The organism is Gardnerella sp. DNF01180P (genome assembly GCF_049244205.1).
Classification (GTDB): domain Bacteria; phylum Actinomycetota; class Actinomycetes; order Actinomycetales; family Bifidobacteriaceae; genus Bifidobacterium; species Bifidobacterium swidsinskii.
Window position 1 is genome coordinate 403700 of the sequence record NZ_CP058386.1, and the last position, 57671, is coordinate 461370.

General features: G+C 44.1%; 31 protein-coding genes and 1 riboswitch (2 of these 32 running past the window's edge). Of the genes, 26 read left to right on the forward strand and 5 right to left on the reverse strand.

Translation table 11 applies throughout. From position 1 onward, the window contains the following. The 3 genes from HXT40_RS01575 to HXT40_RS01585 form a co-directional block, all read right to left on the reverse strand. Positions 1 to 741, reverse strand: the 5' portion of a protein-coding gene (locus tag HXT40_RS01575; protein ID WP_421777330.1) for a peptide ABC transporter permease. Its footprint begins 54 nt before the window's first position; only the first 741 of its 795 coding nucleotides appear in the window; its start codon is at positions 739 to 741; the stop codon falls past the left edge of the window. Positions 742 to 870: 129 nt separating this feature from the next. After that, the gene (locus HXT40_RS01580; protein WP_421777283.1) at positions 871 to 1866 is read right to left on the reverse strand and encodes an A/G-specific adenine glycosylase; all 996 of its coding nucleotides are present in this window, start codon (positions 1864 to 1866) and stop codon (positions 871 to 873) included. A 33-nt stretch (positions 1867 to 1899) separates the two neighbouring features. Next, positions 1900 to 2589 carry a tRNA (cytidine(34)-2'-O)-methyltransferase gene (locus HXT40_RS01585; RefSeq protein WP_012914445.1) on the reverse strand — a complete coding sequence of 230 codons (690 nt, stop codon included), beginning with the start codon at positions 2587 to 2589 and terminating at the stop codon, positions 1900 to 1902. A 417-nt stretch (positions 2590 to 3006) separates the two neighbouring features. Here HXT40_RS01585 and rpoB point away from each other — a divergent pair, with 417 nt between their 5' ends. The 10 genes from rpoB to thiD all read left to right on the forward strand — a co-directional run bounded on the left by rpoB (position 3007) and on the right by thiD (position 29122). Then, entirely contained in the window at positions 3007 to 6555 is a 3549-nt protein-coding gene (rpoB, locus tag HXT40_RS01590; RefSeq protein WP_033888523.1) for a DNA-directed RNA polymerase subunit beta, read from the forward strand. A 70-nt stretch (positions 6556 to 6625) separates the two neighbouring features. Next, positions 6626 to 10645, forward strand: a complete 4020-nt coding sequence (locus HXT40_RS01595; RefSeq protein ID WP_103013812.1) for a DNA-directed RNA polymerase subunit beta' — start codon at positions 6626 to 6628, stop codon at positions 10643 to 10645. Positions 10646 to 11365: 720 nt separating this feature from the next. Beyond that, positions 11366 to 12448, forward strand: a complete 1083-nt coding sequence (locus HXT40_RS01600) for an ORF6N domain-containing protein (protein ID WP_103013813.1) — start codon at positions 11366 to 11368, stop codon at positions 12446 to 12448. Between the two features lie 232 nt (positions 12449 to 12680). After that, on the forward strand, positions 12681 to 13037 hold the full coding sequence (locus HXT40_RS01605; RefSeq protein WP_004109288.1) for a type II toxin-antitoxin system RelE/ParE family toxin: 357 nt from the start codon (positions 12681 to 12683) through the stop codon (positions 13035 to 13037). Between the two features lie 122 nt (positions 13038 to 13159). After that, positions 13160 to 13513: a helix-turn-helix domain-containing protein gene (locus HXT40_RS01610; RefSeq protein ID WP_421777284.1), complete on the forward strand. Its 354-nt coding sequence runs from the start codon at positions 13160 to 13162 to the stop codon at positions 13511 to 13513. Positions 13514 to 14377: 864 nt separating this feature from the next. Beyond that, positions 14378 to 16099, forward strand: coding sequence for a SpaH/EbpB family LPXTG-anchored major pilin (locus HXT40_RS01615; protein ID WP_421777285.1), 1722 nt, complete (start codon positions 14378 to 14380; stop codon positions 16097 to 16099). A gap of 152 nt (positions 16100 to 16251) precedes the next feature. Continuing rightward, positions 16252 to 16404, forward strand: a complete 153-nt coding sequence (locus tag HXT40_RS01620; RefSeq protein WP_180963742.1) for a hypothetical protein — start codon at positions 16252 to 16254, stop codon at positions 16402 to 16404. Positions 16405 to 16795: 391 nt separating this feature from the next. Then, positions 16796 to 17956, forward strand: a complete 1161-nt coding sequence (locus HXT40_RS01625; protein ID WP_205411955.1) for a class C sortase — start codon at positions 16796 to 16798, stop codon at positions 17954 to 17956. Positions 17957 to 18067: 111 nt separating this feature from the next. Further along, complete coding sequence (locus HXT40_RS01630) at positions 18068 to 27682, forward strand: hypothetical protein (RefSeq protein WP_421777286.1); 9615 nt, start codon at positions 18068 to 18070, stop codon at positions 27680 to 27682. Between the two features lie 486 nt (positions 27683 to 28168). After that, positions 28169 to 29122 carry a bifunctional hydroxymethylpyrimidine kinase/phosphomethylpyrimidine kinase gene (thiD, locus tag HXT40_RS01635; RefSeq protein ID WP_102703236.1) on the forward strand — a complete coding sequence of 318 codons (954 nt, stop codon included), beginning with the start codon at positions 28169 to 28171 and terminating at the stop codon, positions 29120 to 29122. Positions 29123 to 29216: 94 nt separating this feature from the next. Here thiD and thiM read toward each other — a convergent pair whose 3' ends face one another. Further along, complete coding sequence (gene thiM, locus HXT40_RS01640) at positions 29217 to 30794, reverse strand: hydroxyethylthiazole kinase (RefSeq protein ID WP_033888471.1); 1578 nt, start codon at positions 30792 to 30794, stop codon at positions 29217 to 29219. Further along, positions 30784 to 30893, reverse strand: a riboswitch (TPP riboswitch). It overlaps the preceding gene by 11 nt. Positions 30894 to 31189: 296 nt before the next feature. On the opposite strand from thiM, the gene HXT40_RS01645 reads away from it, so the two are divergent. The 16 genes from HXT40_RS01645 to HXT40_RS01720 all read left to right on the forward strand — a co-directional run bounded on the left by HXT40_RS01645 (position 31190) and on the right by HXT40_RS01720 (position 56836). Then, a complete protein-coding gene (locus HXT40_RS01645; protein ID WP_102703235.1) occupies positions 31190 to 31987 on the forward strand; it encodes a hypothetical protein in 798 nt (265 codons plus the stop codon). 43 nt (positions 31988 to 32030) lie between these two features. Beyond that, positions 32031 to 36611, forward strand: coding sequence for a PD-(D/E)XK nuclease family protein (locus tag HXT40_RS01650; protein WP_421777287.1), 4581 nt, complete (start codon positions 32031 to 32033; stop codon positions 36609 to 36611). 2 nt (positions 36612 to 36613) lie between these two features. Further along, on the forward strand, positions 36614 to 40819 hold the full coding sequence (locus HXT40_RS01655) for an ATP-dependent DNA helicase (RefSeq protein WP_421777288.1): 4206 nt from the start codon (positions 36614 to 36616) through the stop codon (positions 40817 to 40819). 181 nt (positions 40820 to 41000) lie between these two features. Beyond that, positions 41001 to 41687: a GNAT family N-acetyltransferase gene (locus tag HXT40_RS01660; RefSeq protein ID WP_004109321.1), complete on the forward strand. Its 687-nt coding sequence runs from the start codon at positions 41001 to 41003 to the stop codon at positions 41685 to 41687. A 61-nt stretch (positions 41688 to 41748) separates the two neighbouring features. Next, positions 41749 to 43143 (forward strand): MFS transporter, encoded by a 1395-nt coding sequence (locus HXT40_RS01665; protein WP_421777289.1) that lies wholly within the window; start codon positions 41749 to 41751, stop codon positions 43141 to 43143. A gap of 154 nt (positions 43144 to 43297) precedes the next feature. After that, positions 43298 to 45325 (forward strand): ribonuclease J, encoded by a 2028-nt coding sequence (locus tag HXT40_RS01670; RefSeq protein ID WP_421777290.1) that lies wholly within the window; start codon positions 43298 to 43300, stop codon positions 45323 to 45325. A 96-nt stretch (positions 45326 to 45421) separates the two neighbouring features. Further along, positions 45422 to 48037 (forward strand): aminopeptidase N, encoded by a 2616-nt coding sequence (gene pepN, locus HXT40_RS01675; protein ID WP_416090801.1) that lies wholly within the window; start codon positions 45422 to 45424, stop codon positions 48035 to 48037. Positions 48038 to 48374: 337 nt separating this feature from the next. Beyond that, positions 48375 to 49787, forward strand: a complete 1413-nt coding sequence (gene glmM, locus HXT40_RS01680) for a phosphoglucosamine mutase (protein WP_421777291.1) — start codon at positions 48375 to 48377, stop codon at positions 49785 to 49787. Positions 49788 to 49964: 177 nt separating this feature from the next. Beyond that, complete coding sequence (locus HXT40_RS01685; protein WP_004107289.1) at positions 49965 to 50618, forward strand: peptide deformylase; 654 nt, start codon at positions 49965 to 49967, stop codon at positions 50616 to 50618. A 130-nt stretch (positions 50619 to 50748) separates the two neighbouring features. After that, positions 50749 to 51093: a hypothetical protein gene (locus HXT40_RS01690; RefSeq protein WP_421777292.1), complete on the forward strand. Its 345-nt coding sequence runs from the start codon at positions 50749 to 50751 to the stop codon at positions 51091 to 51093. Continuing rightward, entirely contained in the window at positions 51090 to 51818 is a 729-nt protein-coding gene (locus tag HXT40_RS01695) for a hypothetical protein (RefSeq protein WP_421777293.1), read from the forward strand. Before HXT40_RS01690 ends, HXT40_RS01695 begins: the two co-directional genes overlap by 4 nt. 276 nt (positions 51819 to 52094) lie before the next feature. Next, positions 52095 to 52697: a hypothetical protein gene (locus tag HXT40_RS01700; RefSeq protein ID WP_285089289.1), complete on the forward strand. Its 603-nt coding sequence runs from the start codon at positions 52095 to 52097 to the stop codon at positions 52695 to 52697. Positions 52698 to 52809: 112 nt separating this feature from the next. After that, a complete protein-coding gene (locus tag HXT40_RS01705) occupies positions 52810 to 53100 on the forward strand; it encodes a hypothetical protein (RefSeq protein WP_102703226.1) in 291 nt (96 codons plus the stop codon). Between the two features lie 209 nt (positions 53101 to 53309). After that, a complete protein-coding gene (locus HXT40_RS01710) occupies positions 53310 to 54680 on the forward strand; it encodes an ABC transporter permease (protein WP_012914423.1) in 1371 nt (456 codons plus the stop codon). A 74-nt stretch (positions 54681 to 54754) separates the two neighbouring features. Beyond that, on the forward strand, positions 54755 to 56074 hold the full coding sequence (locus HXT40_RS01715) for an FtsX-like permease family protein (protein WP_174182524.1): 1320 nt from the start codon (positions 54755 to 54757) through the stop codon (positions 56072 to 56074). A 120-nt stretch (positions 56075 to 56194) separates the two neighbouring features. Next, positions 56195 to 56836: an ABC transporter ATP-binding protein gene (locus HXT40_RS01720; RefSeq protein WP_416090810.1), complete on the forward strand. Its 642-nt coding sequence runs from the start codon at positions 56195 to 56197 to the stop codon at positions 56834 to 56836. A 400-nt stretch (positions 56837 to 57236) separates the two neighbouring features. On the opposite strand, the gene glnA is transcribed toward HXT40_RS01720, so the two are convergent. After that, positions 57237 to 57671: the 3' end of a type I glutamate--ammonia ligase gene (gene glnA, locus HXT40_RS01725; RefSeq protein WP_004109385.1), read on the reverse strand. Its footprint extends 1002 nt past the window's final position; only the last 435 of its 1437 coding nucleotides appear in the window; its start codon lies beyond the right edge, outside the window; the stop codon is at positions 57237 to 57239.

The window sequence follows — 57671 nt, forward strand, 5'->3', positions numbered from 1 at the left end:
CTCAAGCCGCGCAACGTATGTGCCGCGATCCACCTTCGGTAAATCGTCATCTGCAACACAGCCTTTTCCGACGGTAGTATTGGTATTCCAAGTGATTTTCTTTTCGAAATGATCACCCTTCGCCATAAGCAGCGGCTTTAATGCAGTGTCACAACTATCAGAACGCCATACTGCATGTGATAAGTAGTCAACGCTCTTACTTGCGTCTTTAAAGTCTTTGTTGTCTTTATTATCTTTCTTTTTATTATCTTTAGTTTCTTGCTTACCTTGCGTAACTTCTTCACTACTATTAATAGTTAGAACAGCATTCATATCCGATGCGTCAATAAGGCAAGAAGAGTTTCCTTCGTGCACAAATCGTTCTGTCAACTCAACACTACCGCCCATAGGAACAGTTTGTGACTTAGTAGAAAGCTCAAGACGAATATCTTTATCAGTGCAATGAGGTGTTAATCCAACAGGACGGGGGTCTGGCACTGAATGACGAACAATGGTAACTTCATGACCAGCAATCGCTTTACTAATAGCGGCAATACCCTTGCTCAAGCTAATAACACAAAATATTGCCAACATAATCAAAAGCAACAAAGCAATACCGACAACAATTCTGCGACGACGATACATTCTTCGTTTTGCTGCGCTCATGTTACGTACGGTCTTACGCACGGGTTTGCGCATCGGGTTGCGAACCGATGCTGCGCTCGCATTGCGATGCGGCTCACGTGGTGACGTAGTTGGCATTGACATATTTACCATTGTAATACATAAGTCGATGAGATGAACTGTACTCACTACACAAGGTAGACTCTCATACAAAGTAATTAAGCTGTTAATTAAAGAGTTACAAAAGCAGCGTAATGAGTTAGTTACTTAAGGTAATGCTAAAGTGCCATCTGGCAATATAGTGATAAGACTGTCATGATCGAGCGAAGCAATGCATTCGCCAAGTTGTGTTTGATTCGACCATAAATTGTTGATCTCGCAACGTTGCAATACCTGCTGTTTTTTATGTGCTTCACGCAATGCCTGCAAAATAATGCCGCGCACTTGCCGATTAGTGCCGGCAAAATGCTGCTGGGGGCGGGTATGGCGGCCAAGACCTGGAAATCCAGCAGCTTTGAAACGGCACCATGTTTGCAAAGGACATGCAGTGCATTGCGGAGATCGTGCTGTGCAAATGGTAGCACCAATTTCCATAATTGCCTGATTCCAAACGGATGAAGTGCAGGTAGTGTTGGTGGTGTTAGTAGCGTTAGCAGTGGCAGCAGTAACATGGTTATCTTCTGGCAATACTGCGGCAGCAAGCTCGCGGTCAGATTGCGTTGTGCTGCCACCATGCGATTCAGTTCCAGTAAAAGCGCGCATAAGTACGCGGCGAATATTTGTATCAATCACCGCAATGTGCTTGCCATAAGCAAAGCTGAGTATTGCACTTGCTGTGTAATCGCCTACACCTGGCAAGGCAATAAGTTCTTCATAGGTGCATGGCAGCTTATTGCGATATCTTGTTGCTACAACTTGAGCACAAGATTGTAAACGTAACGCGCGTCGAGGGTAGCCGAGGCGACCCCAAGCTGTAATAATTTCAGCACTCGTAGCGTGAGCTAGTGATTGTGCATCTGGCCAAGTTTGCATCCAAGTGAGCCAATAGGGTACAACACGGCTCATTTGCGTTTGCTGGCTCATTACTTCACACACAAGCACACCCCAAGGGGTAGTGTGCCCAAACCTCCAAGGCAAATCGCGTGCACAACTATGCCAAAAAAGTGCAACATTATCGCGCGTAAGTGTTGCCAATTCGCGCAATGACTGAGAAGTTTCTTCGGTGAGATGTTCTTCGGGGAGAGATTGTGAATCTTGTTGCATGCTTAATTATGTAAACGTCGTATACTTTTGTGATTACTTTCCGCCTGTAAAACCGAGTTGCCTCCATGCTTCATACACTGCAATAGAAGCGCAATTTGTAAGATTCAAACTACGAAGTGACGGGCGCATAGGAAGACGCACCTGCTCTGCCACGTGCGGGCCTGCCATAACATCCATTGGATCAGGAATATCTCCTGGTTCTGGTCCAAAAAGCAGAATATCGTTCGGCTTATATTCAATTTCAGTGTAAAGTTTCGTAGCATTCGCAGTAAACGCAATAATTCGCGAATTTGGCATTGACTCAACTAAATTCTCAAAATTTGGGTGCAAAACAACGTGAGCCATATCGTGATAATCCAAGCCTGCGCGACGTAATTTAGTATCGTGCAAATTAAAACCAAGCGGCTCAACCAAGTGCAAAATAGTGCCAGTTACAGCGCAAAGTCGAATTGCGGAACCTGTATTTCCTGGAATACGAGGGGAGTAGAAGCAAAGGTGAGGAGTGTGCGTTTCTGCGCGCGCTGCGTCGTCGGCGCTGAGCATTGCGTCCATAACGCTAATTGGATTTCCGTGAGCGTCGGTTACAAGCTCGTCTGGGCCATAATTTGATTTGCGGTAGCCGTACTCGTACATTTGCTCTACGCGGCTTGCTGCTGCTTTGTGTGCTTCTGTTTGCTTTTCGGTTTTGGCTGCGGCTTCTTGCGTATTCTCGCTGTTATTCATGCTATTCCTTAGCTTTTTAAGTATCTTTACGTAACTTCGTAATCGTAACGTATTTAGTTTACTCGCAACTTGCACATTATGTTTTATTGTTTTGGGAAACATTTTCCGTGTAGTTTTCTCGCGTTTGGAGGGTTTGGGGTTGCGTATCGCTCCAAACGCGCGCAACTTTTCCGGCGTTTATTGTCGGTTTTTATTGGCGTGGTGATAGCGGCGAAAAGTCTTTAGTTTTTGGTAAAGTAGAGATTCTGTGTAAGGTGTGTCATATAGTGGGCATGCTCATGGAACCGAAGAAGGCGCCCGCGCATCGCAACTTGCTTATTTGGCAGTTTCGTTTGCCGCGATTTTCTTTAGTTTTTCAAAGATTAAATAGTTAACTAGCGAGTGATAAAGGAACGTCCATTGGCTGCTGAACAAGCTATGACGAGCACCACGAAAGTCATCGCACGTGCTGACGAACATGATATTAAGTTGCATAAAGCGTCAGATCGTGTGAATTTTGGCTCCATTTGTGAGCCTATTGATGTGCCATACCTCCTCGGCGTGCAAACCGACAGCTTTGATTGGTTGATCGGCTCTGAACGCTGGAAGAAGCGCGTTGCAGAAGATGAAGCAAACGGAACTCACACCGTGCCTCATGTTTCTGGTCTCGATGAAGTCTTCCAGGAGATTTCCCCAATTGAGAACTTTGCTGAGACAATGAGTCTCACATTCTCTGATCCATACTTTGAAGAGCCACGCCACACTGTGCTCGAGTGCAAGGAAAAGGATTACACCTATTCTGCTCCACTTTATGTGAATGCTGAGTTTGAAAACGGCGAAACTGGTGAAATTAAGAGCCAAACTGTTTTCATGGGTGATTTCCCACTTCAAACTCCACACGGTACTTTTATTATTGGCGGCACCGAGAGAGTAATTGTTTCGCAGCTTGTGCGCTCTCCAGGCGTGTATTTTGATCGCACGCAGGATCGCACTTCCGACAAGGATGTTTTCGGTGCGAAGATTATTCCAAGCCGCGGTGCATGGCTGGAATTTGAGATCGACAAGCGTGACGTTTTAGGCGTTCGCGTTGACCGCAAGCGTAAGCAGTCTGCAATCGTATTCCTTATGGCTATTGGCATGACGAAAGACGAAATTGCCGATGCTTTCCAAGGATACCCACTTGTTTTGGATGCGCTCGCAAAAGAGCCTATCGAAACGCAAGACGATGCACTTACCGATTTGTACCGTAAGATTCGCCCTGCAGATACTGCAACTCCAGAAGCTGGTCGCAACCTTCTCGATTCCTTCTACTTCAACACAAAGCGTTACGATTTGGCTCGCGTTGGTCGCTATAAGATCAACCGCAAGCTCGGCATTGAAGCAGATTACAGCGATCGTAGCTTGAACCGCGAAGATATTATCGCAACTATTAAGTACTTGGTAACGTTGCATTCCGGCGAAAAAACCTTCCCAGGTAAGCGCGACGGTCAAGACGTGCAGTTGCGCGTTGACGTTGACGATATCGATCATTTCGGCAACCGTCGTATTCGTCAGGTTGGCGAGCTTGTGCAGAATCAGCTTCGTACCGGCTTAAGCCGCATGGAGCGCGTTGTGCGCGAACGTATGACAACTCAGGATGCAGAGGCAATTACTCCTCAGTCCTTGATTAACATTCGTCCAGTAAACGCAACTATTAAGGAATTCTTCGGAACTTCCCAGCTCAGCCAGTTTATGGATCAAAACAATCCTTTGGCAGGAGTTACGAACAAGCGTCGTCTTTCCGCACTTGGTCCTGGTGGTCTTTCTCGCGATCGCGCTTCTATGGAAGTTCGAGACGTGCACCCATCCCACTTCGGACGTATGTGCCCAATCGAATCCCCAGAAGGTCCAAACATCGGTCTTATCGGTTCTTTGGCAACCTTCGGACGCATCAACCCATTCGGCTTCATCGAAACCCCATACCGCAAGGTTGTGAATGGTCACGTAACTAACGAAGTTGAATACATGACTGCAGACCGCGAAGCCGAGCACGTTATTGCTCAAGCAAACCAGGAACTCGACGAAAACGGCAACTTCGTTGGCACTCAAGCACTTGCTCGCGTGGACGAAGAAGAAGCAGTCGATGTGCCTGTAAGCACTGTAGATTACATGGATGTTTCCCCACGTCAGATGGTTTCCCTTGGTGCTTCCTTGATTCCATTCTTGGAGCACGATGAAGGTCACCGTGCATTGATGGGTACGAACATGCAGCGTCAGGCTGTGCCGCTTATTAAGTCGGAGCGACCACTTGTTGGTACCGGTTCTGAATGGCGTGCAGCAGTTGATTCTGGCGACGTAATCTTGGCTGAAAAGCCGGGCGTAGTAACTTACGTTTCTGCAGATATTATTCGCGTTATGAACGACGATGGAACTCAGTCCAGCTACAAGCTTTCAAAGTTCCAGCGTTCTAACCAGACTACTTGCTACAACCAAGTGCCGCTTATTAAAGATGGTGAGCGTGTTGAAGCTGGTACTGTTTTGGCAGACGGTCCTGCAACCGAAAAGGGCGAACTTGCATTGGGTAAGAACTTGCTCGTTGCATTCATGCCTTGGAACGGTTACAACTACGAGGATGCTGTGATTATTTCCCAGCGTCTTGTGCAAGATGATACGCTTTCTTCTATTCACATTGAAGAATACGAAATCGACGCTCGTGAAACCAAGCTTGGTTCCGAAGAGATTACTCGTGACTTGCCAAACGTTGGTGAAGATGCGATTGCAAATCTTGACGAGCGCGGCATTATTCGCATCGGCGCTGAAGTCGAAGCCGGCGATATTTTGGTTGGTAAGGTAACTCCTAAGGGCGAAACCGAGCTTACTCCAGAAGAGCGTTTGCTTCGTGCAATCTTCGGTGAAAAGAGCCGCGAAGTGCGCGATACTTCTTTGCGCGTGCCACACGGTGAGACTGGTACTGTGATTGCAGTTAAGGAAATCACTCGTGAAGACGCTGAAGACGACGGTGACGAGCTTCCAAACGGCGTGAACCAAATGATTCGCGTTTACATTGCTCAGCATCGTAAGATTACGCAAGGCGATAAGCTTTCCGGTCGTCACGGCAACAAGGGTGTTATTTCCCGCATTTTGCCAGAAGAAGATATGCCATTCTTGGCTGATGGTACTCCAGTTGACATCATGCTTAACCCGTTGGGTGTGCCTTCTCGAATGAACTTGGGTCAGGTGCTCGAGCTTCACTTGGGTTGGATTGCTCACGCTGGCTGGGATATTAACTTGGATCCAGACTTGGAAGCAGCTTGGAAGAAGTACGTGCCGCAAGGTGCTGAGCATGGCGATCCATGCACTCCAGTTGCAACACCAGTATTCGACGGCGTGCGCCCAGAAACTTTGAAGGGCTTGCTTTCTACAACACTCGCAAATCGCGATGGTGACAAGCTTGTTGGCTCCGACGGTAAGGCAACCTTATTCGACGGTCGTACTGGTGAGCCATTCCCGAAGCCAATTTCTGTGGGCTACATGTACATTTTGAAGCTGCATCACTTGGTTGATGATAAGATTCACGCACGTTCCACTGGTCCTTACTCCATGATTACCCAGCAGCCGTTGGGTGGTAAGGCTCAGTTCGGCGGTCAGCGCTTCGGCGAAATGGAAGTGTGGGCGCTCGAGGCTTATGGTGCTGCTTACACATTGCACGAAATGATGACTACGAAGTCTGATGACGTCGACGGTCGCGTGCGCGTGTATGGTGCTATCGTCAAGGGCGATAACCTGCCACCAGCTGGCATTCCTGAATCCTTCAAGGTGTTGCTTAAGGAAATGCAGTCGCTTTCCCTTAATGTTGAAGTGTTGAACGCTGAAGGCGTTGCAATCGACATGAAGGATGAAGAGGACGACCCAGTTTCATCTTCCGACGATCTTGGCTTCAATATTGGCGCTCGACCAGATTCGTCCGCCAAGGAAGATCAGATTGCTGTTGAACCTGAATACCAGTGATTCGGTAACGAACACACTTTAAGAAATTAAGAAACATTAGAAAACAATTTCATGAGACAGGACGATAAGAGTGCTGGACGTCAACGCATTTGACAAACTGAGGATTGGACTGGCCACCGCCGAAGATATCCGTAGCTGGAGCCACGGCGAAGTAAAGAAGCCAGAAACCATTAATTACCGTACCCTAAAGCCAGAGAAGGACGGTCTGTTCGGTGAGCAGATCTTCGGTCCAACTCGCGATTGGGAGTGCGCGTGTGGTAAGTATAAGCGCGTGCGCTTTAAGGGAATCGTGTGCGAGCGATGCGGCGTGGAAGTTACCCGCAGCCGCGTTCGCCGCGAACGCATGGGTCATATTGAGCTTGCAGCTCCGGTAACGCACATTTGGTTCTTCAAGGGTGTGCCAAGCCGTTTGGGCTACTTGCTCGACATTGCACCTAAGGATCTTGAAAAAGTAATCTACTTCGCAGCCTACATGGTTACGAAAGTCGACGAAGAACAGCGTCATCAAGATCTTCCAGATTTGCAAGACGAATTCGATACCGAAATCGGCAACCTTCGCAAGCGCCGCGATAACGAAATTGAAGCGCGCGCAAAGAAAGTTGAAGAAGACTTGCACGAGCTGGAAGAATCTGGCGAAAGCAAAGGTGCTGCAAAATCTAAGCTGCGCGCTAGTGCAGAACGCGAAATGTCTGCTATTCGCACCCGTTACGACGAGCAGATTCAGCGTTTGAATGCCGTGTTCGACCGCTTCAAGGGCTTGCGTGCCGGAGACATGGAAGGCGACGTTGACTTGTGGCGCGAGATGGAAGATCGCTACGGTGACTACTTCGAAGGCTGCATGGGTGCTGAAGCTATTAAGAAGCGTTTGCAGGACTTCGATTTGAAGTCTGCCGCAGAGGAGCTTCGCGCAGAAATCGACAACGGAACCGGTCAGCGCAAGGCTCGCGCTTTGAAGCGACTGAAGGTTGTAAACGCATTCTTGACTACTGGAAACAAGCCAGAAGCTATGGTTTTGGACGTAATTCCAGTAATCCCACCAGATTTGCGACCAATGGTTCAGCTCGATGGTGGTCGTTTTGCAACTTCCGATTTGAACGATTTGTACCGTCGCGTAATCAACCGTAACAACCGTTTGAAGCGACTTATTGAGCTCGGCGCTCCTGAAATCATGCTTAATAACGAAAAGCGCATGCTTCAGGAAGCAGTCGATTCGCTCTTCGACAACGGTCGCCGCGGACGCCCAGTAACCGGCGCATCCAACCGACCATTAAAGTCGCTTTCCGACATGCTTAAGGGTAAGCAAGGTCGATTCCGTCAGAACTTGCTCGGTAAGCGTGTTGATTACTCCGGCCGTTCCGTAATCGTCGTTGGTCCAAGTCTTCGCATGCATCAGTGCGGTTTGCCAAAGCCAATGGCATTGGAGCTGTTTAAGCCGTTCGTTATTAAGCGTTTGGTAGATCAGGGCTTTGCTCAGAATATGAAGAGCGCAAAGCGTTTGGTTGACCGCGGCGACTCCGAAGTTTGGGGCGTCTTGGAGGAAGTTATTTCCGAGCATCCTGTGCTTCTTAACCGCGCACCTACACTTCACCGCTTGGGTATTCAAGCATTTGAGCCAATTTTGGTTGAAGGTAAAGCAATCCACCTGCCACCACTTGCCTGCGCAGCATTCAACGCAGACTTCGATGGTGACCAGATGGCAGTGCATCTTCCGCTTTCTGCAGAAGCTCAAGCCGAAGCACGCACTTTGATGATGGCTTCCGACAATATCTTGAAGCCAGCAGACGGTCACACCGTTACAATGCCTTCTCAGGATATGATTCTGGGTCTTTACTACTTGTCTACCGTAATTGACGGAGCAAAGGGTCAGGGTCGTATTTTCTCCTCGCTTGCTGAAGCTGAAATGGCTCTCGACAAGCATGAGATTGACATGCAAGCTAAGGTGCTGATTCGAGTTCCTGCAGACTTCGTATTGCCAAAGAATTGGGAGCCTGCTGAGCTTAAGGTTGTCGACCCTGAGCCAGGCAGCCCGGACGTTGTGCGCGAAGAGCGTTTTAAGGACGGAACTGTACTGTTTGCAACTTCTTGCGGACGCATTTTGTTCAACGGAACTTTGCCAGTCGACTATCCGTTCGTAAACGAGCAGGTGCCAAAGGGCGTACTTTCTAAGATCGTCGACGAAATTGCAACCCGCTATTCTACAGCTCAAGTTGCAGCAACACTCGACGCTTTGAAGGATCTCGGCTTTACTCGCGCTCCTTGGTCTGGCGTAACGATGGCATTCTCCGACATTGTGCTTCCTCCAAATCGCGAACAAATCGCGCAAGATTACGAGGATCAGGCTGCAAAAATCAACTCCCAGTACGATATGGGTCTTCTTACCGACGAAGAACGTCGTCAAGAGTTGATTAACTTGTGGACTGAATGCACCGACAAGGTTGCAGACGCAATGCGCGAAAACTTCCACGACGACAACAACGTGAACATCATGGTTCAGTCAGGCGCACGTGGTAACTGGATGCAGATTCGCCAGATTGCTGGTATGCGAGGCCTCGTGGCAAACCCTAAGGGCGAGATTATTCCTCGACCTGTTAAGTCAAACTACCGCGACGGCTTGTCTGTGTTGGAGTACTTCATCTCCCAGCACGGCGCTCGTAAGGGCCTGGCAGATACCGCACTTCGTACGGCAGAATCTGGCTACTTGACTCGTCGTCTTGTGGACGTTTCGCAGGAAGTAATCGTTCGCGAAGAAGATTGTGGCACTAAGCGCGGTCTTATGATGAAGATTGCTGATCGCGACGAAAACGGCAATTTGACGCTTGTTAAGGCTGCTGATGGCGGTCCATACTCGCGCTTGCTTGCTGCAGACGTGCTCGATCCTGCTGACGGCACTACAGTTTTGGCAAAGTGCGGAGATGCGCTTTCTATGGACGTTTTGCGCGATTTGGTTGCGCACGGCGTTGAGGAAGTTAAGGCGCGTTCTGTGCTTACTTGCGAATCTAAGCGCGGCGTTTGCGCAAAGTGCTACGGATGGTCCTTGGCTACGAGCCGACTCGTGGATGTTGGCGAGGCTGTTGGTATTGTTGCAGCACAGTCCATTGGTGAGCCTGGTACGCAGCTTACGCTTCGTTCCTTCCACTCTGGTGGCGTCGCTTCGGCTTCTGATATTACTCAGGGTCTTCCTCGTGTTACGGAGCTTTTCGAGGCTCGTACTCCTAAGGGTGAGGCTCCAATCGCTGAGTTCCCAGGCGTTGTGAAGGTTGAGGATACTGACCATGGTCGTCAGGTGACTTTGACTCCAGACGACACTACGGTTGAGCCAATCGTTTACCCTGTGACGCGTCGTGCGCCAATGCTGGTAAAGGATGGCGAGCATGTTGACGTTGGTACGCAGCTGATTGAGGGTTCTGTGGATCCTAAGAAGATTTTGCGAATCCTTGGTCCGCGCGCAGCTCAGGTGAATATTGTGGAAGAAGTTCACAACGTTTACCGTTCTCAGGGCGTTGATATTCACGACAAGCACATTGAAGTTATTGTGCACCAGATGCTTCGCCGTATTACGGTGATCGATTCTGGCGATACGGATCTTCTTCCAGGTGAGCTTGTGGATCAGGCAAAGTTCCGTGAGGCAAACTTGGCTGCCGTTAAGAACGGTGGCAAGCCTGCTGCTGGTCGACCAGAGCTTATGGGTATTACCAAGGCTTCTTTGGCTACGGATTCTTGGCTTTCTGCAGCATCGTTCCAGGAGACTACGCGCGTGCTTACTGAGGCCGCCTTAAGCCAGAAGGAAGATGACCTCAAGGGCTTGAAGGAGAACGTGATTATCGGTAAGCTCATCCCAGCTGGTACCGGTTTGGCGCGTTACCGCAACGCTAACGTGGAGCCGGATCCTCAGGTGCGTGACTCTATTTATCCGAACTTTGGTTTGGGTGGTGCAGATAGCACGCCTTCGAACTTCGGTGAGAGCGATATGGGCGATGTTGACTTCTCCAACATTGATTTTGGCGACATGAAGCTCGGCGACGACTTTAATCCAGATGATTACCTTGATGATCAGGGTGGTCAGGGTGATTACGGCGACGAAGCTGAGTGACGCTAGTCTGATATAAAAATGGGGCTTCAAGCTTTCGGGCTTGAAGCCCCATTTTGTTACTGGCACAGTATGCTTTCTGCGTTAATAACGTATAATGCCGTTTTTTCGTTACTGGGCAGCGTGACGACCTGCTTTCGCGCATAGAGCGTAGCGCGCGAAAGCAATTCGGAGCGGAAACTCGCTTAAGTTGAAAGCACAGTGTGCTTTCAACGCGAGTTTCGCAAGCGAGCGCGCAATCTGCGCGAGCATTAACTGCGTGCGTGTCTGATTTTGCTTGTTTTGGGACACTAGTGCAGTACTGTTTCTGCGTGCGTGTCTGATTTTGCTTGTTTTGGGACACTAGTGCAGTACTGTTTCTGCGTGCGTGTCTGATTTTGCCTACTTTCGGACACTGGCGCAGTCGGCTTACTGCATGAGTAACACATGAATCGTACTACAACACCTTTTAACCACAATGTTATAAATTTATTGTCTATTCATCGTATTCTCAAATAACTTCAGTAGTATGCCTAAAACTAACAACGAAATGATACGTATGATAAGAGACGCTGAAATAGAGCATAGATGCATCCTACCTATTAATTCAGCTCAAAAACTAATAAATCTACGCACGATGTTGTTTATTTGTTGCTGGCGCAGTTGATTTAAAAAAGTTACGCAGTAAAAGTTACGCAGTACGTGGCGTATTGGGAAAGATATTTAGATAATGTTGGGGGCATTATGGCAGAAGAGAAGAAAGAGATTGTGATAATAGATGAAACTACGATTAAAAGTAAGATTCACTATATAAGAAATCAAAAAGTTATGCTTGATTCGGATTTAGCTGAAATTTATGGATACTCTACAAAAAGATTTAACGAACAGGTTAAAAGGAATATTGAAAAATTTGATGACGATTTTATGTTTCAATTAACCGGTGAAGAAGTATATGAACTTTCAAGGTACCGTTTTGGCACCTTGAACGATGGGCAAGTATATGAACGTTCAAGGTCGCATTTTGCGACCTTGAACAAAGCGCAAGGCAGAGGCAGTAACATTAAATACAAGCCATATGTTTTCACAGAACAGGGCATCTATATGCTTATGACTGTATTAAGGGGAGAACTGGCAGTTAAACAGAGCAAGGCTTTAATACGAATGTTCAAGCAGATGAAAGACTTCATTGTTGAAAATAGAGACTTTCTTAGTTCAAAAGAAATGACGCAACTGTTATTGCAAACAAGCCAAAATACAAATGATATAATGCAGCATTCAAAAGAAATAGCAAATATAAACGATAAAATTAGCACTTTGGCAACAAAAGAAGATTTGAAAAAGGTAATGGATAATTTTATAGATAGTAACACCTACAAGCATTTTCTTTTGCTGAATGGAGATAAGATAGAAGCAGATGTTGCCTATACAAAAATATATAAGTCAGCAAAGAAAAGCATTTATGTTATAGATAACTATATAGGGCTTAAAACTTTGGAACTTTTAAGGGCTGCAAGAGATAACATACAAATCATAGTTTTTAGCGATAATGTAAGAAATAAAGATATGCTTACAAAAAATATTTTAGATGATTTTAGAAAAGATTATCCTAATATAGACCTGAATCTGAAGGTATCCGATAAAAAATACCACGATAGATATATTGCACTAGATTTTGGGACAGAAAATGAAGTCTTTTATCTTTGTGGAGCATCATCAAAGGATGCGGGAAATAAAATATCAAGTATTACTCAAATAGAAGAATCATCTAAGGATATGTATCATACAATGTTTGCTGGAATGTTAAACAATAAGAATTTGAAAATTTAATACACAAAGAGCAAAGTAGGAAGTTGTATGAACTTTAAAAGGCGGTAGAAGCGAAAATCTATCGTCTTTTTAATTACTGCAAATTAGAGAGCGCGTGTTTTCTGCGTTAGTGTCTGATTTTGCTTGTTTTGGGACACTGGCGCAGTACTGTTTCTGCGTTAGGGTTGCTGGTTGCTTGTTTTGACAAGATGTATACAAGCGATTATGCTATATATAACATAAGCAGGGGGTTGTGGAATTGTTTGATGTGATTTTTTACAGTGATAAGGATGGTGATAAGCCAGTACGCGAGTTTATTAAAAGTTTAGATGTCAAGTTGCGCGCGAAGGTGGTTTCTGATTTGCATCGCTTGGAGATGTTGGGAAACGATGCGAGGGAGCCGCTTAGTAAGCATGTTGGCAACCATATTTTTGAGCTTCGCACTATTTTAGGTAGCAACATAGTGCGTATTTTATACTTTTTTGATGCGGATAAGATCATTGTTGCCACCAACGGATTCGTTAAAAAGCAGCAGAAAACTCCGCGTAGTGAAATATTGGTCGCTATGCAGAGAAGGGCTGAATATTTTAATAGAAAGATGGGCTTGTGATGGAAAAGCAAGAGTTGCAGGGAACGTGCGTAGTGCGAGGAACGCGAGTAATGCAGAGAAAGCAAGAGTTGCTGCGAACGTGCGCAGTGCAGGAAATGCACGTAGTGCGGGGAACACGAGTAATGCAGAGAAAGCAAGAGTTGCAGCGAATGCGCGCAGTGCAGGGAGCGCGTGCAGTGCAGGAAACGCGAATGAATGATTTGCATGAACTCACGGACGAGCTTATGAAGGATCCCGAGTTCAAGAAAGAGTATGATGCGCTTCAGTCGGAAAGAGACTTGACTATGTCGCTTGTGATGGCGAGAAAAAGGGCTGGTTTGACTCAGGCTGAGCTGTCGGAGAAGACGGGTATAAGTCAGTCGGATATTAGCAGGTTGGAAAATGGTTCGAGGAATCCGACTATTGCGCTTTTGAATCGTATTGCAAATGCTTTGAATGCGACTTGCAGGATTGAGTTTGTGCCGAATGCGCGTTGACGTGTTTTAGCGCTGCGATTTAGCGCTCAACTTGCCTTGTACTTTCCAAACGAACTTGTTGGAAATTCCGACAGGTTGACTTTTCGTTAGGAATATAAAGAAAGCACAATCGTGTGCGCGCTTGCGTGGAAAGCCCAGCATAATTTCTAAAGCACAGCCACACTAGCCTGCCCTGCCTTCGTCTTTGTTGACGAAGGCAGACCTCGCTTGCGTTGAAAGCACACTGTGCTTTCAACTCTGAGCAAGCTCGGCGTTCCGAGTTGCTTTCGCGCGCTAAATCGCTGCGCTCAAGCAGGTCGTCGCGCGTGGAAAGCCCAGTGGGCTTTCCGCATTATGCAAGCGCTACCGCATTGAGCTTGCTTGAAGCGCGCAATGCAGCTTCAAGCAAGGGCAATGCGACACGCCGATGGTTTGAGTTTTGAGAAAAAATAAAAAACGCAAAAAACAAAAAGAGCTGGTTATTTGACACCCCTCAAACCCGTTGTTTTTCAACGATTTTTGTACCGGGGGGGGGTAGATGCTCAGAAACATAAACATTTGACTGTGTTATACTACATCTCATTTTTCGTTTAAATATCGATTAATATTATATGTACTCACGGTTGAGCGTTATCGCGCAATTTGCGAAAAATAGCTAAATGATGAAAGTTTGCAGTTGTATTTCTGCGTTCGCATCTGTGTGTTTGCACTGATGCTGTCGTCAATGCAATTGTCAGTATGTCATAACGACACAATTGTTAATATGTCATAACCTTTTGTTTAGCTTGTAACCTGCTGTTGAGCCTAAATAAAGATGTAAGACGATTAGTTTACTTATTGAAGAGAGGAAATATGCGTCTACAGACTTCAAAGTTAAAACGCGCCGTGGCACTCGTAGCTGCCTCCTGCACGCTCGGTACCTGCTGCATCGCTGGATCCATCGCGTGGGCTGGTAATCCAACTGCTACTGTTGAAGGTGCAAACACTGCAAATATCAAAAAACAAGATACTTCTATTACAATTTATAAGTATGAAGGTCCTGAAAGTCAGACTCGTAATGATGGTAAAGAACATACCATTCCAGATACTCAGAAACCAATTGAAGGCGTGAGGTTTAAGATTACTCGCGTTATGAAAAACGATGGTAGTGCTCTTGACTTGTCAACCGCTCAAGCCTGGAAAGATATTGAAGGTTTGATTCAAGATGGTAAGACTGCAACTGAAGAGTTAGCAGCTAAAAACCTTAAGCTTTCTGAAAAAACAACCGACAAATATGAAGCAACTACCGATAGAACTGGTAAAGCTGAGTTTACTGGTTTAGGTCAAAATTTGAGTCTGTACTATGTGGAAGAAGATTTGGCTAATAGCACGCCTAAGAAAGATAGTAAGCCTGTTAAGATTACTAAGCAGGTTAACCCATTCCTTGTAACAGTTCCTCTTCCAGATACAACAACTCACGGTTGGATTTACAAGTTAAAGATTTATCCAAAGAACGATGTCAGTGACAGTAAAGTTACTAAGAAGGCAGAAGCAGATCCAAGCAAGCCATACATTGATGGTGTTAATACTACAATGGGCTGGGATATTTCCATACCACTGACTGCTATTAAAGATGGCGGCAATAAATATACTAATGTTTCCTTCACTGATCCAATCAACACAGACTTCTTGAATTACAAGGAAGTTAAGGATCTTAAGCTTGTAGATAAAGATGGAAACAACTCTGTAACTTTGGATGCAGCTGATTATGAGATCGAAGCTTATTCTACAACCGGTGATAATCCTACAAAAGTAGCAGACTTGAAAAAAGAAGGTGCTCTTAAAACCGTCAAGTGGATTCGCGTTAAGCTTACTGACACTGGTTTAGCTAAGGCTTCAGCAAAAGTTGGTGGTAAGTTAACTGCTACTGTTGTAACTTCCGTAATCGCTCCTGGAGCTATTAAGAACCTTTTGAACACTGACGTAGATGGCGTGACAACTGGTGAAGGAAATGAGAATCCATGCGTTCCTACGAAAGAGAAGCCATGTAATGAAGATCCAAATCATCCTCACGAAGGTGGAGATACTACTAATTTCGCTAAGCTCACAATCAATAAGATTGGTTTAAGCACAAACGATGCTAAAAATGATGGTAAACCTTTGAAAGGTGCTACATTTAAGGTTTACCCAGCTGCAAAAGATAAGAAGGTTAACGACCTTGAAGGTAAGACAGTTGCTGATGCTGGTACATCGCTTGTAACAGATAATGATAAAATCCGTGAAATGGCAGCAACTGGTGATGACGGTGTAGCATCTGATTCGTTCTTCGTTGGAAACGGCGCAGATAATACTAAAGTTTATTGCGCAGTAGAAACTGTAGCTCCAGAAGGATTCAATCTTGATGACAAGTTGCATTGCTTCAATTTGACTTCAGCTAAAAATTCTGAGACTAATAACACTAAGACTATTAACAACAAGCAGTCAACTGATCTCGATAAGATCCTCGCAGCATTGCCTATGACTGGTGCTCGCGGCTTGGTGATTTTGACGGTTTGCGGCATTGTTGGCATCGCTGGCACGCTCTTCTACGTTGTGATGAAGCGTCGCAAGGAGCAGGAGCAAGAGTAAAACTCGCTCGTTGGCTGAGTTGCTTGGACGATTGTTCCAGCTGATTTGCTCTGCCGGTTGCGCAGTTTGGTTTCGAAACAAGCTGTGCAGCCGGTTTGAGCTGATTAGCTGCGCGGTCAGGTGTAGCGCAAACGCAAGAAATTCTCCGGCAAATGTTCCCAAACAACGCAAAAACGACAACAAACGCCGGAAATTCCTCAGCAAATGTTTCCGAAGCTTTGCATCAGTGCTCTGCTGAAGTTGCTTCTGTAGCTTTGCGCCAATGCTTTGCAAACGTCGATTATTTATTGATTAGCGAACTTTAGCATTAATGCTCTGCGGACGTTGAGTATTTATTGCTTAAAGAACACTAGCGTCATTGCTACTGCGCACATCACATCAAACACACTCACCATCAACCCATCCGCAGCTTAATTGCGCGACTCTAGTTGCACTTAGTAAACCACGCAGTTGCGTAACTTTTGCACGAGTCTATGAGTTTTGTGTTGGCATTTAGTATGTTGAGAGGCTGGAAAAATTGTGTTCAGCAATAAAAGAGGACTGAGGAAGCTACGTTCTTTTAAGAACAAAGCAGACAGTAAAGCCTTTAACAGCCAAAGCGACGAAGGACGGGAGCTTGCGCAAACACAAATTTTCCAGCCTCATCAAGCCCAAAGAACAAGAACATCAGCCAAAACTCATAGACGATACCCAAGAATATCGAAAATAAACTCGTGCAACAACGACAAAAACTGGCACTTCTCTAAATCCTGCATAGTCCCTGCTTTGCTGTTGCTTGCATCGTTTGCGTCGCTTATTTATCCGCACGCCGCCATGTGGCTAAGCCAATACCACATGTCGGAAGTTGCTGCTGAGTACGCGAAGCTTATAACTCATGCTGTTCCTGCTCCGCATGAGCAGCTCCGCCGCGCTCGTGAGTATAACAGTCAGCTTTCGTCGGGTGCTATTTACGAAGCAAATACTAACATACCGACTTCTCACGGAGTTACTTCCGATGCGAGTCAGGATTATTGGGATCAGTTGAAAGTGAACGACGACGGGTTGATGGCTCGTTTGCGAATCAAAAAAATTGATCTTGATTTGCCTGTGTATCACGGCACAGAAGATGCCACTCTTCTGAAAGGTCTTGGTCATTTGCGTGGAACTTCGCTTCCGGTTGGCGGCAAGGGCGCGCGCTCTGTGATTACGGGGCATCGCGGTTTGGCAAGTGCGGAAATGTTCACAAGGCTGGACGAAGTTGGAAAAGGTGACACTTTTACAATTGAGGTTTTCGACGAGATTCTCACCTACAAGGTAGTTGACAAAATCGTTGTGAACCCTGATGAGACGAAGAAGATTGCAGCTGTTCCTGGCAAGGATTTGGTGACACTTATTACTTGCACGCCGCTCGGCATTAACACGCAGCGCATTTTGGTGACTGGTGAGCGAGTTGTGCCAACGCCTGCGGCGGATAAGGCACTTCGTGGCAAGAAGCCGGATGTTCCGCGATTTCCGTGGTGGGTTTTGGGCTGCTTTGGTAGTTTGTGCGTTGTGGGCGGCTACGTTTGGTGGGCTGGTCTGCCGGTTAAGAAGAAAAAGAAGGAAGACGAAGAAGATAGTGCGAAAGATAGCGCGAAAGATAGTGCGAAGGATAGCGAGTCAAGTAGTGCTGCAAGTAGCGAAGAAGATAGAGAGTTAAGTAGCGCGAAAGATAGTACTGTACGCAGAGAAGATCTTGCGCGTGAGGAAGCTAAGGCGATTAAAAATCGTCCGAAAAAACGACCGAAAGTCAAAAAGTCTAGTTCACGCAAGAAATGCAAGCGGAGTGGTCACGGCGAAAAGACTTTCGACTGGCTTATAAGCATCCTTGGTTTATGAGCGATTGCTTATAGGCAATAACAAAACTTAATAGAAAAACTTAATAACAAACTTGTGGTGCCGTGGGGGCGACGCAAAGCAGTTTAAAACAATGCAAAACAGGTGGAAACAATGAAGAGTATTTGGACGATTATGCTAAACGTTCTTGTTCGTATAGGTCAATTGACTCAATGCGCAACTCGTGTAGCTAAACGTACGACTCAGAATATGTACCGTGTGGCTAAGAGCGCGGCTGAGCGTTTAGCTAGTCGTGTGTCTAATCGTTTGGATGATCGTATAGCTAATTGCGTGAATAAACGCTCATCTAAACGCGAGTCTGTTTTTGCATATCGTGCGTTCAGTAGCTCTTTTGCCACTGCTCTTAAAACTGTTCTTGTTTGTTCTCTTTCGGTAGCAATGTTGCTACCTATTTGCATTACTGCTGAAACCGCAGTTGCTTTGGATAGTGCTAATAATTCCGCAAATAATTCCACAAAGTCTGATCCAAAGTCTGATTCTAACTCTAATTCTAATAATCCAGACTCTAATCCAGACTTATCTGCATCATCTCAGTCTTCTGCGTTACAGAGTTTCGACAATTCACAAGGATCTGTAGATTCAGGGAATCTACTCTCTCGATCTTTTAATCCTTCTGCAGGCTCTGGCGCAGGCGTGCCGTTTGCTTCTCCGTTTGCTTCTCAATTTGATTCTCCATTTGGTTCTCCATTCGGATCTCAACCGAAGTCACTTTTTGAGCGCGCTGCAGAAGAAGAAAGAGCAAAAGCGCAAAACCGCGACGCTAAGAATTACTCAGCTCGTGAATCTTACGAAGTGTATCGCCCTGGATGTAACAAGGATTACGCTTTAGGCGCATGCATTACTACTGACGGCGATGGTGCTGGTTTGCGCGCTACGAACGGTCACGATTTGGATGTTAATAGCCTTGGATACAACTTGGAATCTAGCGACCAATTTGCTAGTGCAGCAACGAGACCTCGCGGCCACTACGAAAACGGTTCTGTACCTGAAGATCCTTCTGGCACGGATCATTACGGCGCAACTTACTTCACTCCGTATCCTAAGGGCACTTTTATTATGGGTCGTTTACGCAACATGGCCTTTAACTATAAGGGTTCCGGCGTCGACAGAATTAACTTGCCTATAGATGACACTGCAGATTTCGTGTTTGTAAAGCGCACCCCTAAGCTTTCCGGTGGCGGCTTCGTGTGGGATATTATTTTTAACGCTGGCGGCCGCACTCAAGGCGCTGGTGCTGCTCTTGATTACTTTACGATTCCAAAAGGTCAGATTCTAGACAAGGGTAGCGAAGGCGGAAGGCAGTATATTCAGCGTGTTCTTTACAGTGGCAGGGAAGCTACTGCTTTGTATAAGAAGAATCAAGGCAATAATAATCCTCCTCGCGAAACCTGCTCATTCTCGTGGGATAATCCTAACGGTTTATGCAGCATTAAAACTGACGGTAACGATTTTGATTCTGGAGATGACTTAGTCGCAGCTTGGAATAAGATGCGCGGCACTGACGACAGTAAGAATGGCAATTATTCTAGGATCCTTCCGGATGCTGTAACAACTGAGGATTTGGGTAGTTCTGACGCTATTGGTTGGTGCCGTGATGGTCAAGGTTTGGACTGCATTAGATCCAGTAGCTATGGTGCTTTGGATGAAGGCGATCTTAAAGTTGTTCCTAAAGTTGAAGGAAGCTATAACAGAGGCTATAGTCCTGCTTATGTTGCTCTCGTGCAAAATCTTTATAGATCTATAAAAGATGACACGCAGCGCGTATTTAGTTTTGTGAACAATATTAAGTCTGGCGAGATTGCTTATACGTATAAGATTCACTTCACTACTACAACTTCTACGACTAAAAACAACTCATATTGCTCTTCTAATAACGTGGGTGATGGCACGGGTTGCGAAAACTTTTCATTCTTCTACGCTGCAGGATCTTACTATGGTAAGAGACAGAGCAAAGGTTTTTATGGTGCTACTGACCCGTTTGGTGTTACTAAAGCCAGTAAATATTCCATGACTAATTTTGGTCGTGACGCTAACTTCTACATGTACACTGTAATGCATCAGCAGTGGTATGGTGCGCCGCGAATTATGGATATTCAGGCTCCTAGATACCACTTCCTTAAGGGTACTGGTTTGGGTCCGTACAACAGTGACAGTGGTAATTATCTTGAGCACAGGCATATTTCATTCTCTAGTGTGTTGCTTGGAATAGTAAATCAGCCTTTGGGAACTTCATATCTTATGAACGAGAACCAAGATATACGCTTATTGCCTGATTATTATTCCCCGAATAACGGCTATGCTCGAGGTAATCAGTGGTTCCGTAATCCTGGTATGAACGACCATAATACGAAGGATTCAGAGCCTGGTAGGCATAAGCTTGAGCTTAGATATAACGATAGAACGTATCATATGAGTGAAACTCAGGATTTGTGGTATAGGGTTATTACGCAAGCAGACGTGTTTAAGCCTTTGCAAACTGAGGAATATGACGAAAATAACAAGACTCCTAAGTATTATTCTTACGATCAGCCGCTTCCTAATCCTCTTATTATTGATAATCGTGATAATAATGCTGGGTTTGTGAATTTTGTTGGCAAACGTTCTGATTTGTATAGGCAGGTAATGGCTTTCGATCCTAACTTGTTCCCGCCTGTTAATAAAGATGAGTATGGTTCAAGGCATAGGTATGGTTCCATAAAGCAGAAGAAGGGCTCTAAGACAAACGATTATCCGCTTGATGCTAACTATTTGACTAATAATCCGGATGGAGATTCTAATACTCCGCTTAAGAATCTTGCTGTTTATAAAGCTGAGTGGACGAATAAGTGGGGTGATGAGTCTCGCTCGAACACTCTTCAGGATGCTGATTTAAGCGTTGCTGCTAAAGTGCCTATTGTTAGCGTTGTAAATCCTTGCGGTCATTCTAAGATTCTTGACGAATACAAGGATAAAATTAACGGTCAGTCTAGGTCTTCTATTTCATTTAGATCCATAGATAGTGACGATAATTCCGCTGCAAACAACGATCGTGCAGCTATGGGTGAGGATCGTGAAGACAGCATGCCTGAATGCTGGCCTAAAGCGCAAAATGCTACTAAGCGTAATGTTTGGTTTGTAAAAGATGCTCCTAAGACGGGCGATGACGGTAAGGAGTTGAAGCCTGGAGATCCTGTAAAGAAAGACTTGCAAGACAAAGTCTTGGCTAAAATCAAGCGTATTTACAGAACTTGGATGCGCAACAAGTATAGTGCTCAGCTGCAAGATGGCAAGAATCCTAAAGTTTTGCCAAATTACGTGTTTGTAAAGTACGTAAAGATTACGTTCTGGGATAACTCGACTACTGTTATACCTGTTGTATTCCCGTATGTTGATTACGAGAAGCCAACGTTGGATGTAAAAGTGAGCGTGAATAATGGAAATCCTGTTGATGCTCCAGCTGATGGTTTGAAGATTCCTGTTAATAGCAAAATTAAGTTCTGGGTTAAAGGTCATGACGATAAGAGGATTTTGCTTGGCGTAAAGCCGCAGGAAGCTACCGACTACTTTACTAACGATAAAAATAAGAGATTCTTTGATAGTAAAAAAGTTGTTGTGCGCAATGATTTTGATATGATTACCACTCCGCGTGACAAAAAGAATGATTGCGATACTCGCGGTTGCGGCGATTTTACTACAATAAGCTACGATCAATTCATTCATAAAAATGGTGAATCTGATAGTAAGACGGATCAAGTTGGCTGGGTTACTAACAGCAAAAATTCTAAAGATGATGGTTCTCCTACAGTATTAGTGGGCGATCAGAATAGAAATCACGGTGTGCATGATTTGATATTCCATGGTTGGGATGCTGCAGGTAATTCCGTAATAAAGAAAATTAAGCTGATTATTGTATCTCCTGGCTATGGTTTGCCAAACGTTTGGTGGGATAAGAAGCCGAATGGACATTATGTTGGGCGAGTGAATCCTTGGGATGAAGATAAGCGCGTGCGCTCGATTATGGTTAGGATTTGGGCGCGCGGTAAGGAAAAGCCTAGGAAGGATCATAACTACGATAAGCTGTGTCCAAATGATGGCAGTTGCTACGGCATTGTTATTCAGCGAGACGGTAATAAGAAGACTGATCTTTGGCATCAGGTTAATACTTTTAATCACAATAATGATGCTGCAAGCCCGGATGGGTCTAGAGCTGCTGAGGATAGAGCTGCTTTAGAGGACAGAGATGCAGTTGATGACAAGGCAGCTGACGGCAAGTCGGCTGACGGTAAGGCGGCTGACGGTAAGGCGAAAGTTGACAATAAAGCTAAAGCTGATAGCGAAAAAACTGATAATGCCAAACCAAGGGAGAACTCTACCCAAAATCAGCAGGATGAGCAAGCTAATAAGCCTCAAACTAGCAACAAGCCTGCTTCCTTGAAGATTTCAAAAGCAACCAAGAAGGATACTAAGAAGAATTCTAAGAATAAGACAGCTAAGAATAGTTCTAAGAAGAATTCTAAAAAGCGCAATGCTCCTGGAAAGCGCAGTAAAGTAAGATTTGCTGTGCTAAACGAAGGTGATTCTTCTAAGAATGCGAATACTCAGAAATCTGAAGTACAAAAACCTGAAGTAAGTGATGGTAACAAGCAGAGTGATTCTGCTAATACTGCAGAAAACGGTAGCGCAAGCAAAGATAATAAAGTCAGTAACGATAGCAAGGACTCTAAGAACGTCAAGGATTCTGAAGATGCTAAGTCAGAAGAATCTAAGGGTCAGGATCGAGATGCTGAAGGAGAAGATCGTTCTGCTAAAAAAACTGCGAAAAGTAACGATGATTGGCGTAAAGAATTTAGTAAGCGCATTCTTACAGCAAAGCTTGGAGATCATATCAAGGGTTGCACTGCTAACGGCGGCGACAGGTGCGAAATAACTTTTGATCCTGTAACTGGAAATATTACGATTCCGGAATACTTTGCAGAAATTGGTTCGAGAATTTACGTAGACACTTACTCTGTGCCGGAAAATAATCCAGATTGGCGTCAAGATAAACTTTGGAAGCTTATGGAGCCAGGCAATCTTCAGGATTACGAAGAATCTGACCCGCTTCCGCTCGATATTGCGTGGCCAAACGGCTTAGTGCAAGTGAACCCGTTTGAGCTTAATAATAACGAAATCGTGGCAATGCTTTCTTGGATGAGACACGATAAGCGTAACGAGCGAATTTTCGGTTACCGCAAGGAAGAAATTGGCGTTAAAGGGCAAAAGAAGTACGATACTTACGACCAGTACGACAGTGGCTTTAAGCCGAAAACTACTCAAGCAAAGTATGCTTATGGTGACGATAAGCCTCAATATTCATGCGAGTCGAAGACGGATCAGCAGTGGAAGCTGTGCTTAGATGGCGTTACTGGTATTGGCAAGCTAGATGAGAAACATAAACTTAACGAAATGCTGTACGCTATAAAGACTCTTTCTTTCCAAAAGTTGGAAGCTGATGACGAGACTACGCTTAACCCGATTGAGCATAAGGTGACGCGCTTCGTTGATATGCGCAAGGACTATACGTGGGGATTAGTAGACAACAACAAGAAAAGTGTTGACGGGCGAAACGATCCTGGATTTGACGGGCCGCAAAACGGCTTGCATGGAAATCAGAAGTTTGGCACGCAATACTTTGTGTACAAGTGGAACATAAACTCATACCGTAAGGGCGGCAATGGTAAGGCGTTAAACCTTCAGGATGTGCTAAAGCTTGTAAAAGGTACGCCGAACATAAATACGCAAGAGGAAAGTAAGCCGCAGCCTTCGCTAACTCCTATGAGTGCGGCGGATAATAAGCAATTTGATGCATGGAATGGTTCGTACCCTATGGCTGTTGCTGGTGGATTAGGTTACGCTGTGCGTGACAATACATGCGCTGCGTCTATTGCTGCTCATAACGGTGTTGCGCAAGAAGGTAAGTGTCAGTGGCGAAATAAGCTTAATTTAGTGAAGTACACGCCTAAAGAATTTATTATGGATTCTTCTTCATTCTCTTACAATGCTTCTGTAAATATGAAAAACGGAAGTGAAGTACATATTACAGATAAGCTTATTGAAAATAAGGGTAGCCAGCATGCTGGTGAAGATAAATATGTTAGTGAATATGCTATTCACAAGGACTTCCTGATGCCTGGCGGTGAAGATTTGAACGGTCAAGCAGACGGCGAAAATATTGGCGACATTATAACTAAGAATATTGATGTTGACACTATGAACGACTACGACGCGTACGGTGAAGGTACTTCGAAGCCTGAGGGATACGCAAATAACAGGCCATTCATGCATGCGCAACTTTATGTGAATAATGGTCAGGTTACGAACGATCTTCTGCTTCGTGAGCCTAGTAAGACGCCAGATAACACAACGAACGTGATAAACGTGTGGTTTATGCCGGTTGATAATGAGAAGCCGACGATTAGTGCGAAGAGTTATCAGGAGTGGGACGGTAAGCCATGGGATATTCACGGAAAATGCATGATTAACGGCGATGTGAATAACTGCAATACAGTTGATGATGATGTTATTACTCTTGATAAGAAAATTTATGCAGGTAATAAAGCTTGGTATGAGGCTGATAATGCAACGATTAATTTACCTGCAGCACTAAAACTAGACGATGATTTCAATGCTTACGAATCTGGCAAATGCACAAGAGAGTGGAAACATGGCGGTATATTTAATAAGCAATACGTCACTTTGTGCCCGAATAGTATAAACAGTAAAGTGCTGGTTAATAATCTGAATGTGTATATTCAAGCGAATAATATTCAGGATTCTAGTGGTAAAACTTCTAGTCCGATGGTGAAGTTTGTTAGTAACGGCGTTACAAATAAACATTTGCTTAGAAGGTTTGTTGAAAAATACAGAAGCACAGATTTAGAAAATCCAAGTGTAAATAAGCAAACTGTATTTACAATGTATGCTGAAACTACGGATAGTGCTGGAAAGCAAAGTGCAAAAACTGTTGTTGGATGCTTTAAGGCTACGTGGACAGACATGGTGAAACCATCTGTTGTTGCGTACGATGGTAAAAGCAATGAATTTGCAAAGTATGATGACTGGCTCAGCAAAGATGGTTCTTCACAAAACCGCGATTATAAAGTTGTCGTTAAATCAGGCTATGGAGCTAAAAGAATGGTAGTTTACTATCACCCTGCTTCAGAGCTTGAGAAACCTGTTACTAGTAATGGTCTTTTTGGCTCTGCTGCAAACTCAAATGAGACTAACTTGGAAACCAGCATTGGTAAAACAATTTCCGTATGCTGGAATGGATCGTGGAGTGTATGCGCTGGTACTTTCAAGCCGAATGAAGTAACGCTTAATCACGATAATGATGGTAATGCTGTTATAACATTCCCTAGTGGTTTCTTAGCTCCAGGAAGCGTGGTTCGAGCACGCAGTCGTCTTGAAGTTGGTCCATGGACGTATATGCCTGGTGTTAGAAGCCCTGAAGATCTTTCCGATGATTCGCTTAATAGAGACGGAAATAAGACTGCAAGAAGCGGTGGAAGTAATCGAAGCGGCGGAAATAGCAGAAACAGCGGAAATACGCGTGCTGCAAAAGGTCGCACTGCAAAAGGTAAAAACTCTTACAAAGACGACGCTAGTTCAGAAGATACTCTTGACGTGCTGCCAATGGCTTACGCAAAAGAAAAGCCTAGCGAAGTATGCCGTCCGGATTACTGGAGCGCAGACAACTGGTCTGGTTTGAAGAAGCCGTCCGACTGTGTGTACTTCGGTGTTACTATGAAGCGTCAAATAGTGCAAATACACCCAATGCTGCTAAGCGGTCACGAGGAGCGCGCAATACGAATGGATTTGCACAGTGAAAACAACTTTGCGGGCGAACCAAAGAAGGGAATTTGGCTTCAAAACGATAGCGAAATCGTTACGAATGAGGATCCAAGGCTTGAGCCTGGTAAAACTATGGTGACTTTTAGGAAGTATGACTATAGTGCTATGGACGATGAGCATAAGCCTTTGAATCCGCCTACCTATAGTGGCCGCCAAGTAGGGAATATACAAGACGTAGCTGTTATGACTCGAGGCTGGAGAAGTCGCGTGCTTGTGCCAAATCCGCGAGAAAATAAGATTACGCGATTTGTGCGATTGCGCGCGCCTGAAAACGTAGATAGTGAGCATGGTGGCGATAGTAAGGGTGCTGCAGACTACTTAGCTGATGCGCCTACCAGCTTCGAAGAAACTAAAGATAATAGTAAGGCTCTGCGCGTAGCTGGGCGTTCGTATGATCCAGGATTCGTTCTTTCGAAAGATAAGAAGTCTCTTCTGTATCTGTATAATGCTTCAACTAAGCGCAACTTTACGCTTAATGATTTGCAATATGCGTTGAAGCTTAAGCGTAACAGTACTTTGCACCCAGCAAACGAGTGTGGAAACTATGTTGATGGAAGTCAATGGGCGTTTGCTGATTGTCAGCCATCCTTGCTGCCAGAAGTAAGAGGTAGCGATAAGGTTGATGGTGAGAAAGGTCGAAACGGCTTCAGCTTTGATTGGAATACGCACTTCTATACGTATAATCCGTCTGAAGACCATAGGTCTGGTGCTGCTTCTGCTGCTAACGGCGCTGATAACGACAATGGTGGTACTACTGAAGAAACTTGGTATGTAAACGTCATAGATATGATTTCAAAGGGTGGTACCGGCGGTGGATATTCTATTCCTAATAGCTCTGGCGTAACGTCTGAAAGTAGTAATACTGGTCTTTCGCTTACCGACTTCGCTAATATTGGCGCATGGGGTAGGTCTGGCAGTATTGGATCTGACTTAATTGGTCATAAGGTTCTTAAGAATCCAGATAATGGTTTGTCGGTTATTATGACATATGGCGATAGCTGGGTTGGAGATACTCATAAAACGCGAGGCAAAGAAGGCGGCTGGAATAACGATGCCAACTACGAATTCGTAATGCCTGTGTACCTGGTGCCTGTTGATAACGTTAAGCCAACTTTTGCTGCAACTGCAGGATCGCTTCTCAGTGGTCACGCGGATGCTAATAATCCTTACGTTGTAACGATGGAGGAGAAGGACTACGCTAAGCTCACGGTTAAGGGTAATCCTGTAGAATACAAGGACGGAAAAGTTTCGAAGTCTCAAAGCAAGGAGAGTGGAAAGACTCTGTTTGCGGATGTCCACGACGATTACGACAGTTTCGGTGATCTCAGCAACTTTAGCCTGGTTGCATGCAAAGTCAAGAAGGCTGGCGGCGCAACTGATTTTGACAGCTGTAAGTCAATAATGGGCAAAGATGGCTCCGTGGATACTGCGGCGTTCAAGAAGTTAAAGACTGACGGTGACGGAGTTGAGTACGCTTTGTACGGACGTGCAAAAGATAAGTCCAGCAATGAAAGCGACGGCTTTGGTGATAACGGTAACAGAGGCCACTTAGTCGGATACTTCAGCTTTGGTTACTTGGTTCGTCCGGTTGCTCTGCCTCACAGCGGCGGTCAAGCTGCAATATGGTTCAGCTTCATATTTGGCGTGCTGTTGGCGTTGTTCTTGGCATCCGGCGCGTTCGGTAGGCGCGGATGGCTTGGGTCGGTTCTTAGTGGTCACGGATTCGGCGCACTCACTGACAGCAAGCATTGCGACGCTTCTGCAGAAGTGCTTCGAAGCGGCAAGCCGTTCTTCAAACTCAAGTCAAAGTTCAAGTTCAAGTGGCTTCGACGCTGACGCGTAAAATGCGTATGAGTTTGGACTTATAGCGTTTGCGTAAGTCCAAACTCACCCGCGAAACATATTTGCCTGCGACGCAATAGGTTATATACATCTTAATTGCGCGTTATTCAGTCGCGTGGATATTAGTGTGGTAGAGATTTGAGATTTTTCGCACTGAACGAGGTGAACGTCAGAGCCGCAGGCTGCTGATTCACCGAGTGAAGAAGAAAAATCGAAAAATCTCTGCGATAAGGCACGGTTATTAAACATTAAGCACGCAGAGTTTGGGGGATTTCTCTACGAGCACTAAAAGAGGACTGAGAAGCTACATTCTTTAAAGATAGGCGAACACACTAAACTCTTTTAGCAGCCAGAGCGCACGAAGGACGGGACGTGCGAGGAGAGAGATCCCCCGAAACTCGCGCCACGTTAAACAAAATGTAATATAAACTATACTTTCTCATGAAACTATATTCGCCTGCGACGCAATATAATAAAAGTATGACGCTAGTATCAAGCAAACAGCATGACTTGCAGCATGCGCAATCGTCCGCGCAATCGCCTATACAGCTTTCGCAATCGCCTATGCAGCAATCAGACCCAATCATTCCGCGCGTGCTAAGCATAGCTGGCACAGACCCAACAGGTGGAGCCGGAATACAGGCAGATCTCAAGTCAATTATGGCGGCAGGCGGTTATGGCATGTGCATACCAACTAATTTGGTTGCGCAAAACACGTGCGAAGTGCGCGAAGTATTCACGCCGCCAGTAAGCTTTTTCCGCACTCAACTTTCATGCGTGTACGACGACGTTACAGTTGACGCACTAAAAATCGGCATGCTTGGATGCACAGAATATATTGAAGCAATGCGAGACTGGATGTGCGATAACCCGGTTCCTGTAAGTGTTCTAGACCCGGTGATGATATCAACTTCCGGGAAGCGCTTGCTTGAGGCGAGTGCTGAAAATGCGATGCGAAACTTTATAAGCTGCGTTGATGTAGTGACGCCAAACGTGCCGGAATTGGCGGCTTTGTGCGAATCGCGCGTTGCGGAAAACTTTGAGGAAGCTTGCAACCAGGCGCGCAAGTTGGCTGCAAAAAACAGTGTTGTTGTAATCGTAAAAGGTGGGCACTTAACTGGCGAAGACGTTGGAAATACTGCGGTTTTCCCGGATGGTGACGCGCGGCACGTACCAAGCGAACGAGTTGAAACAAGCACAACTCACGGAACTGGTTGCTCGCTTTCTTCTGCGCTTGCTACGAAAATTGGGCTTGCTTTGCGCGAGGAAAAGAATTTGAGCGATCACGATACTGTACTTTGCGCACTTGAATGGTCAACGGCGTGGCTTCGAGAGGCGATTGCGGCTGGAAGTGAATTACATGTTGGGCGCGGCGGCGAGCGCGGTCATGGACCTGTAAACCACTCCGTACGAATCTTGCGGCAAACTGCGTGAGCGCGCGCTTATAGTGCGAGCGTTGTCTCGCGTTGGCGCGACGACATGCTTGAGCGCAGCACAGTGCGCGCGAAAGCAACTCGGAGCGTCCGATTTACTCAGTAATCACGCTTTTAAGCTCGCGCGCAACTTTCCCAGCATCCTCAGCGCACATAAGCGCCGACACTGTGCAAACTCCGTCAAGCTCAAGACCTCGAATAGGGAACACTGTGTTCTCGTGAATTCCGCCAATTGCCAACGTTTTTACGCCCATAGAGTGCGCAACTTTCGCCACTTCGTTCACTCCGTCAACTCCCAACGGCGGCACGTCGTGCGCTTTCGTATGCGTTTCAAAAGCTGCACCAATGCCAATCACATCCGGCAGCGGAACGTCATTTTCTTTGCACTCGCGGTAAGCTTTCTCCATCAAATCCGGTCGAGCGCAAGAAAGCCCAACCATCCACTCTGCCGGCATCGCTTTTCGCGCCTCAACAAACGGCGTATCCTTTTGCCCAACGTGCAAGTTGAAACCAAGCTGAGCTGCGCAATCAACATGATCGTCTATGAATACAGGCACATCGCCGTGCTCAGAATCAATAAGCGCATGACGCAACTTCTTCGCCTTTGCTGAAATTTCAGCGTCGTCGGAATACTTATCGCGCAATTGCACAACTGTAACTCCGCCTTCAACTGACTCTACTGCAACTTCTTCTTCCGGGCGATTTCCCATGCGCGGATCCGTTACCAAATACAGTGTCCAATCAACAGGCTCCACCGTAAACTCAATATTTGTCAAACTAAACATGTCGTTTACGCTAAGAGTTGAAAGCGCATCCATCCACAGTGTGCGGAAAGTGCCGGGAGCTGTGGTTTGACGAGCTGCCCAAGTTCCAGCCGCTGCTGCGTGCACGTGTGCTGCAACAGTTGCTGCGAGCGGACGTTCTGGGTTTGCGCCAACGTATGCTGCAACCAACGCTCCCAAAGCGCAACCGGTTCCAACTACTTTAGTCATAGTTTTATGTCCGCCGGTTACGCGAGCTAAGCAACCGTGAGCGTAAATCGCGTCTTTTTCGCCAGAAATTGCCACTACTGAGCCGTACTTTTTTGCTAATTCGCGCGCGGCTTGAAGAGCATCGTTCACGTTATCGTGAGAATCCACACCTTTGCCGTTGCTTTCTTTGCCTGCAAGTGCCATTATTTCGGAAGCGTTTGCGCGAATTACGGTAGGGTGGTGCTTAATAATTTCGTGTATAAAGCGCGCGCGTGGAGCAAGTGCTGGAACGCCGATTCCAACCGGGTCAAGCACCCACGGAGTATCGGCTTTTTCGCATCCTTCAACAGCTGCGCGCATGTATTCGGAAGTTTCTGGCTGATGGAATGTGCCAACGTTTATGAGCACGCCTGTGGCAATTTGCGCAAGTGCATGCGCTTCTTCTGGGTCGGTTACCATGATCGGCGACGCTCCTGCAGCGAGTAGTGCGTTGGCTGTAATGTCTTGCACGATTACGTTCGTGATGCAATGGGTGAGTGGCTGCTGTGTGCGCACGCGTTCGATGCATTGACGCACGTCGTTAAGAAACATGCGGCGGCGTGCGCGTACAGAGAAGCATGTGTCGACTTGCGTTGTTGAGCTTGTGCAGTATTCGTTTGCTTCGTTACAGTTAGTTGTTTTTTCAGTGTTGCATGTTGTCATAATGTTTCCCTTCGCTAGCACTATCTAGATCAGGTTTTACGGATGTAATCTCAGCGCCGCCCGCGATTTTGCGGCAAATGCGCACTCCGAACCATCCTTCGACTATATCTTTTGTTCGTGACTTACTTTCTTCTGCGTGAGTGTCTGATTTTGCTTGTTTTGGGACACTGGTGCAGTTTGTGTTCTGCGTTCGTGTCTCTGGTTGGTAGTTTCGTGGAGCATTTGCTGGAAAATTCCCGACGTTTCGCAGCACTTGCAGGAATCTACAAAAATCGCGCCGCATTTTTGCAACTTCTTCTACATATTTTCGCTTGCAACTGTGTAACCATAAGTATGGTAAACATAAATATAAGTAAACAATAAGTAGATTATAGAAGTTACGAAAGCGAGATAACATGGCAAACGATTCCATGCTAGAACAAAAGACTCCGCTCACAGCGCGCGAATACGCGACGCGCACAGCAATACGCACGATTGCAATCATCGCATCTGTTTATGGTATGGCTGCTTCGTGGGAAGGCTTGATGACCTTTACTTATTTTACGAATCTTTCTAACCTTATGATTTGCGTAGCTCTTGCTGGATCGCTTTTGCTTGATACAGCTGCGTTTATGCGTGCTCGTAATTCTGTAGATTCAGCAGCGCAGCAAGATTCCGCAGCATCTTGCGCATGGTTCGACTCAAAATCCAACGCTTGGTACATTTTCAAATTCATGATGACTATCTCAATTGCTGTCACATTCACTTTGTACCTGTGTTTCTTAGCACCTACCAATAAGCTTGGTTTCGTTGGCGCTTACATGAATAACGGATGCAGCAGCCTTTGCGTTCACGCAGTTGCGCCGCTTCTTGCAATCGCTGATTTTGTGCTTTTTGATTATCGTTTCCGCTCTACTCGCGCACATTTGTATGTTTCTACTGTTCCGCCTCTTGCTTATGTTGCTTATGCTGCTATGCTTAGCGAGTTTGCTGGTGTTCGTTGGGGTGTTCATGCAATGCGCGCGCCTTATAATTTCCTCAATTATGGTGCTCCTGCTGGCTGGTTCGGCTTCGCACCGCAAACTTTTAATGCCACTACTTTGGGTGTTGGAGTTGCGTATTTGTTAATTGTGTTTACTCTTATTTTTATTGGTGTCGGCAGTGTATTTCTTGCGCTTAAGGATGCTCGCGCTCGTGCAATATTAAAAGAATAGTATTGTTGCGCGCCACTATTGCCTAATTGCTAGAATTAAACGTATGAGTGAGGATACTGCATTACAAGCATTATTTGACGGTACGTTACGCAATTCTTCTGGCAATGTGACTAATGCGTTGCTTGTGTATGGTGCGCCGAATACTGGTAAAACGCAGTTTGCTGTGCGCGCAGCAATTTCCGGCTATAAGCGTTGGTCGCATAATGTTACTGCGATGGCTGTGCAAAATCGTGTTCTTGCTTCAAAAATTGACAATATTATTATTCGCCAAATTGGTGTAAGTAAGCAGTCTCGTCCAGTTGGCACTTTGGCTTCTTTGGCTTTTACTATCATTTCTGCTTGCTGTAAGTTAAAGAATAATCCTTCGCCTAAGCTGCTAAATGGTGCTGAGCAGGATTCTTTGCTTCGTAAAGTTTTGCGCGCACACATTGAGCATGTTATGCGTGGAGATAATGGTGATTGCAATATATGCGCGCTTTTTAAGGATTATTTTGAAACGTCTCAATGGGTTGTTCCATTAACTTGCGCAGTTTCCGCCGCTTCAGTGCCTTCTGCGCCTTCCGTAACTCCGGTTGCTCAATCAACTTCTTCGTCTCCAGAATTTTTGGCAGATAGATTCGATATTAACAACGCTTTTATGCATCAATTGCGCGATATGCTCGCTCGTTTAGATGAGCTTGGTATTAGCGATTTTGAAAGCGAAAATTCAGTTCTTCGCGCTCTTAGTGACGAGCAATCTTACGCCAATAATAGTGATATTTTACAAACGTCTGTGCTTATTAAACGTAGATTAACTCAATGGCGTTTGGCGTTTGCTTTGCGTGCTGAATATCGAAAAATAATTGCCGACACTTATAAGTCTTCTTTCCGACTTGACGCTTCGCAACTGTTGGTTGAGGGTGCAAAATCTGCGCGCGAATTAGGAGAGCATGGTTTAGTAAATTCTTCTGAAATTCCAGCTCTTCTTGTAGTCGATGATTATCAAGATATTACTTTGGCTGGTTTGAGTTTTATTGAGACTTTGTCGAAGATTGGCACGCGTTTAGTTTTGCTTGCGAATCCGGATGAATCTGTGCAATCGTTTAGAGGAGCGTACCCGGATTATGCAATTTCTGCAGCTTTGGATGAGTTGAATGCTGCTGAGCAAACTTTAGAATATACGGGTTTTGCTGATTCTTGCGAAAATTCTTCCGACGATTCTGCCGATTTTTCTAAAAATTATTCTGCAGATCCAACTTTTGCAAATTATACCCAAGCACCTTCGATGCGTGAATTGCTCGCTTCACGCGTTTCTCTTTCGCTTACTTCGCAATATAAAACAGATGTTGCGCTCCCAAATCGCCCTTGGAAAATGCCAAAATTTGTAGGCTCCTTACCGATTGAGCCTATAGAAACCCTCCAAAATTCTAATCTCAATTCAGACGACACTGTTTTTACAGCGTTATATCGTTCACAGCGCGAGGAATTAGATGCTGTTATTTGGCAAATGAAGCAATCTCACGTAAATAATAAGCGCAAGTGGAGCGATATGGCGTTAATTGCGCACGACAATTCTACTGTTCGTCTTTTTGGCGAGCAGCTTCGCGCTTCTGGGGTTCCTGTGCGATACTCGTCAGTGACTCGCCCATTAAAAGATGAGCCATTTGTGCAAGGTTTATTTGCGCTTATTGAACTTGCTCAATTTGCGCAGCACGGTTTTTCTGGAATTGTTGAGCAAGTAAAACATGGTAGAAGTTTGCAAAATTTGGCTTCGTGGGTGCGTTTGCGAGTTCAGAATATTATGGATAGTCCGCTTTCCGCGATTACTAAAAGTGATTCTGGATTTTACGGTGATTTAGACGTTGAAATACCTGCGAAGTTATATTCTGTAGATTTGCTTATGCGTTCTCTTTCTTCTCTTTCGGCTGTTTTAATTGAGCAAAATGGTGAAAAGAACAAGAACTTTGAATCTAATGCTCCTTTGCGAAATCTTGTTCATAACTGGGATTTGTTGCAAAATTCGCTTCATGATGCGCAAAGCAAGGCGTACGTTGAATCTCAAATTTTGGTTGATAATAGTCGTATTGATGGCAGTTCAAATGATCTTATGCCATTATCTCTCGATGCGTGCTATTTGCTTTGTGTAGCAGATGTTGCACGTTCTATAGATGATGATTCTACAGTGTTGCAAATATTGCAGAATATGGCTCCTCGAAATCCGCACGTTGCAGCTTTTGTAAAACTGTGGAAAAACGTGCAAATTCTCGCTTCTCGTATGCGCAATAATCCTGATTTGAGTAATGCTCAATACGCTCTTGGTGAGGCTTGGAATATTTGTCATGTTGCTGAGCGTTGGCAGCGTATGTCTTTACAGCATAATTCGGAAGGTTATCGAGCTAACGATCGCTTGGATGCTGCAATGCGTCTTTTTGATTATGTTTCTTCATATGTTTCTTCTGATATTTCTTCAATGAATACGTTTGACGATACTTTTAGACAAGAAAATGTTGTAAGTATTGCAGATTTTATAGCTCAAGTTCGTGGCATGGAAATTGAAGCTGATTCTCTTGCTAAAGTAGCACCTGTTCCAGATGCTGTAACGCTTACTACTCCTGCTGGTTCTGTTGGAAAACATTGGAATCTTGTGTGGATGCCTACTTTGCAACAACGTGTGTGGCCAAATCTTGCTTCTCGTAGCACTATGTTTGGCGCAGAAAGTTTAGCGAATATTATTTTGCATTCTAAGATTTCTGCTTCTAAATTGACTGTGAATGCGTCACTTCTTTCGAATAATGATAAATCTGCAGTTTTTGCTTCGGAACAGCGCAGTTTTTTGTTAGCTATTACGCGCGCAACAGAGCGTTTGTATATAAGCGCGCAATATAGCGATAGTGCTGTGCCAAGCGACTTTCTTTATTATTATTTGCCTGAAAGATACTACAATAATGAAAATTCGCGCACGCCTTTTACGGAATTTACTACACCTTTTGCCGGTTTAGATATGGATGTTCGTGGACTAGTGTGTGCTGCTCGTTCGCAAATTTTGCGTGCTTCTTCTATGAAAGAAGAGTTTGGAAATAGTGTAGGTAATGCAGATAGTGCAGATAGTGCAAGTAGTTCCGATAGTGAGAATAGTAAGTCTAGAAATGCGATTATTGATGCTGCTCAAACGTTGCAATTACTTAAAGAAAATGGAGTATTTTGCGCTGATCCTTTTGAGTGGGATTTTATGAGCGATGTAGATGACTATGTTGATGAGAAATCTTCTGTTGAAAAAGACAATGAAAAAAATAATGAAAAATATAATGAAAAAGCTAGCTCTGCTAAAAAAACTAACTCTGTTGTAAGCTTGTCTCCTTCAGCTGTAGATAGTTTGTGGGCATGTCCTGTGTGTGGATTGGTAAATCGTCAGCTTTTAGGTCCTCAACCCGGCAGCGCAGCAACGTATTTTGGCACGCTCATTCACGAAACTGCAAGATGGGCAAGCGAAAATCAGCATTACGATATGCCAGAAACTGAAGTTGATGAAACTGAAACAGCGAATAATTCAGCCGACTATTCTCCCTACTCTCCGCTTGTGCGCCGCAGTAACGCAATCGCAAATCTTATGGAAAAGTATTACCTAAGTATTGCGCCTGAACTTGCAGATATTCGAGATAGTAAGGAGCATTATTCGGCTCTTGCGCGTGAGAAGAATATTAAACGTGCGTTACATGCAATTGCGCAATATTTTGTCACTTCTTACGATCAATCAACATATGCGCTTAACTCAAAAAAGTCAGAAAACGGCATATTAGAATCTCTTACAAAAAGCGAAAAATCTTTAGAAAGTAGCATAGGTAGATTGCAACAAGCGTATTGCGAATTGCAAACAAGCGCGCATTTTGGATTTAATGATATTGCTCGCGTATTGAACAATACTTTTAAGAATGCAAATTTGCAAACCGTTACTACGCATGATTGCTACGAATTGATGGGTGCTTTAGTTGGAGGATGGCCGGATGGCGCAAGTGAAGATATGCAAGTACATATTCACGGTCGAATTGATCGCATGGAAAAGCGCATCAATTCAGATGGTTCCGAGCATATTCGCTTACTGGACTACAAAACAGGAAAGCCTTTAACAGCAAGCGGAGTTTTTAACGATTTGCAGCTAGTTTGTTACCAGCTTGCTTTACTTTTTTCTGATGAGAATCCGCTTATTGATGCGTCGAATGCGCCGATTATTTCGCGAAGTATTCTATTTCACGTTGCTAAGAACGATTATCCTGCTCAAGATCATAACGTTGCTGAAAACGTGTATCAGCCGCCGCTTTGCGTAAAAAATGCTTTCAATAATAATCCGCTTGAGTTACGAGTTGGATTCAAAAATATGGCAAGATTGTTAGATTGTCCGCATCTTGACGATATTGCGAAGAATTGTCCAGAAAATGTAAGCGAAAGCGCTTGGCAGTCGTTTACATCATTAAACCAAAGTGCAAAATGGTCTCTTACTATGATTTCGCGCGTTTGCTATGCTGCTGCGGCAGTTCGTTCGCATAAGATTATTGCGCACCCAACTTCTGAACACTTGAAGTATTGCAACGGAAAACAAGTATGCCCAGCATGCGCAGGTTGTATAGACACTGTATATGAGGTGTTGTAGTTATGATTGATAAAACAAATAAGCAATTTACTCGCAAGAACACCGATAGTGCGGAGCAAGCTGCAGCAATTCAAGCGCCAACAAATAAGAACATGATTATTGTTGCAGGAGCTGGAAGCGGCAAAACGTATACGATGACTCGTCGAGTTATCGACCTTATTGAGCGCGGAGTTGCTCCTGAAAGTATTTTGGGTTTGACTTTTACTAATAAAGCAGCTTCTGAGCTGCTTGCAAGAGTTGCTCAAGCTGTAAGTCAGCATAGTAGCGAAATAAATAAGCTTATCAATAATGGAAATTCCGCATCTTCAAGTGGCTTTTTGAAGCCAGAAGTAATGACATACGATGCTTTTTTCCAGTCAATTGTGCGCCAATATGGTTTGCTTGTTGGATTTGATCAAAATACGCAACCTTTAAGCGATGCAGGTGCGCGCGAATTAATAAAACCGCTAGTAAACGATTATGTTACTAATCATGCGGAAGTGCTGTCTTGGTATAGTTTTGATGCGCTTATTGACGACGTGCTTGCGCTCTCAGCAGATATTTCATGCTCGATGATTGGCATAAATAGCAGGGGAGAGTCTATAGATAGCACGTCTAAAGCTGTTTTAGAAATTCAGAAGTGGAATAACGCTTGGATTGAGCATTTGCAAAAAGCAATTAATTGTGCTGAAACTACTGAAATAATTGCAAAAAAGCCTAGCTCTATTAAATTGCGTCGCGGAAAAAACGATTCAGATGAAAAATATTTCGAAAAGTGCGAAAATTACGGAAAAGAATACGTAGAATACCTGAATATTACATTAAAAAATAAGTGTTATGAATCTTGTAATAACTTGCTTGAAGCTGCTGAGAAGCGCAATGTATTACTTGAATTAGTTTTGGCTTTTGACGCAGCAAAGCAGCGCGCAAATATGGCGCAATTTAGCGATTTTACTATTGCTGCATACCGTTTGGTGACGCATTTTCCTTCTATTGCAGAGCAGTATCGCCGCCAATACAGCCAAGTTTTGCTTGATGAATATCAAGATACTTCTACAACTCAAGCAATGCTGATTGCAACGCTGTTTCATAAAAAAACTAACGGTGTGGAAGAAGCTAGCGTTGCTGCGAAAACTAGTGAAAATCAAGACTTTTTAACTACTCAACAAACGAATATTGCTGCAGTAGGTGATCCGTTCCAAGCTATTTACTCGTTTAGAGGAGCTAGTTCCGGAGCTTTCAGAAAGCTTGAGCAAGCACTAAATATCGACCAGTCAAGTGAGTTTTCTCTTACTAGAACGCGACGCAATTCGCAGCTTATTTTAAAAGCTGCAAATTCTATTACGAAACCTTTGCGAGTGCCTGCGCTTCGCCATAGTAGTTCACTTGCTACAGAAGTAGAAGTGAAAAACTTGCAATACTTAGATAATGCACCAAAAGGTACTTTTAGTGTGTTAAATATGCCTACGCAATATCAAGAAGTAGAAGCCGTTGTGCGTTTTGTAAAATATGTAAAACATAATGCGCTATCTGAAAACGACGATACTAATTCTGCATCTGCTCGAGTTGCAGTTCTTTTCCGTAGCAAAAATAATATTCCGTTATATGAAGAAGCATTACAAAAAGCAGGTTTACGCACTCTTACTGTTGGGTATTCTGCATTGCTTGAAAAACCAGAAATTCGAGATGTTTTAGCTCTTCTTTCTGTTGTTGCAGATCACACAAATACTCAAGCTTTGATGAGATTGCTTGCAACTCCTCGTTTTGCGCTTAATACTGACGATTTGGCTGCTATAGCTAATATTGCAACATCAAAGAATATCGAATATGTTTTTCGTGCTTTAGTGCAAGCAGGTTTAGTAAACGCTGAAACTCCTCGCTCTAAGTGGTCGCAAGTTGTTCGAGAACAGCAATCTCAAGCTTCGCAAACCAATAGTATTCATGGTGGAGTTTTTGTGGCGGATGTTTTGCTTGAAGCATACGAAACGCAACTAAGCGAAGAAGCAAAAAATAACGACAACAATAACAATAATTTGCTTTTTGAGCTAAAAAATAATTTAAGCTCTAAAGCTTATATAGCAGTGTTAAGAATAGGGCAAATGATTCATGCAATACAACGTGCTCAATCTGGCTCTTTGCAAGATATTATGCGCGTTGCTGTAGAAACGCTTAACGTTGATATTGACGTTGCGCTATCTCGTGCGCTTATGAATGATACTTCCTCTAATGCAACGCTTCTTGACGATATGCACTCTACTGTCGATTCTATTTGTTTACTAGCAGACGCGTATTTGCAAGAAATGAGCGATTTTACAACTCCTACTTTGCATGGGTTTATGTCTTGGATTTTCAATATAGACAAAATTAACGATCAACCTTCTTCAGTGGATGAGGCTGCGGATGTCGTATTGATGACTATTCACCAATCGAAAGGTTTGGAATGGCCTGCTGTAGCGATAGTTGGGCTTAATGAAGGCGCGTTCCCAAGTAATCAAGGCGATAATTTGCGCGTAATAGCAACGCAACAAAGTGGCGTGTACAGGGAAAGGGCATACGCAACGCTCGAAGTTGCTTCAAAAGTGCCTGTTTCTATGAGAGTGGATGCAAACATATTGCCAAGATTCCCTCACGATGTTGATCTTGAAACTAGCATGGAACCTCAAAAATCTTTGAAAAATATGTTAACTGTAGACGATATCGACGCAGAAGTTTATGGATCAAGAGCTAGAGAAATGTTTGATTTGGCAGAAAAATTCCATGAGCATGAGCAGGCTCCAGTAGAAGCGATTCCTTCAGAAGCTAGCAAAGTGTATGACGCTGTGATGAAAACTGGCACATTGTCTCTTTCGCAAGTCGAGGAGCGAGGGCGCGCTTTGCATATTGACGAGCGTCACCTTATGTATGTTGCTTTGACGCGTGCTAAATTCGCAGCATTGCTCACTTGCAGCCAGTCTAATGCTATGAGCGTTGTTGAGAATAAAGAAAATTTTGCCAATAGTGCAGCTTCTTCTGTAGATGAATCTTCAAATATTTCAACTTCTAGAGTTAAAAAACCTTCTGTTTTTTGGCAGGAAATGTATGATTCAATGCGCGAATCTGAAGAATCTCCGGTTCAGGCCACAGCTAAGGTTTCAGATTCTTCAAATCAAGTAGGTTATGTTGTAGGGGAGTCAGCTTCGCAACTTGCGCAATTATTTAGCGAGGAAAGCACTATTCCAACTGAAGATAATGAGAAACAATTATCTTGGCCGAGTGCATCTAGTGAAGCTATACGTAGTGTATTGCAAAAATCTGCGCAAGACGTTGTAAATTCAAAAATGAGTAATCAAATTTCTGGTATTTCAAAAGATAATTCTTTGCTTTACAAAGCTCAAGCTTTGCTACAAGATGCAGATTTAATGCCGAAAATTGATTGGTATCACAACATTCAAGAGTTAAAAAACAGAGCAGAGCAGCTTTCTAATGTTGAAAATGTCAATGTGACTGCTGTGCAAAGGCGCGCTATGTTTCGTAGTGATTATTCGCGCGCGAATGAAGATTTTGATGATGCGGATGCTAAGCGTTTGCGGAAGGAATGGATGGCAATTATTCGCCCTATTCCTAGCGTTTCTTCGCCTGCTTCTGATTTGGGAACGCGTTTTCATGCTTGGGCTGAACAGTTTGTAAAAGCTGGTTGCGTGAATAAAAATTCTATTCAGTATGACGTTGATGAAAACGTTGATGAGAATGCTGTTGAGAACGTTGCTGAAACTTGCGAGAATATTTCGCAAAATGCAAAATCTTCGGAGCGCAAATTGTTGATATGGAAGCAGCGTTTAATAACATCAAAATGGGCGCATCGCCGTCCTATAGCAGCAGAGCAGCCGATTGTAGCTCATGTTCCAGAATTAGGCGATCAAATTATTAATGGCAAAATCGACGCAATATTTGCAGGTGGTTTAAATCCAGAAGATCCAAGCAAATTGTACACGATAGTCGATTGGAAAACCGGAAGAAAACCAACCAAACCACAAGATATTGCGCTTAAACTTGGCCAGCTTGACTGGTATCGTCTGCTTTTGTCTCTTATGACTAAGGTTCCGCTTGATGCTATCGATGCCACCCTTTATTATGTGAACATATCGGATGAATGTGAACGGGAAATTCATGCCGAGCAAAAAACGAAAGATGAGATCCTTGCCGAGTTACACTCTGACACGTTAATCTCCCTCGATGATGATGACGCATAAATGTTGCTATTGCAATCATTTTGTCGCAATTTATTTGCTGCAATTTTTGTTTGCTGTAACGTATTTTGCGCCGCGATTGAAACGCATCGTGCATCACTTCGAAAACGTGCAGATTCCTCGTGCAGTGTGTGTGGGCGGGCATACGCACAACATCGATTTGAGTATGAAGTAAGGAAGAATCATGACTGTTGAATTTCGTTCTGTAAAACTCAGTGATATTGATGCAATGGTTAAAGAATATGAACGTACTTGGGGTATTGCGCAAAAAGTTGGGAAAGATGCTTCGTTAAGTCTTTCTCGAAGATGTGTGTTGCATTACTTAGAACCTTCAACGCATGGTACTATTGCTGAAATAGACGGTAAGTTTATGGGTCTGCTTTTGGCGCGAGTTTTTGACGCACCTGTTTTATTTCCAGAAGTAGGGAGAATGCTTCGCGAGCAAGAAGCCGCAATGAAAGAAAATTGTGACAAAAACTATGCTCTCGCTTTAGAAGAAGCGTACGGCATGCGCGCGTTGGAAACTAAACTTGAAGCGAAATCTCATATCAATAATTTAACTCAAGCGGAATTGGAGCTTTTCCTTGTTTCTCCAGATGCTCGTGGGCATGGTGTCGGTGGAGGCTTGTGGAAGCGAACAATGCATATGCTAAGAAATAACGGAGTAAATCGTTACTATTTGCATACTGATTCAGCGTGTGACGTAAGCTTTTACGATTATCACGGGCTTAGAAGAGATGCTTCTTTTATGCGCTCGGATCATCCTTATGAAGCTAAGAACGTGAAATCTTTGGTGGATGACTTGTATATTTACTCAGGTGAGCCGAGAGTTCGTTCAAAGCAAGCAAATGCTCGTTCTAAAACGCGTTAATAAAAATATGCAAATGTATAACGTTGCGTGACTTGCTTGACAAAAAGGAGCAAAGAAATATATGTCGTCCCAAACGGCAACTAAGAAAGCATCGGTATTTTCTCAATATTCTAGATTATTTTCATTTAATGGAGCTAAAGCGTTTTGTGTAGCAGGCGCGACTGCGCGTTTGCCAATGTCTATGATTGCGTTGGGAATTGTTCTTGCATTAAACCATTTGTATAACAACTGGACTATTGCTGGAGCAATGTCTGCGTCGTATGTGCTTGCACAAGCTGCGGTAACTCCTGTGTATGCTAAGCTTTTTGACCGTTTTGGTCAGCGTAAAGTTGGAGTTATTGCGCTAAGTGCACAAGTAATCGCTATGATTTCTTTTGCATTTGCAGCTTTATTTAAGGTTCCTCTTGTTTTGCTTTTTGTGTTAGCAATTGTGATGGGCGTAACTCAGTTTGCTTTTGGCGCGTTGGTGCGTACTCGTTGGGCTTATACATTGCGTGCAGAAGATGACGATTCTTTATTAAACGTTGCTTATGCGTTGGAATCTGGTATCGATGAAATTGTGTTTATATTAGGACCTATTTTAGCCGCGTGGTTAGCAACTTCTGTGCACCCTGTTTCGCAATTATTCGTGCCAGTATTTGCAAGTGGATTGGGCGGAGCTTGGTTCTTTTCTCTAAAAAATACTCAACCTGCTGTGCTCAAAGTAGTGGAAGTTCCAACTGCTGCAGCTGAAGATGTTGATGTATTAATCGCTTCTCAAAAAGAAGATGAAATTTCCAAAGATTATGTGGCATCTCAAAAGCAAGAAGTGAAACGCTCATTTGTAGACAAATTTAGTCTTAAGCAATTGCATAATCATCGCTCAAAAAAGCGCGGTAAAAACGTGCTGCTTTACCGCGGCATTATCCCGCTTGTGCTCATGTTTGTTGTATTTAATATGAGTTTTAGTGCATTTGACGTGTCTGTAACAGCTGCAATGAAAGCTCAGGGGCTTGATCATTTCATTGGTATGCAGTTGGCATTGTTTGCATGTGGTTCGCTTGTGGGAGCGATTATTTTTGGATCGCATAAATTCCGCGGTTCTAATTGGTCGCATCTGATTGTATTTTTGACTGTTTTAACTGTCGGATTTATGCTTATGAGTCTTAATATAGACAGACTTATGCTTATGAGCGTTTTTGAAGTGCTTTCCGGCTTATGTGTTTCGCCAATTTTTGCTACTGGAAATCTTATTGTGAAAGCAACTGTTCCTGAAGAATCGCTTACGGAAGGTCTTTCATGGCTACCAACTGCGTCTGCTGTCGGCTGTTCTTTAGGCTCGATGGCTGCTGGAGCTGCAATCGACTCGTGGAATTCGCATGCCGGAATGATGGTTCCATGGATCTCAACAATGGCAGCTATACCTATCGCCACGCTTGGCTGGTTTATTGTAATGGTGCTTAAAAAGCGACATTAACTGCGCACGTGTGTAAAGTTTCTGCCGTTTTCTCGCTTTAATCCGATCGAAATTTTACAGCTGCGTAAAGTTTCTGCCGCTTCAGTGACAAAAGCTGAGTTGAGTCCTAACGGTACACTAGAAAGAAGTGCGCAATATCGCAAGATGTAGTGAGATGAATATGAAAATAGAATATGATGAACGTACTGAGGAAATTCTTGCTGAAGTAGTACGCGATGCGTTGCAATCTGACGCTGATAATATGCGTTCTCTTAATAACCAAGAATCTTCTGCGTCGTCTAAGCAAATTCGACAGTCGGTGAAAAAAGTGAATAAAAAAATGTCTGCTGATACTTCAACTAAATCAGTATCTACTAAAGATGTAAAAACTGCTAAAACTAAATCAACTAAAAAAGCTAAATTCAACAAAGAAACTAAAACAGAAAATGCAAAGTCATCAACTCGTAGAACAGGAAATGTTCTTCCTCCTGTAGTTAACGATCAAAGAGAAGGTGCTCTTATTGCGCCGCCAAAGTATCGTAAAGGATCAATGCGAATCGTACCGCTTGGCGGTTTGGGTGAAATCGGCCGCAATATGAACGTAATTGAATATAACGGTCATATTTTGCTTATCGATTGCGGTGTGCTATTCCCAGAAGAAGAGCAGCCAGGCGTTGATTTGATTCTCCCAGATTTTCACTACATTCAGGATCGTTTAGACAAAGTTGAGGCATTGGTTTTAACGCACGGTCACGAAGATCATATCGGTGGTGTGCCTTACCTTCTTAAAATGCGTCCTGACATTCCGTTAATTGGTTCTAAGCTTACTTTGGCTTTTGTTGAAGCAAAGTGCCAGGAGCATCATATTGAGCCGAAACTTACTCGCGTTGAAGGCCGCGATAAGATGAAAGTAGGTCCGTTTAATCTTGAGTTTATTACGGTGACGCACTCGATTCCGGACGCGCTTGCTGTTTGTGTTAAAACGCCTGCTGGAACTTTGATTGATACTGGCGATATTAAGCTCGATCAGCTTCCTCTTGACCATCGTATTACTGATTTAGTTGAGTTTGGTCGCTTAGGTGAGCAGGGCATAGATTTGCTTATGGCTGATTCCACTAATGCTGAAGTTCCAGGATTTGTAAAGCCTGAAACTTCGATTGGTCCGGCTTTGGATCGCGCTTTTGCTGAAGCTACGCGCAAGATTATTGTTGCTAGTTTCTCAAGCCACGTGCATCGCGTGCAGCAAGTGGTTGACGCAGCTCACAAGTTTGGCAGAAAAGTTGTGTTCGTTGGCCGTTCGATGGTTCGCAATATGTCAATTGCTGCGGATTTAGGCTACTTGCATATTCCTGAAAACACGGTTGTGGACTTAAAGCAGGCCAAGGATGTTCAAGACGACAAGCTCGTATACATGTGCACTGGTTCACAAGGCGAGCCTATGGCTGCACTCGGGCGTATTGCAGATGGCAATCACCGAGATATTACTGTTAATGAGTTCGACACTGTTATTCTTGCAAGTTCGCTTATTCCAGGAAATGAGCACGAAGTTTATAAGGTTATTAACAAGCTTGTGCAGTTGGGTGCGCGTGTAATCAACAAAGATAACGCTGCAATTCACGTGTCTGGTCATTGCAATGAAGGCGAGTTGCTGTACTTGTACAACATTGTGAAGCCAAAGTGCGCCATGCCAATTCATGGTGAGCATCGTCACTTGGTTGCAAACGGATTGATTGCAGTAAAAACTGGCGTTGAACCAAATAACGTTGTGCTTGCTGAAGACGGCGATGTTGTGGATTTGTATCATGGCAATGCTGCAGTTGTTGGTTCTGTACCATGCGGTTACGTGTATGTTGATGGTGATTCTGTTGGTGAGCTTACAGATGAAGAGCTTGAAAAGCGCAGAATTTTGGGCACGGAAGGTTTCGTATCGAGCTTTGTTGTAGTTGATACAGAGCACGCTGACGTTGTTTCTGGTCCAAAGATTTTCTTGAATGCTGTTGCTGAAGACGAGGCTGATTTTGAGAAGGTTCGTCATCAAATTGTTGAACAGTTGCAGGATGTGATGATGCGCGGTGAGCACGATACTCATAAGTTGCAGCAGATTATGCGACGAACTTTGGGTAGTTGGGTTGCTCGCGCTTTGCGCAGGAAGCCTATGCTCGTGCCGGTAGTTGCGGATATTGCAAAAAATAATCAAGAATAATCAAAAATAAAGAAAATATTCGCAATTATTTGTAAATAGCTAAAAATAATCGTAAATATAATCAAAAATAAGAAAAATATAAGGAAGGTACAAAATATGCCAGGAGCAAATCTGACTCGCGTAGAAGCTCAAGAGCGTTTCGACGCTATCCAAATGCCAATTCACTACGATGTTGCGCTCGATTTAGGAAAAGGCGGACGCGATTTTACTTCGCGCACGAAGATTGAGTTCGATGCTAAAGCTGGTAGCGCAAGCTTCCTCGATTTAATTGCAAACAGCGTAGAATCTGTGGTGTTAAACGGTACCGCTCTTGACGTTTCTAAAGTTTTTGCAGACAGTCGAATTGAGCTTGCAAATTTGCTTGAGCATAATACCGTAGAAGTTGTAGCAAACTGCCAGTATTCCAACACGGGCGAAGGTTTGCACAGAAGCGTGGATCCTTCCGACGGAAACGTTTATTTGTATACTCAGTTCGAAGTGCCGGATGCTCGCCGCGTTTATGCTGTGTTTGATCAGCCGGATTTAAAGGCTGTTTTTGACTTTACGGTGGACGCTCCAGAAAGTTGGATTGTGACTTCCAATATGCCAGTTAAAAGCGAAACTGCGATTGAAGGCCGCGAAACTGAAGCAGGCACTTTGGAAAATGGCGCTGTAGAAGGCATGAAGCGTTGGGTATTCGAGTCAACTCCAAAGATGAGCTCCTACTTAACTGCTATCTGCGCAGGCCCTTACGCGCAGTGGCACACAACTTACAACAATGAAGACGGTCGCGTAGTTCCAATGGCAATGTACTGCCGTCAGGCACTTAAAGACGCTTTTGCAAAAGACGTTGACTACTTGTTCGATATTACGAAGAAAGGTTTTGCTTTCTACGCTAAGACTTGGGGAGTGCCGTATCCGTACGCAAAGTACGATCAGATTTACGTTCCAGAATATAACGCTGGAGCTATGGAAAACATTGGTATGGTCACGATTCGCGACCAGTACGTGTTTGAATCCAAAGTCACGGACGCTTATGCTGAGCGCCGCGTTGTAACAGTTTTGCATGAGCTTGCACACATGTGGTTCGGCGACTACGTGACCATGAAGTGGTGGAATGATTTGTGGCTTAACGAATCCTTCGCAGAATTCACTTCTACTCTTGCAACTGCTGAAGCAACCGAATGGCATGACGCTTGGAGCACTTTCAATTCCGGCGAAAAAAGCTGGGCACTTAATCAAGATCAGCTTCCAACAACGCACCCAATCGTGGCTCCAATCAACGATTTGAATGACACTTCCGTCAACTTCGATGGCATCACTTATGCAAAGGGTGCTTCTGTATTGAAGCAACTCGTAGCGTATGTTGGTCGCGAAAAGTTCTTTGAAGGAATCCACAACTATTTGAGCAAGCATGCATACAGCAACGCAACTTTGGCTGATTTGTTGCACGAGTTAGAGCTTACAAGCGGACGCGATTTGAAGGCTTGGAGTGCTCAATGGCTTGAAAAGGCTGGAATTAATACGATTTCTACTGAAGTCGAAGAAGCAGGTGACGGCACTATTGCTTCCTTGCGTTTGCATCAGAGCGCGCCAGCTGAGCATCCTGTTCTTCGCGCGCACCGTTTGGCTGTTGGATTCTACAATGTAGACGAAGCAACTGGTGAAATTAAGCGCACAAAGCGAATCGAACTTGACGTTGACGGCGAAGTGACGGAAGTTGTTGAGGCGCGCGGCGAGAAAATGCCTGCGCTTATTCTTGTAAACGACGACGATTTAACTTACACGAAGCTACGTTTTGACGCAAAGTCGCTTGAATTTGCTGCCGAAAACTTGTATCGTTTCAAGGATTCTTTGACTCGCTCGCTTATTTGGCTCGCATTGTGGGATATGACTCGCGACGCAGAATTCCCAGCAGAACGCTTTGTGGAACTCAGCCTTAAAGCTTTGGCAACTGAGCGAGAATCAACTACTTTCCGCTATGCTCTTGGTCAAGTGAAAGTAACTGCAAGCCACTACGTTGTTCCAGAGCGTCAAGCAGAAGTTGCAAAACATGTTGCTCACGAATTGTGGCAGTTGGCTTTGGCAGCTTCGGCTGGTTCCGACGAGCAATTCCAGCTCGTTAAGGCTTATCTTGGATACGGCGAAGTTGGAGATGCCGAGTTCTTGCGCGTAGCTAACGGATTACTTGACGGTTCCGTGAATCTGGAAGGCTTGGGAATCGACAACGACTTACGCTGGAGCATTCTTATTGCGCTCGCAGGTGTGAACGCTTTGGACGAAGCTGGAATTGACGCGGAACTTCAAAAGCGCGACACGACTGAGAATCGCGAATACGCTTACCAGGCTCGTGCAGCTCGCTCAACTGCAGAAGCTAAGGATTGGGCTTTTGAACAGGCTTTGCGTAATCTCGATTTGACGAATATGCAAATGGGCGCTGTGGTTGCTGGCTTTGCAAGCACTGCTAAAGGCGATTTGGTTAAGCCTTACGTTGATCGCTACTTTGCTGAAGTTGAGTGGATTTGGAAGAACCGCACCTTCCACATGGCTGAAGCTTTGATCGAAGGCTTGTATCCTGTGTATGCGCCGGTTGAGGAGCTGGTTAAGCACGGTGAAAAGTGGCTTGAGGCTCATGCTGATGCGGATCAGGCTTTGCGTCGCATGGTGCTCGGCAGCCTTGATTCTTCTCGCCGCACGCTTAAGGTACAGCATTACAACGCTTCCTTGCGCTAGTGCCTTAATTAATGTGGCGCGAGTTTTGCGCGACGATCTGCTTTCGCGCAGCATTGTGCGCGCGAAAGCAGGTCGTCGCGTGAGCTTGCGTGGAAAGTCCAGTGGACTTTCCACGCAAGCTCAGCAGCGAGAGCGTTAACCGCGCGCGCGTTGGCCAATTTGTGGAACATTTTCCGGAGTTTTTCCGGCTTTTGTACCACAACCATGTGCGGAGAAATTTTTTATAGCGCGTTATGTAATGTTACGAGTAAGATGGCAAACAGTGTGTGACGCGCTAGTATGCGATGTTGTTTGCTTGCGCGTAGGATGAAGTGATTTTTGTGAAAGAGGCTTTATTATGCCAAGAATGTTTGGTACTGACGGTGTGCGTGGATTGGCGAACCGAGATTTAACAGCGCAACTTGCGTTAGATTTGGGTGATGCTGCAGTGCGCGTTTTAGGGGATAAGCACGCGCCGGTTGCATCTAGCTCTAATGAAAGCGAGACTTCCTCTCACGCTCGCCGTCGCGCGCTTATTGGCAGAGATACGCGTGTTTCTGGTGATTTTCTAGCTTCTGCTCTCGCTGCTGGCATGAGTGCTGGCGGTTTTGATGTTATTGATGCTGGAATTATCCCAACTCCTGGCGTTGCTTTCCTCACTTCCGTGCTTAACGTTGAAATGGGTGCTGTTATTTCTGCGTCGCATAATCCTATGCCAGATAACGGTATTAAATTCTTTGCGCGCGGAGGTTTTAAGCTTCCAGATAGCAAGGAAGATGAGATTGAGACTGTGCTTGGTCAAGATTGGGAGCGTCCAACTGGTGCTGGTGTAGGTCGAGTCAGCCATGATACTACTACAGCTACTAACTTGTATATTGATCATTTAGTTTCTGCTGTTGCGCCTTTAAGCAATGGTTCTACTACGCGTCCAAAGCCTCTTGCAGGCTTACGTGTTGTAGCAGATTGCGCGAATGGTGCTACTTCTGTTGTTGCTCCTGAAGCTCTTCGTCGCGCTGGTGCGGAAGTAATCGTAATTAACGCTTCTCCTGACGGCTACAATATTAACGATCACGCAGGCTCGACTCATCCTGAGCAGCTGCAAGCCATGGTTAAAGCTTCTAAGGCTGATTTAGGCGTGGCTTTTGACGGTGACGCCGACCGCTGCTTAGCTGTTGACGAGAACGGCAATATGGTTAATGGCGATCAAATTATGGGTATTCTTGCTCGCGCAAAGCAGGCTGAAGGTAAGCTGAATCACGATACGCTTGTTGTAACTGTAATGAGCAATCTTGGCTTAAAGCTTGCGCTCAAAGATATGGGCATTTCAACAGTGCAAACAAACGTCGGCGATCGCTACGTTCTTGAAGAAATGCTTAAGCATGATTATTCACTCGGCGGCGAGCAGTCTGGTCACGTTATTAATCGCGAATTTGCAACAACCGGTGACGGTACGCTTACTGCTTTGACTTTGTGCCGTGAAGTTGTTCGTTCAGGCAAGAAACTTTCGCAAATGGCTGCAGACTTCCCGCAGCTTCCGCAAGCTCTTGTAAATGTGCCAAATGTAGATAAAATGGCTTCGAAAACTAACGCAGCTGTGCTTGCAGCTGTTGAGAAAGAATCGAAGCTTCTTGGAGATACAGGTCGCGTGCTTTTGCGTCCTAGTGGCACAGAGCCGCTTGTGCGCGTTATGTGCGAGGCTGCAACTCAAACTCAGGCAGATGAGGTTTGCGCTCGTCTTGCTCAAGTTGTGGTCGATAATCTGAAGCTATAAGCTTACTTATTTTTTGCGCCTGCTATTTGCTTACATTTCAGTCGGCTCTAGCAGTGCGCAAATAATTTTGATACACTTATATCTTTAGTGCGGCTTTCAAATTCTGCTCGCAGCATATAGATTTTGTATGTTTTCGCGTTACTGTGCGCGTTACTTAAAACGGTGAAAAGGAGTCCTATGTTTACGCATCACGCAAGTGTTGATACTAAGCTCAGTCGCGCTGTTGAGCGCTTGCTTGATTCCGCTACAGAAGACGGCATTTTGCCGATTGTGCAAGCAGGTGAGCCTGTTCTTCGCCAGCGCACTGTGGCATATGACGGCCAGCTTACACGTGCTACTCTCACAAAACTTATTTCTCTTATGCACAGCACAATGCTGGAGGCTCCAGGCGTAGGTTTGGCTGCTCCACAGATTGGTCTTGGTCTTGCTATTGCTGTTATTGAAGATCATGTTCGTGATGATGAGGACGATCCTCGTGACATTGCAGAGCTTCCGTTTAGAGCTATTATTAATCCTCATTATGAGCCTATTGGTACGCAAACTCGTAGTTTTTATGAAGGTTGCTTAAGTGTTTCCGGCTATCAGGCTGTACGTCAGCGTTGGCTTGATATTCAGGCTACTTGGCAGGATGAGGACGGCAAACAACATTCCGAGCGTTTGCATGGTTGGCCTGCGCGTATTTTCCAGCACGAAACTGATCATCTTCGCGGCGAACTTTATATTGATCGTGCGGAAATGCGTTCACTTTCTACCGACGAAAATCTTGAAGATTATTGGGCAGATGAAGCAGTTCCTGTAGCTGCTGCTCGCACTCTCGGTTTTGCAATATGATTTTAAAGTTTTAAAAATTATTGCAGTGTCGTTTTGTGCATTTCAATAGTAGTAATAGAATACTCATGTGTGTTTTTGTAATTTACTACTTGAACGCGAGTATTTACTACATTGAATAAAGGAGAGACAAATGAAGGTTTGTTCTCAATGCGGTACAGCAAACAACGATTCCGCAAAGTTCTGTAAGGGTTGCGGTAATAATGTTGAATCCGCTCAACCAGTAGCTCAACCAGTAGCTCAGCCTGTACAACCTGTGTCTCAGGCTCAGCCAATGGCTCAACCAATGCAGCAGCAGCCTGTTCATATGGCTCAGCCTATGTTTGCAAATTCTCAGCCGGCTCAGCAGTTTGCGTCTCAACCGGCTCAACCGCAGCCAACTCAGCCAATGCAACCTGCGTACCAGCAGCCAGCTCAGCCAATGTTTGTTCAGCAGAATCCGCAAATGACTCACCCAACTCAACCGGCCAACCGATGATGCAGCAGGCTCCAGCAATGCAAGGTGCTCCTCACTATACTCAGCCAATGAATCAGATTAATTCTGAACAGATGGTGGACTTCTTCCATTGGCTTCTTAGCGCAATTAAGAAGCCTTCTCAGAGTTACCATGTATCTAGCTTGTACGCTGTGCTTGTGTTTGTAATTAGTGCTCTTGTATCTGCAATCCAAACTTATTCCACGGTTCAATCTGGTGCCAACATTTTCAACTCTTTTACTAAGGTTGGCACTAACTTACTTTCGTCAATGTGGGAGCGTTCTATTTCTGCTCCACGAGTTTCCGTGCCTATTTCCGTATTCATTGCCGCTTTCTTCGCAGCAATGATTAGCGTTTACATGACATTCGTTGTGGCTTTGATTGGTGCAAAGATGTTTGGTGACCCAATGTCTGCCAGCCAGTTGCATGTTCAGTTCGCTCAGAAGATGGTTCCGATTGTAACAATTCAGATTTGCGCAGCATTGCTTGGCATTCTTACTCTTTCGACTCCGTCTGTGTTCTTGCAAATCTTTGCAGGATTCTTGACATTGCTTCTTCCATTCTCCTTCGTATCTCACGCTGAATGCACGCGTAAGATAGATCGCGAATGGTTGTGGGTTATTTACGTGTTAGTAGCTGCGATAATTCTTATTATCGTATTCTGCGTCACTATGGGAATCGTAACAAGTGCTATTTCTTCCGCAATATACGGAGCTTTATTGCACTAAAAGAATTTTGCTAATCTAATTAAATAATTCTATAAAAGCTTTTTAATAGAGTGTTTTTCGTAAAATTTGCGTCAGTTTAGCAAAATAACTTAAAAATAAAAATAACTTGGAAAAATTTTATTTCAAAAGTGCTTAGCGTATGAATAATATGCTAAGCACTTTTGTGAAATATTAGGAGTTAATATGAATTGCACTCAATGTGGAAGCCCTATAGATAGTGTCTCAACGTAGTGCTCAAATTGTGGCGCAAAAGTAGAGGATAATACACAGCAGCCAGTGGCGCAATTTAATCAGCATGAATCTCAAGCGCAGCAGTTTGCTGTAAATACGTATCAGACGCAAACTAATAACACCGTTTTGCCAAATAACGTAAATAACGTAAATAATGCGAATTTCTCAAATAACTCTGATATAGCTTCAGTAAAGATGAGCAAAAAGAATAAAATCATCCTTATCATAATTGGAGTTTTAGTGGTAGCTCTTGGTACTGCATATTATGCAATTCAGAACTATGTTTATTCTCCAGAAGCTACAATTAAACAATACGTGAACGCTCTGGAAAGCGGAAACTTTACAGAAGCAAGCAAACTTGTTGACTGGTCTCCTAACGATATTCAAGAAGGTTCTCGCATCCTTTTGACTAATGAAGTTGGCAGCAAAGCTAAAAATCATATTGAAAATCCAGTAATTACCAACATTAGCTTTGATTCCAGTGTAGTCTCCTACAGAATTAATGGGAAAGAGAATAAAATGTCGCTTCAAGTCTCTTATCCTAAAACTGAGTGGCTTATATTTAAGTCATATAAGCTGTATCCTCGTGTAAACATTATGTATTTAGATATTCCAAACAGGATTAAAAAATCAAAGTTAACGTGCTAGCAAGAAGCTAGAGAAGAAAATTACCAGTGCTGTTAAAAAGCAAATTAAGCAGTGCATTAGTGCATCAAATGGATCAGCAGTCCCTGCAAAGATTTGTGTTTTTGGCACCTCCTTGCGTAAGAAGAACTTAGGATTCTTTACATCCTACGACTATTCATATTCAGATGTTAAGAGAAGTGTTAACGGATATCCTAAACTTACATCCATTGATCCAGAAAGTGGAAGTTTCTCTACAGAAGGATTTGAAGAAACTGTAGAGTTCCGTCGTAAGGCTAGTAACGAAGACGAATGGCATGATGGTAATTCTGTAAGCAGATTCTATATCAACGAATCATTTAAAATCAAAGGCAACGACGTAAATATTAAGTTTGAGAACAATACATATCAAGAACAAGATTATTAAGGATAAGTATTAAATAAAACTCGTTGCCGCTTTGGACACTCGTGCAGCGCTCCGACCTGCCTGAGTGCTGTGTTAGTAACGAAAAGCCGACCCCGCAAAATCGTAGGGTTGGCTTTTCGTATGTCGATTATAAGTGCGTATATGATATACTGGCATATCGTATGTTCGCATACTATATAAAGTTATTTTTCAATGAAGAAAGGTAGTTGATGACGTTTATCTCTCGTGCAATACGCTACATTCTGAGGAAACGAATAAAAACAGCGATAGTTTTCATTATTGTATTTCTTATTTCGACATTGTTATTTTCTACTTCTGCAGTTTCAAGTGCTGCAGGTAGAGAAGGAGAAAAAGTTGAAGCGCAAGCAGAGTCTAGTTTTGTGCTCGCAAATAACCCTCAAATAAACCCTGGAACTCCTAGAGGAGCTGGAACTGTAAAACCTAAAGATGTACAGGCAATTGCAAAATTAAATGGAATTGCTTCCTACGTTGTTCGACAAAATGTAACAGCGGATTTAGTTAATGCTAAAGCGGCAAGAATTCCAGGCGTTCAGGATTATGATCAAAAGCGCGAGCAGCAGTTTGGAAATGCCGTTAATATTGAAGGGACGAATGACTCTACTGGTTTAAATACTTTTAAAACAAAAGCAATAACTATGTCTAAAGGCAAGCATCTTATTGCTAATAACGTTCATGCATCACTGATTCATGAAGATCTCGCTAAAGCTAACGGATTACATGTAGGAGATACTCTTACGCTTCGCGCTAATCCTTACGATGCTGACAATATTCAACAATCAACAGCAACAGTAAAAACTCGTATTGTTGGAATTTATGCCGGAGCAAATAAGCGTCAAGTCGCAACTAGGGCGGAATTGACAGCTAATACCGTGTATACGGATTTGCAAACTACTCGCGAATTATACAAATATGAGCCTGGAAAAGAAATATATCAGGATGCAAGTTTTAGAATAAAGCGCGGTGAGGATGCGGATAATATTATGGCGCAAGCTGCCAAATTGCCTATTGATTTGCAAAACTATCAACTAACTCGTGACGATCAGTTCGTTTCTGGTTTGTTGAAAGCAGCAAAGGGAGTGCGCTCAATAATGACTGTTACAACAATTGCTGTTGTATCATTTGCTATTATTGCTTTGGCATTAGTGCTTTTGCTGTGGATGAATGAGCGACGTAATGAAATTGGTGTGTTTGTTGCAATTGGCACTGGCAAATTATCTATAGTTGGTCAATATCTTGCTGAGATTGTGCTTATTGCAATACCTTCGTTAATTGTGGGTTACCTTTTTGCAAAAGTTATAGCTCCGTTGATGGCTAATGTTGCTCTTGGCTCTGTGCAATCATCAGCCGCTCGTGAATTGAGTAATATGGGTCAAGCTGGTGGAAATCTTGAATCAACTTTGGCAACAAAAACTTTGGAAACACTTAGCGTACAAGTAGACGCTCAGTGTTTTATCGGAGTTTCTACAATTGTTGGTGCAGTAATCGTTATTGCAGTTGTGTTGTCTTATTTGCCAGTTATATGCAAATCTCCTCGTGAGCTCCTCGGATTGCAAAAGTAGAACTATGCTGTTTGGCGGCATAGTTTTCATAATTCGTCGTATGAAAGTTATTTGAAAAGTTAGTGAGTAACATTATGAATGGTGAAGTAATTTCTTTATGTGCTCGAGCGAAACTTGCAATATTGCGCAAACCTCGACGTAACGCAATAATTGTGCTGATTATGACTCTTGTTTTAAGTGCGCTAGTTTCACAAGCTGGTATCAGTGCTTCTGTTGAGGGTGCTAGGGATCGTATTCAATCCAGTATTGGTTTAGGTTTTACTGTACGAGCAAAAACTCGAGGTGAAACTCTTCCAGAGCAAAGTAATACAAATTCTAATTCTGTTGCTACGTCTAATTCTCCAATTCCACAAGATTTGGGCGCGAATGAAGGAATTGACTCTAGTCAAATTCGTAAATTTGCTGCGATTTCGGGCGTAAAAACTGTAGTGGAAGAGCGCGATGTTTTAGCTGTGCCTGTTGGAAAGCAACTTGTGCTTCCTGCGCAGGGTCCAAGACTAGACGATGATGTTTTGGCTCATGCTGCTGGAATTACTGGCACAACAGATTCTCGATTGTCTCAGGGTTTTCAAGAGGGATTATACCGTTTAGAGCAGGGTGAGCATATTACTAATCGTTCTTCTGGTAGAGCAATAGTGCATCGTGATTTTGCTAAGAAGAATAATCTTAATATTGGTTCTACTATAATTCTTAAGCAGGGGTTTAATGTAAAAGTTCGTGTTGTTGGCATTTTTGCCGGCAAATTGCAAACTAAAGGAGCACTTCCTTCGGATACTTCAGAAAATCGCATATTTACTGACTTAAGTTCGGCGTTGTCTTTGGCTGGCTCTTCTAAGCGAGGTGTTTTGCGCTGTGTTGTCGAGCGTTCTGATTTATTAGCTAGTGCAATACGGGAGACTAAAAGTATTGCTGGCAAGTGGGCGGATGTAGAGCAGAATGCTTCGCAATTGTCTGATGTAATAAGCTCGGTTAACTCTGTGCAACAACTTGTGCGAATGATTTTTGTGGCACTAAGTTTTGTTGGTATTTTAGTGCTTGGACTTGTATTAGTGTTCTGGGTTAGAGGACGTATGCACGAGATTGGCGTACTTATGTCTATTGGATTATCTAGAGCAATAATAGTTAGTCAATTGCTTGTTGAAATAACGATACTCAACATTGTGTCATTCGTCATTTCGCTAGGCTTCGGTGCTGCTTTTTCTGGCGTTATTGGGTCTGCGATTTTGCATAGTGCTGATTCGTCATTTATTGCGGATGGTATGCCAGTATTGCCATTGTTGCAAACTCTTGCTGCTTTTGTTATTGGTTTGCTTATTTCAATAGTTGCGTTGATTGTTGCAGTGCTGCCAATATTAATAAAGAAGCCTCGGCAAATACTAAGTGCTATGAGTTAGCAGAAATGTAGTTGCGTATGTGAATTTTCTACTAAAAACACAATCACAAACAGCGCAATCGTATAAATGAAACAAATCTTATAAATCATATTTAAATTATGTAAAAATAAGGAGCTTATTATGTCGGCTTTATTGCAATTAAAAAATGTGAAGTACACTTACGGACCTGCAAATATTGCGGTACTAAATGACGTGAATGCTGAGTTTGAAGCTGGCACTATGTACAGTATCATGGGAGCTTCTGGAGCCGGAAAGTCTACTATGCTCTCACTTTTAGCTGGATTAGATACTCCGTATAGTGGCGAAGTGCTTTTTAACGGTGAAAATATTGCAAAAACAGGATATGTTGAGCATCGCAAAAAACATATTTCACTTGTTTTCCAGAATTTTAATCTTATTGACTATTTGACGCCATTAGAAAATTTGCGATTAGTAAATTCACATGCTGATGTTCAAGTGCTAATAGATCTTGGATTAACTGAAGAAGAAGCAAATCGTAACGTCACTAAACTTTCTGGTGGTCAACAGCAGCGTGTTGCAATTGGACGAGCTTTAGTATCTTCTGCTCCGGTAATTTTAGCTGATGAACCTACTGGAAGTCTTGACCCTGCTACTACTAAAGAAGTTATTGCAATATTAAAAAATGCTGCTAGAGAGCATGGCAAATGTGTGATTGTTGTTACTCATGATTTGAAGGTTGCATCTCAAGCTGATGTAAAATACGTGCTAAAAAATAAACAGCTAACGCAAAAATCTGCTTGAGCGCCAAAACAGGCGATTTTGGGACACTCGTGCAGCGCGCTTACTGCGTTAGTGTCTGGAAACTGTCGTTATGGGACACTCGTGCAGATTGCGCTCGCGCTATAAGTGCTCGCTTACGAAACTCGCTCAGATTGGAAGTCCACTGGACTTCCAATCTGAGCGAGTTTCCGCTCCGAGTTGCTTTCGCGCGCGCTTTGAAGGAGCTTGAAATCAACAGGATTTCAAGCTCCTTCAAAGCGTGATTTGGCTCAATTGTGAAGCACGGTGTGCTTCACATGCCAAATCAGCCGAACGGCTATGCCGTGAGGAATAAGCACTCAAGCAGGTCGTCGCGCAAAACAAAAAGCCGACCCTGCGAAATCGTAGAGCCGGCTTATTGCTAGAATAACTTAACTACAAATCAGATGTGGAAGTAAAGCTCATACTCGAGTGGAGTTGGAGCCAAGCGAGCCATATCCATTTCCTCATGCTTCAAATTCAGCCAAGTTTCGATCAAGTCGCTAGTAAATACGTCGCCTTGCATAAGGAAGTCGTGATCCTCTTCCAAAGATTGCAAAGCTTCACCAAGCGAAGAAGGAACTTGCTTAATGCCGTCATGCTCCTCTGGAGGAAGCTCGTACAAATCTTTATCAACAGGGGCAGGAGGCTCAATATGGTTAATAACACCATCCAAACCTGCCATAAGCTGAGCGGAGAATGCTAAGAATGGGTTGCATGAAGGATCCGGTGCACGGAACTCAATACGCTTAGCAGCAGGTTCTGTACCAGCAAGAGGGATACGAATAGCTGCAGAACGGTTACGAGCAGAGTAAACCAAGTTGACTGGAGCTTCGTA

Bases quoted from the DNA above. Each gene is read 5' to 3' on its own strand.
- HXT40_RS01580 (WP_421777283.1), bottom strand. From the start codon at position 1,866: ATGCAACAAGATTCACAATCTCTCCCCGAAGAACATCTCACCGAAGAA.
- HXT40_RS01585 (WP_012914445.1), bottom strand. From the start codon at position 2,589: ATGAATAACAGCGAGAATACGCAAGAAGCCGCAGCCAAAACCGAAAAG.
- rpoB (WP_033888523.1), top strand. From the start codon at position 3,007: ATGACGAGCACCACGAAAGTCATCGCACGTGCTGACGAACATGATATT.
- HXT40_RS01600 (WP_103013813.1), top strand. From the start codon at position 11,366: ATGGCAGAAGAGAAGAAAGAGATTGTGATAATAGATGAAACTACGATT.
- HXT40_RS01610 (WP_421777284.1), top strand. From the start codon at position 13,160: ATGCAGAGAAAGCAAGAGTTGCAGCGAATGCGCGCAGTGCAGGGAGCG.
- HXT40_RS01620 (WP_180963742.1), top strand. From the start codon at position 16,252: ATGTTCCCAAACAACGCAAAAACGACAACAAACGCCGGAAATTCCTCA.
- HXT40_RS01630 (WP_421777286.1), top strand. From the start codon at position 18,068: ATGAAGAGTATTTGGACGATTATGCTAAACGTTCTTGTTCGTATAGGT.
- thiD (WP_102703236.1), top strand. From the start codon at position 28,169: ATGACGCTAGTATCAAGCAAACAGCATGACTTGCAGCATGCGCAATCG.
- thiM (WP_033888471.1), bottom strand. From the start codon at position 30,794: ATGACAACATGCAACACTGAAAAAACAACTAACTGTAACGAAGCAAAC.
- HXT40_RS01645 (WP_102703235.1), top strand. From the start codon at position 31,190: ATGGCAAACGATTCCATGCTAGAACAAAAGACTCCGCTCACAGCGCGC.
- HXT40_RS01650 (WP_421777287.1), top strand. From the start codon at position 32,031: ATGAGTGAGGATACTGCATTACAAGCATTATTTGACGGTACGTTACGC.
- HXT40_RS01655 (WP_421777288.1), top strand. From the start codon at position 36,614: ATGATTGATAAAACAAATAAGCAATTTACTCGCAAGAACACCGATAGT.
- HXT40_RS01660 (WP_004109321.1), top strand. From the start codon at position 41,001: ATGACTGTTGAATTTCGTTCTGTAAAACTCAGTGATATTGATGCAATG.
- HXT40_RS01665 (WP_421777289.1), top strand. From the start codon at position 41,749: ATGTCGTCCCAAACGGCAACTAAGAAAGCATCGGTATTTTCTCAATAT.
- HXT40_RS01670 (WP_421777290.1), top strand. From the start codon at position 43,298: ATGAATATGAAAATAGAATATGATGAACGTACTGAGGAAATTCTTGCT.
- pepN (WP_416090801.1), top strand. From the start codon at position 45,422: ATGCCAGGAGCAAATCTGACTCGCGTAGAAGCTCAAGAGCGTTTCGAC.
- glmM (WP_421777291.1), top strand. From the start codon at position 48,375: ATGCCAAGAATGTTTGGTACTGACGGTGTGCGTGGATTGGCGAACCGA.
- HXT40_RS01685 (WP_004107289.1), top strand. From the start codon at position 49,965: ATGTTTACGCATCACGCAAGTGTTGATACTAAGCTCAGTCGCGCTGTT.
- HXT40_RS01690 (WP_421777292.1), top strand. From the start codon at position 50,749: ATGAAGGTTTGTTCTCAATGCGGTACAGCAAACAACGATTCCGCAAAG.
- HXT40_RS01695 (WP_421777293.1), top strand. From the start codon at position 51,090: ATGATGCAGCAGGCTCCAGCAATGCAAGGTGCTCCTCACTATACTCAG.
- HXT40_RS01710 (WP_012914423.1), top strand. From the start codon at position 53,310: ATGACGTTTATCTCTCGTGCAATACGCTACATTCTGAGGAAACGAATA.
- HXT40_RS01715 (WP_174182524.1), top strand. From the start codon at position 54,755: ATGAATGGTGAAGTAATTTCTTTATGTGCTCGAGCGAAACTTGCAATA.
- HXT40_RS01720 (WP_416090810.1), top strand. From the start codon at position 56,195: ATGTCGGCTTTATTGCAATTAAAAAATGTGAAGTACACTTACGGACCT.